This is a genomic window from Chromatiales bacterium 21-64-14, assembly GCA_002255365.1.
Taxonomy (GTDB): Bacteria; Pseudomonadota; Gammaproteobacteria; order 21-64-14; family 21-64-14; genus 21-64-14.
On sequence record NCBI01000006.1, the window covers coordinates 56,014 to 113,684 of the forward strand.

A 57,671-nucleotide genomic window follows, 5' to 3' on the forward strand; every position below is an offset into this window, starting at 1 on the left:
GGCGAGCAGCAACTCGGCGCAACTGGGGCAGAGCGCTTTTCTAACGCTCATGACTACTCAGCTGCAGAATCAGGATCCGTTGCAGCCCATGGACAATAGCCAGTTTCTGAGTCAGATGGCCCAGTTCGGGACGGTATCCGGGATACAGGGCCTGCAGACGTCGCTCACGCAGCTGTCCAATACCTTGTCCTCGAGCCAGGCCCTGCAGGCGTCGAGCCTAGTCGGGCGCACGGCGCTGGTTCCCCAGAACACGGGCCTGTTATCGACCGGCGGCGTACTGCAGGGGGCCGTCACGATGCCGGCCGGCGCGACCGGCGGAACCGTGAAGATCTACGACATGAGTGGGCAACTGGTACGCAGTATGAGCCTCGACACCCCGGTGGGCGGGTTCGCGAATTTCCAGTGGAACGGTATTGAGGATAACGGCAGTCAGGCCCCGGCTGGCCAGTATCAGGTTCAAACCGCGGCGAATATTGGCGGGACGTCGACGGCGCTACAGACCCTCATCGCCGCGCCGGTGGACAGCGTCATTCTGGGTAGCAGTGGCAGCGGCTTGACCCTGAATCTGGGAGGGATCGGTCCAGTCGCATTGTCGGACGTTCAGCAGATCATGTGATCAACCTGTAGAGGTAAGCGATCATGGCATTCGGGATAGCATTGAGCGGGTTGGACGCGGCATCGTCCGATCTGAACACCATCGGCAATAACATCGCCAATGCCGGTACCGTCGGCTTCAAGGGTTCGCGCGCCGAATTCGGTGATGTTTACGCGGTTAGTGCACAGGGGATCAGTTCCACGGCCATCGGTAGCGGCGTGCGTCTGCAGAAGGTCGCCCAGCAGTTCGATCAGGGTAATATCCAGTCCACTGGCAAGAATCTGGATCTGGCGATCAGTGGACAGGGTTTCTTTACCGTCAGCAACAATGGAAGTTTGGCCTATACCCGCGCGGGTAGCTTCAGCGTGGATAATAATGGCTACGTGGTCGACCCCGCTGGGGATCATTTGCAGGTGTTCCCTCCTGGGAGCCTCCCCGGGACCTTCAACACCGGGACCCTGAGCGATCTGCAGCTGGCCAATACACTTGGCACCCCGAAGGCGACCGCCAACGTGAGCCTCGGCCTGAATCTGCCCGCGGGCGCGACACCGCCGACCACGACGCCTTTCAGTCCGACCAACCCCAGTACCTATAACCAAGCCACGTCCATCACCATGTACGATTCGCTGGGCACCGCACACACGGCGAGTACCTACTATGTGAAGACGTCGACGCCAAATCAGTGGCAAGCCTATCTCTACATCGACGGCAATCAGTTGACCAGTGGCGGAAGCCCCGCGACGACCCTGCAGTTCAACAGCAGCGGCCAGTTGACCAGTCCGGCGAGTGGAAAGATTGCCTACAGTACTGATCCGACCACCGGGATCACTCCGACCCTGGACTATTCCAACACGACCCAGTTTGGTGCCGGATTCGCGGTGAATTCGCTGACCCAGGACGGTTACGCAGCCGGCCGGCTGAGTGGCATCAATATCGACAGCACCGGAGTGGTACAGGCCCAATTCACCAACGGGCAGTCTCAGAATCTGGGTCAGCTGGCCCTGGCCAACTTCGCCAACCCCGAGGGTCTGCAGCAGCTCGGGAACACCAGTTGGGCGGAAACCTTCGCTTCTGGGTCCCGTCTACTGGGGCAAGCCGGCACCGCGAGCTTCGGTAACGTCCAGTCCGGCGCGCTGGAGAGCTCCAATGTCGACATTACCAAGGAGCTGGTAAACATGATCATCGCACAACGTAACTTCCAGGCGAACGCCAAGGTGATTACCACCGCGGATACCCTCACCCAGACCATCATCAATATGCGTTAACGATGATCTTGGAACGCAAGCAGGCATAAGAGAGTTTCCATGGACCGTGTACTCTATATCGCGATGTCCGGTGCCCAGCAGACGATGCTGGCGCAAGCGGCGAACAGCCAGAATCTGGCTAACGCTAATACGACCGGCTTCCGTTCCGAGTTGTCCGCGTTCCGCAGTCAACCGGTTTTCGGGCCAGGCTATCCGAGCCGTGTGTATGCGATGGCGGAGAGTCCGGGGGTGAATTATTCCAGCGGCACTCTCGAGTCCACGGGCCGTACCCTCGATGTCGCCGTGAGCGGTCCCGGTTGGATCGCGGTGCAGGCACCGGACGGTTCCGAGGCCTATACGCGGGCCGGCGACCTGCGCATCACCACGGCTGGGATCTTGGAGACAAGCACCGGCTTTCCGGTGTTGGGCAACGGGGGGCCGCTTGCGGTGCCGCCTCACCAGAAGCTGGCGATCGGACGTGATGGGACGGTGTCGGTGGTTCCCCTGGGGCAGCAGCCGAATACGTTGGCGGTAGTCGACCGGATCAAGTTGGTGAATCCCTCCCCGTCCGATCTGCAACGTAGCGCCGATGGCCTGTTCGTGAGTCGTAGCGGGAAGCCGGTTCCGCCGGACGCAAACGTACAACTGATATCCGGCGCCCTGGAGACGAGCAACGTCAACCCGGTGAACGCCATGGTCAATATGATCGAGTTGGCACAGGCATATGAGATGCAGGTGAAGGTAATGAGTACGGCACGTCAGAACGACGCAGCCACGACGCAGCTGATGGTGATCCAGTAGACTAGCGCGCCGCGGGATTAGACAGAGCGATTTCAGGAGAGATGCGATGACCCCAGCATTGTGGGTGGCGAAGACCGGGCTCGACGCGCAGCAGACGCGCATGACGGTGATTGCGAACAACTTGGCGAATGCCAATACCATGGGTTATAAGCAGACCCGAGCCGTATTCGAGGACTTGTTGTATCAGAACGTGCGCCAAGTCGGTGGGCAGACCTCCCAGAATACGCAGCTGCCGTCCGGGTTGATGCTGGGAACTGGCGTCCGGCCGGTAGCTACCGAGAAGCTCTTCACTCAGGGCAACTTGGTACAGACCGGAAACCCGCTGGATCTGGCGATTCAGGGGCGGGGCTTTTTCCAGGTACTCCTGCCGGATGGGACTACGGCGTATTCGCGCGACGGTACCTTCCAGGTGAACTCCCAGGGCGAATTGGTTACCTCCAGCGGGTATACGGTGCAGCCGTCGATCACGATCCCCAGCAACGCCCAGAGCGTCACCATCGGGACCGACGGCACGGTGAGTGTAAGCCTGCCCGGGCAGGCGAGCCCCTCGCAGCTCGGGTCATTGCAACTCGCGGATTTCGTCAACCCGGCGGGCCTGCAGCCCATGGGGGACAACCTGTACCTGGAGTCGGCGGCCAGTGGCACCGCGCAGAGTGGGAACCCCGGGTTATCCGGCCTCGGGACTGTGGTACAGGGCTCTCTGGAGAGTTCCAACGTGAACGTTGTGCAAGAGCTGGTGGACATGATCGAGACGCAACGCGCCTATGAGATGAACTCCAAGGCGATCTCCACCACGAACCAGATGTTGCAGTTCGCCAGTACCAACCTTTAAGGCGGTAGTCGGCAGGGAGCTGGCACTAGGGGTTTGCAGGACGCAATTGGTGGTCAAGGATGACCCCCTTTCTTTGGTTAGATGCTGCCATCGCGACAAACAGGGAACTGGAATGGGTGCTGACAGACATTTTCGGATTTTGCGCTTGGCGGCAATCCTGCTGACGGCGGTGCTGGCCTCGGCGTGCGCGTCGATGCCGTACTCCCACCCGGAAGCCTACAAACCGATGGAATTGCCGAAAATTCCTCCGCCGCAGAGGAACGGAGCGATCTACCAGGCGGGTTATAGTGTCGGGATCTTCGAGGACCCGAAGGCACGGCGGGTTGGAGATTTGCTTACCATAGTCCTGGCGGAGAATACCCAGGCATCGAAGAGCGCCAGCACCACCGCCAAGAAGACGGACACCGTGGATATCGCGAATCCGACTATCCTGGGCTCTCCGGTGCAGTTCGCCGCGCCGGGACTGCTCCCGCTCCTTACCAACCGCAATAACAATTTGGCGAATTCCCTTTCTTCTTCGAATAACTTCGCGGGTGCCGGAGACACGAGCCAGAGCAACAGCCTGACCGGGAATATCACGGTGATGGTCACACACGTGATGTCCAACGGAAATCTGGTAGTGGAGGGTGACAAGCACCTTACGTTGAATCAGGGTGACGAGGTGATCCACATCCAAGGCATCGTGCGTCCGGTCGATGTGCAGGACGACAACACGGTGTTGTCCACGCGGGTGGGCGACGCCGTGATCACCTATCGCGGGAAGGGCGTGGTGGCCGATGCCAGCAAGATGGGGTGGCTGTCGCGCTTCTTTATAAGTGTTTTCTGGCCGTTCTGAGGTTTCCGGTCCAATGGATGCCGCCCTAAACAGATGCGAGGCGAACGAGATGACCGTAGACACCCGGATTGCTGGTGGTGGGCCCGGTACGCGCGGCGAGTGGCGCATGCCCGGCACTGGATTCGGGGCACGGGTCGCGGCCGGTGTTTCCCTGCTCATGCTGCTCGTTATGACCGCGGCGCCGGCCTTGGCCGAACGCGTGCAGGACCTCGCGTCGGTGGCCGGTGTACGCAACAACCAGCTGGTCGGCTACGGTCTTGTGGTCGGGCTCGACGGTACTGGAGATCAGACCAGCCAGGCGCCGTTCACGGTCCAGAGCCTGATGAATATGCTGACCCAGTACGGAGTCACGCTTCCGCCCAACGCCAACCCGCAGCTCAAGAACATCGCGGCGGTGTCGGTGAGCGCGGAGCTGCCACCGTTCGCGAAGCCGGGACAGGCGATCGACGTGACGGTCTCATCGATCGGCAACGCTAAGAGCCTGCGCGGCGGTACGTTGTTGATGACACCGTTGCATGGGGCCGACGGACAGGTCTACGCCATCGCTCAGGGCAACCTGCTGGTGGGCGGTTTTGGGGCGTCGGGTAGCAGTGGTTCCAGCGTGACGGTGAACATCCCAAGCGTGGGAAGCATTCCCAACGGCGCGACGGTTGAACGTTCGGTGCCCACATCCTTCGATGCGGGTAACACCGTCCAGTTGAACCTGGATAGCCCGGATTTTACTACCTCGTACCGGGTTGCTGAGGCAATCAACAAGGCGATCGGGGAGGGGACGGCGCAGCCGGTGGACGGCAGCTCGATCCGCGTGAACGCGCCTACAGACGCGGCGCAGCGGGTAGCCTTCGTCTCGATGATCGAAAATATCCAGGTCCACCCCGGAACGGTCCCGGCGCGGGTGATCATTAACGCGCGCACCGGCACCGTGGTTATCGGCAGCGGGGTGATGGTATTGCCGGCGGCGGTGGCGCACGGGAATCTTTCGGTGACCATCTCCGAACAACCCCTGGTGAGCCAGCCCGGACCGCTTTCCAACGGCACCACCCAGGTAGTCCCGCAGACCAGTATCCAGATCACCGAGCAGAAGCGGCGGTTGTTTGTGCTCAAGCCGGGCGTGACGTTGGACGACTTGGTGCGGGCCATCAATAAGGTGGGCGCCACACCCAGCGATCTGGTCGCGATCCTGGAGGCCTTGCACGCGGCGGGTGCGCTGCGGGCCCAACTGATCGTCATTTAATCCTAGTCGATGGACATACGGATGCGTTCTAGGTGCGGTGCCAGAGGTATGGGAGCCAGGCATAACGGTCCACCGGAGCCCGCGTCATGACTGCGCCGATGGTGGATCCTGGGGTCTACCTGGATTTCCAGGGCCTCAACCGATTGAAGGCGGAGGCAGGTCGGGATTCGCCCGGCGCGGTGGCACAGGCCGCGCGCCAGTTCGAAGCGCTGTTTCTCCAAATGATGTTGAAGAGCATGCGCAAGGCCACGGAGGGCCTGGGCCATGGCCTGTTGGATAACGATCAGACCCGCTTCTACCAGGGACTGGCGGATCAGCAACTGGCCCTGTCCATGTCCCGGAATTCCGGGCTGGGCTTGGCGAAGTTGCTGGTGGAACAGCTCGGGGGCCACCACGCCGACAAGGTGCAGCCGGGCGCGGTGTCCGGCGCGGGCATCAGCCTGTTGAGAGCGTCTGTACGGAAGGGGCTACCCCTACATCGGCAACAGCAACGCGCCTTTCCGTTGGGACCTCAGGTACGGACACCGGGGACGGTAGCGACCGACGTGCCCGCGGGAAGTCCCCCCGAGGGAGGCCCCTCCAGTGGCCCGGCTGCCTTCGTACACAAGGTGTGGCCGCTGGCGCAAACCGCGGCGGCGGCCTTGGGGGTCAGCCCAGTGGTGCTGTTGGCGCAGGCGGCGCTCGAGACGGGTTGGGGGAGCGCGGTCATCCACCATCCGAACGGACTCAGTAGCCACAACCTGTTTGGGATCAAGGCCGGTTCCGGTTGGAGTGGCCCCAGCGTGGGAGTTTCCACCGTGGAGTACCAGGACGGAACCGCGGTGCGCCGCGTGGAGCCGTTCCGGGCCTACGGGTCCTATGCCGAAAGCTTTGCGGACTATGTCCATTTGCTCAAGCAGAGCCCACGTTATCAGCAGGCCTTAGCCAGCGGCGGGGATCCGGTGGCCTTTGCCACCGCCCTGCAGGAGGCCGGTTACGCTACCGACCCCAACTATGCCGCCAAACTCCAGGGCGTATTGGGAGGCGCGACCCTGCGGGATGCCCTATCGTCCCTCAAGGAGACCGACGGTCGGCCGTTAATCTGAAGGACGAGCGGAAAACCGTAGGGGCTGCCGTGAAATACCGATTTGACGTCCACCTCTATCGGACGGGACTCCCGGAGGAGTGCTGAAATGGCCGACCTGCTGAGTATCGGGGCCTCCGCGCTCCTCGCGGACCAGACGTTGCTGAATACCGTTAGCCAAAATATAGCTAACGTCAATACGCCGAGCTATTCCCGCCAACGGGTGAATCTGACTCCCCAGCAGGCGCAGTTTACCGGTGCGGGTTACATCGGTAGCGGTGTGCAGGTGAGCGGGGTTCAGCGCGTCTACGATCAATTTCTTAACAATCAGGTGGTGACCAATACTTCCGCACAGAATCAGTTGCAGCAGCTCTACCAGCTGTCGAGCCAAGTGGACAATTTGTTGGGCACGAGCGGTTCAGGTGTCACTACCGCCGTCCAAAACTTCTTCAATTCCGTGCAGGATGTGGCCAATAGCCCCACGTCCACCGCTACCCGGGAGGCCTTGTTGGGTAGCGGCCAATCCGTGGTGCAGACCTTCAATACCCTGAGTGCTCAGCTCACCAGCCTGGACAGCGGCGTCAATCAGAACCTGACGAACGCGGCGTCGAATATTACCAGCCTTGCCCAGGGAATCGCGCAGTTGAACCAGCAGATCGTCAACGCGCAGGCCGCGGGCCAGGGCGTGAGCCCCAACGATCTCCTGGATCAGCGTGATGCCCTGGTAACCCAGCTCGCCCAGCAGGTTGGAGTCACTACCAGCACGGAGAGCAATGGAGCACTGGATGTCTCCATTGGAAGTGGCCAGTCTCTGGTGGTGGGGCTGAAGGCCGCCACCCTCGCCACGGTCAACAACTCTGTGAACCCTTCCCGGAAGGACATCACCCTGACCTTTGGTAGCCAGTCGGTGGTCGTGACCAATCAGATCACTGGGGGGCAGGTGGGCGGCATGCTGCAGTTCCGTACGAACGTGCTGGATCCCGCCCTCAACGGGCTAGGCCGCGTCGCTATCGGATTGGCCGGTACCTTCAACAAGCAGCAGCAACTGGGTATGGACCTAAATGGTCAGCTCGGCGGTAATTTCTTTACCGTGCCCCAGCCACAGGTTTTGCCGAATCCCGGTAATAGCGGATCGATCAGCGTCGGGTTCAGCAATGTCGGCAATCTAACGACTTCAGACTATACGTTGGCTTACAACGGGAGCAGTTACACCCTGACCCGGCTTAGTGACGGGAAGAATATTCCAATGTCCGGCGCCGGGACGTCGACCAACCCGTTCGTTGCCGATGGCTTGAGTATCGTGGTGGGGCCGGGAGCGGCCGCCGGCGATCAGTACCTGATCCAGCCCACGCGCCTGGGCGCCGCCCAGATAGGCATGGCAATTACTGATCCCAGCAAGGTCGCCGCGGCGGCCCCGGTGCAGATCAATGCCGCTACGAATTCCACCGGGACGCCGACCAATGCCGGCTCCGGGAGCTTTACCAACGTCGCTGCGACGACGGCCAGCGGCCTACCCCTGAGCAGCAACGTGACATTTACCTATGATGCCACGGCGAAGGTCTTCAACTATTCAGGCGCTGTGAGTGGGAGTTTCGCCTATGACCCGACGGTCGACAGCGGCAAGACGTTTTCGGCCGGGGGCATTCAGTTCACCGTCACCGGGACTCCGGCCACTGGCGATCAGTTCGTCATGTCCAATAACACCAGCGGGTCCGGTGACAACAGCAACGCGGTGTTGCTGGCGGGCCTGCAGAGTCAGCCGCTCCTCGCATCGGGCACGGCCACCTACTCCGACACCTACGGGCAAGTCGTGGCGAATATCGGCAGCCAGACTCAGCAGGCCAACATTGCCCAGCAGGCGCAGACCGCACTGCTGCAGCAGGCACAACAGGCCCGGGACTCGGTATCCGGGGTGAACCTGGACGAGGAGGCCGCAAACATGATCAAGTTTCAGCAAGCCTATCAAGCGGCTGCGCAGGTCATTTCGGTGTCCAACACCTTGTTTCAGTCCCTCCTCAGCGCGGTGAGGTAATCGGCCATGCGTATCGCCACGATCGACATGTTTCAGCAGGGCACCGCGAGCATCCTGAACCAGCAGACCCTGCTGAGCCAGACGCAGCAGCAACTGGCGACCGGGCAGCAGCTGCTCAGTCCGTCGGACAATCCCGCTGCGGCGGCGCAGGTGCAGAGCCTGGATGTGTCGATCAGTCAGACCAATCAGTATCAAACCAATGCCGATGCTGCGACTGCTAGCCTCAATGTAGAAAACAGTGCTCTGACTTCCGTGGTCAATGGTCTGCAGAGCGCCAGGGACTTGGCCGTGCAGGGTCTGAACGGGACGCAGAGCGCGCAGGCACGCCAGGGCATCGCGACCCAGGTGCAGCAGATCCTTGATCAGGTCGTGAGCGTCGCCAATACTCAGGATGTTAATGGGAAGTACATATTCGCCGGGTACAGCAGCGGCAGTGCACCGGTGAGCGCAACGGGTACCACCTACACCTATACGGGAGACAGTGGCCAGCGACTCGCGCAGATCGGGCCGAGCCGGCAGGTCGCGGTGGGTGATTCCGGTTCCGCGGTGTTCATGAATGTCCCCGCGAGTGGGGGTGGGAAGCAGAGCGTCTTCAAGACCTTGTCGGACCTGATTGCGGGCTTGCAGGCCAACAACCCGAGTCAGAGTTCCCTGACGAATCTGGACAACGCGCTCAATAATGTTCTGACTGTGCAGACAGAGATCGGGTCGCGCCTCAATGCAATTTCCGACCAAAAAAATCTAAATACCAATTTCCTCACCCAAGTAACGACAAACCGGTCGCAACTGGCGGATGTGAACGTCGCCCAGGCTTCAATCCAACTCAATCAGCAGCTTCTGGCCTTGCAGGCGGCTCAACAGAGCTTTGCCAAGATCCAGGGCCTGTCCTTGTTTAATTACCTGCGCTGAGCCACGGCGGGCGCACGACACGCGGCAATGTGGTACGAAGCTTGCATCTTGCATTGAGTCTCATGCGAGCTGCTGCGTGGCTCGCCGTTCTCCTCGGCGAAGGGATGCGACCGTGACGGCAGAACACGGAAATACGAGCCCGGCCGGTCCGAATGCCTGCCGTATACCCGCACGTCAGCCAGCGCCGGTGCCCATGCGCCGCGTGGTCACCGAGTTGCGGCCAGATTGCGCCTGGCCTGGCCGGTGGTCGGAATCCCTTAGTGGCGCTCGCGCCTGTCTCGCGCCAAACACGTGGGTCCCAAACAATGGATGCGGATGAATTGTTGATCGCTTGTGTGGCGGAAGACCGTCGTGATCACCACATCAAGGTCGCGAATCTGGTCGGTACGATCAGGTCTTTCGGCGGGAGTTTAGCGAGCGCTCGAATCGCGGTTAATTACGTCGAGTCTGTCGATTCCGGAATCCGCGCATCGCTCGAGGAAGCGGGTGCCGATGTGAGGGTCGTGCCGCGGTTTGATCCGCGCTGTCCGCATGCCAACAAGCTTCGTATGTTGGAACAGGTGGCAGGTGTGGGCCTGCTCGTCGCCATGGATGTCGATATGGCTGTGGTTAGGGACTTCCGCTCACAACTCCACACGGGTGGGATAAGCGCCAAGATCGTCGATCTTAATCCCTTGAGTGAGACGCAGTGGCACCAGCTTTTTGACTACGCAGGGCTGCCGATGCCCGGGCAGCGATACGTATGTAGTTCCGATGGTGGCGTGGTCCCCCCGTATTTCAATAGTGGCCTGCTTACCATTCCAGTGCAGTGGATATCGTCCCTGCGCGCGAGCTGGGGTGCATACGTGGCATGGCTGCTCGACGCCAGAATGGACCTGCCTTGGCTTGAACAGCACGCGTTCTTTACCGACCAACTGGCACTCGCCCTCGCACTGCAGGCGATCCAGTGCCCGGTAATACCACTGCCGATTGAAATGAACTTCCCAACCCATATACCAGTGGCACCCAACTTCCATCCGGACGATGTAGAGCCATATATAGTTCACTACCATGACCGCGTGAATGCGGACGGAACCTTGGGTCTTACGGCTTACCGTGCACCCAATCTGGGGATCAAGCGGGTAAACGAATCGATTATAGGCAACATAACCCTCGGCGATGCCGGTACAGCATCGGACCGATTCAGTAATTCGGTGTTCTGGGAAAAACATTATCGAGACGCGCCTGATCTCGGTTCCGGGGTCGGATCGCGGGCGCAGTTTGCGCGGTATAAGAGCGTGATTATTGACCAGCTCACGCAGGAAATGGGGCCTGCCAGTGTGTTGGATGTGGGTTGTGGTGATCTCGCATCAGTCGCGGGCCGACCATGGCCCGAATATACCGGAATTGACATAGCAGGATGCGTAATAGAGCGCAATCGAACGGCATTTCCGCATTGGAAGTTTCTCCCCGGCGATTTTCTGGAGTTATCTGAGAGTGCTGACATCGACGCGGATTTGGTGCTGTGCTTTGACGTCCTGATCCATGAGCATGACCCAATCCGATATGAACAAATTGTTGGGAAATTGCTTCGATCGACAGGCCGCTGCCTGATGATCGGAGGGTACGACTCCCCCCCATTGCAACGGTACTCCAGTGGGATTAACGCGTTTCATGAACCGCTGTCGGATACCCTTCGCCGCTACGGCGTGACTCGAATTGTACGGATTGGTGGCTACCGGGGGGTGACCATGCTGCGGGTAGACCTCGACGATGGGTTGGTCACTCCGCAGCGTAGGCGTAGTGAAAAAGACGACGATCGGGGGTTCGCGATATTGCGCAGCGGCACGCGGGATGACACGACGCCGGACCGGCCGCAGGAATCCAGTATTACCTCGGGCGTGGCGAAGGTTTCCTCAGCGCACATGAGTCCGGAACCGGTAGCTGAAGGTGAATCCCCTGAGGTTGGGGATATGCCACAAGCCATCCTCATTGTCGGGATGCATCGCAGTGGAACGTCAGCGCTGGCGCGGGTGTTGAACCTGCACGGTGTCCGTCTCGGATCCCGGATGATCCCCCCTCAGGACGATAATGCGCGCGGGTTCTGGGAGCATCCCGCTGTCATGGCGCTAAATGAACGTGTGTTGGCGTATTTCGGAGGAGCATGGGATCGTCCTGGTCCACTGAGGAATGATGGCCAGAGTCTGGAGGAGTTCACGGCACTGTTGAACGATGCAGCGACATTAGTGGACGGCGAGTTCTCGGCTACGAAGCTTTGGGGCATCAAGGACCCGCGCTTGTGCCGTACGCTCCCGTTTTGGCACCGCGTGCTGGAGCGCGCGCGGACTGAGTCGCGGCACGTTCTTGTCATCCGTAACCCGCTGGAAATCGCTGCCTCCTTGGCGAAGCGAGATGGGTTCTCGCAGACGAGGTCACTTCTGCTCTGGTTCAGATATCTTTTGGACGCCGAGCACGACAGCCGTGGCACCAAGCGCGTCTTTATTACCTACGAGCAATTACTCGGTGATTGGAGAAGCGCGATTCGGCATCTTGCCTCCGGTCTTGGAGTCGTCCTGGATCCGGAGACGGAAACCGTCGCGCGTCGCGTGGAGGCCTTCCTTTCTCCGCAGCTGCGGCATCACCACATGAGGCGACCGCCCACGGTCCAAGACCACGCCCGGTTGGGCCCGCTGGCCGCCGAGTTCTATGATGCCTTACTCGCAGCGTCACACGGTGATGAAAGTGGACTCGCTGACCTGGATCGGTTGCGGTCGGATATTGAACTTCTGGAGCAGGATTTTAACCATAAGAATGCAGCTCCCGAATCCACATCGGGCGCAATACGGAGCATGGTAGAGCCGGAGGCAATCCTTCGCCAGTTGGGCCGGCCGTTACGCGTCGGGATCCTTTCTACCGAGAGGAAGGAATGGGGGTGCGCGCACATTCGTCTAGTCAGCCCATTGGCATCTCTCCAGAAGCAGGTGGAGGTCATCTGGGCGGTCCCTGAAGCGGACGCAACCGCGAGGATCGATTTCGAGCTGCTCGATTCCGCCGATTTGTTTGTTGTCCAAAGGTTCTTCCCATCCGCGGTCAACATGGAGTTGATCCGGCTGTTGTTGTCTTCGGGAAAGCCGGTGATCTACGAGGCCGACGACCTCGTAACGGCGATTCCGGAGGCTAACCCTGGGTACGCCGTGGCAGCGGCAATGCGGCCGTATATTCTGGAAACGGTGACGTCCGTGCATGCGCTGACGGTTTCGACGGAAGAGCTGCGGCGGGCTTTTGCGTCGTACAACAGCAATATTTATATTTTGCCAAACCTGCTGGATGACCGTTTGTGGAATCGGGAGCCGGTCGACGGGAGCGCCGTAGTCGTGATCGGCTATGTCGGCACCTGGACCCACCTGGATGACTTGGAAATCATCGAGCCGGCACTCGAAATCATTGCGAAAATATATGGTAGCCGCGTACGGTTCGAATTCGCTGGCTGCATCTCAGAGCGTCTGAGGGGGCTGCCCAATCTGACGGTGCGAGAGTTTCAGCCGGGCTACGCTGCTTATGCACAGACCCTGCAGGGCCTTGGCGTTGACATCGCGGTGGCGCCGCTTCGTGATACCGCGTTCAACCGGGTAAAGAGCAATATTAAATGGCTGGAATATTCCGCCTGCGGGATCGCGGGTGTCTACTCAGCAGTTCCGCCCTATGTTGCGGACGTGGTGCATGGGGAAACGGGTTTGCTGGCAGGGGAGGATGTGGATGAATGGGTCAATGCGATCGCGAGTTTGGTGGAAAGCCGGGACCGGCGATTGGCGATCGCTGGTAAGGCGCGGGAACGGGTGTTGGCCGACTACACGGCGAGCCGTGGCGCCCGATCCTACCTTCAGGCCTATGTGGACGTGCTTGCTAACTTCCAAACCAGACCAAATCGCATGCCGCAGATATCGGCTGAGTACGAGCTTTGGCGGGAGCGCCGTTCCCACAGGGTAGCGACGAGGTTGGACGGGCTCCGCGATGCGCCCGCCATTCATCTCATCGTCTGCCTCCACGAGGGACAGGAGGCGGCGCTAGCCGATACCGTTGATACGCTCGCCGCGCAGACCTACGGTGGATGGGGCCTTAGTGTTGTCGCGGATTTTCCATGCCGACAGCCGGACTTCGAGGCGCTGCCGATGTGCGAATGGGTAGCGTCCGACGGCGAGTTCCAGGATACGGTAAATCAGCTTGTGGCCACTTCGCAGGCTGATTGGTTGGCGCAGATCGATGTCGGAGACCGCTTCGATGCGTCCTTGCTTGCCAGCTTGGCGCACTACTTGGCTCTGTTCGGCGATTGGCGGGTGGTTTATGTGGATGAAGATGTATGGTTGGCGGACGGGCGCCGTGTCGCCCCTAAATTCAAGCCGGATTTCAACTTAGATTTGCTTCGTTCTACACCCTATGTAGGCGCCCTCTGTTTCGTGCGCAGGGATGTGTTGGTCGCGATCGGAGGATTTTCGGGCGGGGATGGCCTAAGCCGAACGTATGATACCGTGCTGCGAGTGCTGGAACATTCGGGGGAAAAGTCGGTCGGTCATGTGCCAGATTTACTTTTCCACCGCAGTGGCGGCAATGCTGCCGCAGTGGATTTCGCCGCCTCACACGGTGTATGTCGAAGACATCTGGAAGCGCATCTGCAGCGTTGTGGCGTGCACGCGGTTGTTCATCAGGGTCGTGCCGAGGGTACCCAGTTTATCGAGTATCCAGTGGGCGAACACTGCCGCGTGTCTGTGGTGATCCCCACCGATGGACGTTTGCGGTTTCTTGAGCCATGTATCCGGACGGTACTTTCCAACACGGAGTACCCGGACCTCGAAGTCGTCGTGGTGACCGGAACGGAACAGGATCCTAGCCTGGGCCAGTGCCTGTACGAACTAATGGCTTGCGACAACCGGGTGCGTGTGGTTTCGAGCGGCGGAGAAAATGGGGTTACGGCGGCTCTGGACGCGGGGGTCCGGGAGGCGTCAGGAGAATATGTGCTGCTGTTGCACGACGACACATTGATAGTCCAGAAGGACTGGTTGAGCCGGATGGTATCCCTCGCCAAGCGCGACGACGTTGGTGTCGTAGGGGTAAGGCTGGTGTTCCCTGACCAGCGGATACAGAACTCGGGGATCATCCTGGGCGGCGGCCCCTGGGGCGTTGCGGAGTGCCGGGATGTTGGGAAAACGCTGACGGACCCAGGGTACCTGGGGCGTCTTGCCTGCGTCCAGGACCTTTCCGCGGTTAGCGGGGCTTGTCTGATGATCCGCGCTGAACTGTACCGACAGGTCATGGCGACCGAGATGGCGGCGGCGGGACATTTCTGGGATGTGGCCTTGTGTCTGCGAGTGGGTAGGTTGGGGTACAAGGTGGTGTGGACCCCGTACGTGACGGTGGTCCACCATCATACATCCGTGCGTGAGGCGTGTGATGCTGATCGGCACGGGATCGAGCGGGACGCGGCGCGGATGCGGGCACAGTGGCTGGGACGACTTGCGAGTGACCCGGCCTATAACCGCAATCTTTCGCTCACGGGTGGGGGTTGGCGCCCGGATGTAAACCTTTTTTGTCCGTGGGATCCGGCACTCCGTGAGGACCACCGGATCGTCGGGGTCGGGGCCGGCTCCTACGGATCCTGGCGCTATCGCCTCGCGGATCCCCTGGCGGGCCTCGAGGGCGCAGGGCGTGCCCGCCCGATGGTCGTCGAGTATTACAGTGAGACAGCGCCCATGCCTACGGTGACGGAGCTCGCGCGGTTAGGGCCCGATACCCTCTTCATGCACAACGCTGTTCACGATTCGCAGATTGCCCTCATCAAGGAGTACAGGGAACTCCGCCAGGGATTCGTGGTGTTCGGGCAGGACGACCTGATGTTCGAGCTTCCCGGGAAAAATCCCTTCCAGAAAACCGTGTTCAAGGACATCAAGCGCCGGCTGCGGACCTGTATTGGTTTGGCGGACCGCTTGGTCGTGACGACGGAACCGTTGGCAGAGGCCTACCGGGAGTGGGCCCAGGATGTGCGGATCGTGCCGAACTATCTCGAACGCTCGGTCTGGGGCGCACTTCGGTCAGAACGCCGGACCGCGCGGCGACCCCGGGTTGGCTGGGCGGGGGCAATGCAGCACGGTGGGGATCTGGAGCTCCTGATCGAGGTAGTGAAAGAAACCGCGGGTGAATTGGATTGGGTGTTCTTTGGGATGTGTCTGGAGGAACTGCGGCCATTGGCGGCAGAACTGTGCCCGGCGGTGGCTTTTGACGACTATCCCAAGGTGCTGGCACGGCTGAACCTGGACTTGGCTGTCGCTCCTCTGGCGCGCAACCGTTTCAACGAGGCCAAGAGCAATCTACGGATCTTGGAGTACGGGGCGTTGGGGTGGCCGGTGGTGTGCAGCGATATCCAACCCTACCGGGATGCGCCGGTATGTCGCGTGCCTAACAACTCGCGGGCGTGGATCGAGGCGATCCGGGAGCGCGCCCACGACCTGGACGCGGCGGCGGTGGAGGGAGACCGGTTGCGGGACTGGGTCCTGAGGGATTGGATGCTTGAGGATCACCTGGAGCAATGGCTGGAGGCGCTGGTTTGTCCCGGGGCGGCGGTGGGCGGGGCGGACATTCAGGCACACGGAGGTGGCTGAAGGGGGACTCAGGCAGCGCTGGGGCGCCCTTTCCAGGAGGCGTGCTTTCCGCGCCGGATTATTGTCATCCCACCTCAAGTTTTGTCCGATGCGATCCGATACAGGGACCGGGAGCGGTGAATGCGCAGGCGATGCGCCCACGCATATCCGCTAAGAATGATTCCCCGGGTAACCTTATATAAATAATGGTTATTCGTGGTTTGCGAGGGTTCCGACCATGGCACTAGTCATCAACACCAACATGAATTCTCTGGTTGCACAGAACAACCTGAGCAAGTCCCAAGATGCCCTGTCTCAGGCCATCCAACGCCTCTCCTCTGGACTGCGGATCAACAGTGCCAAGGACGACGCAGCTGGATTCTTCACTTCCCAGCTGATGACGCAGGACATCAACGGCATGAATCAGGCGGTGCGCAACGCCAACGACGGCGTATCTCTGGCCCAGACCGCCGGGGGCGCGATGACCCAGATCAGCAGCGACCTGCAGCGTATCAACCAGCTCGCGGTGCAATCGGCCAACGGTACCGTCCAGAACCGTACCGGCCTCCAGGCCGAGGTGGATCAGTTGACCCAGGATATCTCGCAGATCGTTCAGACCACCAGCTTCACCGGCGTCAATATGCTGGCTGGGACCAGCGGCACCATCACCTTCCAGGTCGGAGCGCAGGGCAGTGCCTCCGATCAGATCTCGGTGACCGGGCTCAATCTCACCACGCTGAAGTCCTATGCCGCCGGGCTGACTGCCACCGGCACCGTCGATGTTAGCACCCAGGCGGCGGCCTCCGCGGCGATCGCCAACGTCCAGGCGGATATCCAGACCGTGGCGGCCGACAGTGCCACCTTCGGCGCGGTGGAGAACCGGTTCAGTGCGGTGATCAATAACCTGACGAATACGGCGCAGAACCTTACCGCGGCCCGTAGCCGTATCGTGGATGCGAACTTCGCGCAGGAAACCGCGAATCTATCACGGGCCCAGATCCTGCAGCAGGCCGGTGTGGCGGTGCTCCAACAGGCCAACACGAGTCCCAATATCGCGTTGACGCTGTTACGGTAACGGTAGCATTGGACAGCGTACGGGGCAGGATGCCCCGTACGCCGTTTCTAAGATTCAGGCGATCATATGAGCGTCATGCCAATTGATCTGAACCCAAACCCCCCAGTGGGACCGGTCCAGGGACAGGGCGGGCCGCCGGTCGGTAGTGCCCCAGTACCCGCGGGCGCTGTCCTTCCAGGCACTTCGAATCCATTGCCAGTGGGTACACCAATAGGCGCGGGCGTGTCTCCCATATCGGAGGCCGCGGTTAACGCCGCGGTCCGTCAGTTGAACCAGAGTGTACAGGCCACCAGCAGCGAGCTGCAGTTCTCCGTCGATAAACAGACTGACCGTATCGTGGTCAAGGTGATTGATATGAAGACCAACCAGGTGATCCGGCAGATTCCATCGCAGGATATTCTGTCGTTGGACCACCGGATGCAACAACTGGCCGGCATCCTGTTGCGCGCGCGTGCCTAGCTGCGCGCATTGCTCTTGCCCGCTTATGATTTGCAGGTTAGCCGAGGTGTGCCATGACGATTAGCAGCAGCAATCTTTCCCCCACCCTGAGCGCCCCCGGGATCGGGACGGGGCTCGACGTCTCCAGCATCGTCAGTCAGCTGATGGCGGTTGCGAGCCAACCCATGCAGGCGCTACAAGCGCAGCAGTCGGGCATCCAGGCTGAAGTGAGCGGCCTCGGACAGTTGTCGAGTTCGCTGTCCACGTTTCAGACTGCGCTCCAAGGGCTTACCCTGGACCAATTTCAGGCCCATACCGCGACCTCGGCGGATACCACCAAGTTTACTGCCAGCGCCGATGGGACCGCGGTCGTCGGATCTTACCAAATTGGGGTCACCAGCCTGGCGCAGGCGCAGCAGATGGCCTCCGCGGCGTTTGCGGATTCCACGACCACGACGGTCGGGAATCCCGGCGACACCATGACGATCCAGGTCGGCAGCAGCAGCTCCAACGCATTCACGGTAGCGATCGGCGGGCAGACCCTTACCGGTATCGCCGACGCTATCAACAACGCTACAAACAACACGGGTGCTACCGCCTCGATACTCCACACGGACGCGGGTTACCAGCTCGTGCTCTCGTCGAATCAGACGGGGACAGCCAACGCCTTGACGCTGTCGTTCGCGAACAGCAGTGGCACCGCGATCACGGACCCCCTCTCTCTGGCTACGACCCAGGCGGCCGCGGACGCGGTGATTCAGGTCAATGGACAACAGGCTACCCGGTCCTCTAATACGATCTCCGATGTGATCCAGGGGGTCACGCTGAATCTGGTCGGGACCAGTGCCACCGGCGTCACTACCGCGCTGACGGTGGGCCAGGACCCCACGACGGTTACCAAGTCCATTCAGAGTTTCGTGGACGCCTACAACGCGCTCCAAACATCGCTCGGGTCTTTGCAGACCGGGAGCCTTTCCGGAGATGGAACCGTTTCCATGGTCAAGTCCCAGTTGCTCGGGGTCATCAACACCCCGGCGACCGGCGTGAGCAACACCTACTCGTATCTCGCGGAAATCGGCGTGTCGATCCAGAAGGACGGCACGATGGGGATCGACACCACCCAGTTGAACACCGCCCTCAGCACCGATCCGCAGGGCGTGGCCCGGGTGTTCGCGGACAGTACCCAGGGGTTTGCGACGCGCCTGGCTGCGCTGGCCGGCCAATTGACCGGGCCCAACGGTATGGTGGCGAGCCAGACCCAGGGTCTGAATAGCAGCATCAGCATGCTCCAGGATCAGATCGACAATCAGCAGCAGATGCTGAATGCTCAGCAGACAGCGCTAATGGCTCAATATTCGTCGCTGGATGCGCTGCTCGGTACGATGCAGACTACTAGTAGTTTTCTGAGCCAGCAGCTATCTACGTTGCGATGAAGACCACGGGCGGTTTTCTGACACAGCAGCTAGCGGCGCTGCCCGGGCTATGTATGGTGCTTGGCAGTAGTGGTGCGGGAGTAATCCGGCCGGTGGACATGATAGAGATCGACATCGACATCGACATCGGGGCAGCAGCGTCTGTACGACGTTGGTTTCAACCATAGGATGGAGTCGTAGACATGGGCTACAAGAACCTGCACGGCGCTCTCAAGCAGTATAGCCAGACCGCGATGGAATCGGGGATCGAGAGTGCCAGCCCGCACCGGTTGGTACAGATGCTCATGGAGGGCGCGCTGGATAAGATTGCTTCCGCGAAAGGATCCATGGCACGCCGTGCCTTCGAGGCCAAGGGGCATCAGATCAACTGGGCCATCTCCATCATCAACGGGCTACGCATGAGTCTCGACAAGGACGGCGGGGGTGAATTGGTGGAGAACCTGGATAGCCTGTATGACTATATGGTCCGTCGGCTGATGTCGGCCCATGTGGAAAACAATCCCGCGATGCTGGATGAAGTGGCCTCCCTGCTGCGTGAGATCAAGTCGGCGTGGGATGCAATCCCCGACGAGATCAAGAATGCGCCGCGTGCGGCGCCGGAGACGATCGAGCGTGAGGCCGCAAAGCCGGCCGCGGCGACGGGGCGCTAAACGTGAACCAAGCACCTGAGTTGGCAACCCCGGAAGCCGACGCCTTGGGTGACATCCTGTCCTTGTCCCGTGCGATGGTGGCAGCGGCCGAACAAGGGGACTGGGAGGCGGTTACGGCCCAGGAGCAGGACCGGCGCGGGCGGATCAAACGCTACTTTTCCCAAGCCCCGGTCGTGGCCGCGTCGGCCGGACTGACCGAGGCAGTCCATACCCTTGTGGCCCTGGATCAGCGGGTGATCGAACTGGGCAAGGCGCGTCGCAATCAGATCGTGGATACACTCCGCGGCTTGGGTCAGGGCAGCCGCGCGGTTCGAGCCTATCGGCAGGCCGGGCGTTGATAGGCGCGCTCTGTTCCCGCAATACCGGATCGGGTATCTTGCCCTCATGGCTCCCTCATCGTCCCAGGACCCCTTCTTCGAAGGGCTGAGCTACCAGGACTTCCTGCCCCTGGCGTGGCGGCCCATGCCGACCACATTGACGGCGGCGGAATCGGTACGCCTCAACCGGGACAACGAGACGGTGTTGCGGGTGGCGGCTGCCCTGGACGATTTCCGGCCCGATACCAGCGATGAGTCGGGGGTGGGCTCTGAGCTCGGCCACCTGGATTTCAAACTGAACGTGTTGCTGGATCTGGTCGGCCACTTGGTCACCCGGGACCAGCCGCTGCCGGCGCAGACGCCGATCCGGCTGAGTGCCCGTGGCCTGGAGTGGACCGCATCTGAATTGCCTGCCGCGGCAGCGCCGGTGGTGGTGAGTCTCCACCTGCAGCCTTCCTATCCCAGGCCACTGGAACTGCCGGCACGGGTGGTCTTCGTGGCGACGGCCCCCGACGGGGGCCGTCGGGTCCAGGTGCTCTTCGAGGGTCTCAGCGAGGCGGTGGCGGATGGGCTGGAACGCCTGATTTTCCGCAACCACCGCCGTCAGATCGCCCAGAGCCGGTCCGCCCCCCGCGCCGACGACTGAGTCTCGCGCCTCCCGGCCTGCCGGCAGCGGTGGTGCCTCCGGGTAGACAAAATTTTGACATCCACCCCCCTTCGTGCTTATGTTATTGGGTCATGAGGGCGGCCCCGGTGGGGGCGGCACCCGGAAAACAATAACAATCTCTACAATAGAATGGCGCAGGGCAGGAGGGACCCACGGGCCCCGACTGGCCCCCGCCGACAGGGTATCCCAGACATGGCGGAGCAGAAGGTACTCATCCTCGACAAGGACCCGGAGCGCGCCGCGCGCTTCCAGACAGTGTTGGAGTTCATGGACTACGAACCCGTCTTCGTAGCCGAGTGCCGTGGACGGCTGAAGGAGAAGCTGGGCGAATCGGGACCGTACTTGGCCGCGTTTATCGGTGAGTGTGACCCGGAGAAGGAATTGCGGGTGCGTCTGAAGGAACTCGCCGACTTCGATCCCAACATTCCAACTTTCTTGCTGGGGAACGCCGAGTCGGTGTCGATCGCTAGCAGCAACGGCAACGGTGCCGCCCGGATTCTCGGCAGCATTGAAGTCCCGATCAAGTACGCCCAACTTACCAATGCCCTGCACCAGGCCCAGATCTACCGCGAGAACCAGTCTGGCCAGGAACAGCGCCGGCCAGTGGAGCTGTTCCGCAGCCTCGTGGGAAACAGCCGTAGCGTGCAGTCCGTACGCAAGCTGATTCAGCAGGTGGCGGAAACCGAGGCCACTGTGCTTATTCTCGGAGAATCCGGGACCGGCAAGGAAGTGGTGGCGCGCAATATCCACTACTATTCCACGCGCCGGGATCGGCCGTTCGTGCCGATCAATTGTGGCGCGATTCCCCCGGATCTCCTGGAGTCGGAGTTGTTCGGCCATGAGAAGGGGGCGTTTACCGGTGCGATCAGCGCGCGCCAGGGCCGTTTCGAACTAGCCGAGGGCGGGACGCTGTTTCTCGACGAGATCGGCGACATGCCCATGGCCATGCAAGTGAAGCTGCTGCGGGTCCTGCAGGAGAAGAATTTCGAGCGGGTGGGCAGCAACAAGACCATTGGTACGGATGTCCGGATTATCGCGGCGACCCACCGCAACCTCGAGGAGGCGATCGAGAGCCAGCGCTTCCGCGAAGATCTCTACTACCGGCTCAATGTATTTCCCATCGAGATGCCGCCGCTGCGCGAGCGCATCGAGGATATTCCGCTACTGGTTAATGAACTCATCACCCGCATCGAGCACGAGAAGCGCGGCTCGGTGCGCCTGACTTCGGCGGGAGTCCTGTGTCTGTGCCAGTACGCTTGGCCGGGGAATGTGCGTGAGTTGGCCAATTTGATCGAACGTCTCGCCATCCTCTACCCCTTCGGAGTGGTGGACGTGAACGAATTGCCGGAGAAGTTCCGGCAGGACGATGGTGCCGGCCCGGTGCAGAGCAGCGTGGAGCCGTTCCTCGCCGCGTCCCTGACACAGGTCATGACCGAGCCGCGCCTGCCGCGGGAGGGGATCGACCTCAAGGAACACCTGAGTCACTTGGAGGTCAGTTTCATCAAGCAGGCCTTGGACGATGCCGACGGCGTGGTCGCCCACGCCGCTAAACGGTTGGGGATGCGCCGCACGACCCTCGTCGAGAAACTGCGCAAATACGGATTACAGCGCAGCGACGAGATGCCGAGTTTTTGACTACCCTGGACCAGGGCATTCCTAATTACCTGATTTTATAAGCCTTGCTATTGCGGCATGGTTCTTGCTGTCTTGTGACGGCAGGGGCCGGTTTGTTTGGCAGGTCCCTTGAGGCCGCCATCAGGAGCCGCAATGAGTCACGAGGCGACACGCCGCGCGCAACAACTCACCGACGCGTTCTACACCTTCAACGAGATGTCGCTTCAATTGGCGGCATCTTATCGGGAGCTGGAGACCCGCGTGGCGGAACTGAGCCAGGAGTTGGCGGCGGCGCGTTCCGAACGGCTCCAACAGCTGGCGGAAAAGGAACGCCTTGCGGATCGCTTGGCCCGGCTGTTGGAGGCCCTGCCTGGCGCGGTGATCGTGCTCGACGGGAGTGGCCGGGTCCAGGAGTGCAACCCGGCGGCCCGGGAGTTGCTGGAAACCCCGCTCGTGGGAGAGCCGTGGCCGGAGCTTGCGCGGCGCACTTTCGTTCCCCAACCCGGCAGCGGCCATGAACTGCGTCTGCGGGACGGGCGCCAAGTGACCGTCTCGGTTCGGCCCCTGGCAGCGGAGCCCGGACAGATCCTGTTGCTGCAAGATGTTACCGAGCACCGCGCACTGGAGGAACAACTCAGCCGCCACCAGCGCCTCTCGGCCATGGGGGAGATGGCCGCCAGTCTCGCCCATCAGATCCGAACGCCGCTGGCCTCGGCGCTGCTGTATGCGTCCAACCTCGCGCGCGGTGCCGCGCTGGGCGAAGCCGAACGGGGGCGCTTTGCGGAACGGATCGTCGCGCGTCTCAAGCACCTTGAGCGTATGGTCAACGACATGTTGCAGTTTGCCCGCGGCGGCCACTTCGGGATCGAGGAGATCTCCGTGGATGGACTGTTAGCGGCCGTGCAGCAGCACCTGGAGCCCCAGTTGCAGGCCGCCGGTGCGCGCCTGGCGCTGGAGAATGCCACCCGCTGCGCCTGTCTTCACGGTAGCCGTGACGCCCTTATCGGTGCCCTCCATAATCTGGCCACCAACGCCCTGCAGGCCACACCCCACCAGGCCCGGCTGCGGCTGGTTGTCCGCCAGGAGTCGTCCGGTTATCTGATATTTGAATTCTCCGACAACGGCCCCGGCATCCCGGAGGAGATCCGCGAGCGCATCTTCGAGCCGTTCTTCACGACCCGGTCCGACGGCACCGGTCTCGGGCTGGCGGTGGTGCACGCGGTGGTGCGTGCCCACCATGGCGATCTATCGGTGGTCACGACGCCCGGTCAGGGTGCCACCTTCCTGATCCGGCTTCCCATGGCCGAGGCTGCGTTGCCAGCGGCACTCTCGGAGACCAGCGTCGCTACACCCGCGGATAGCGAGCGCCCGGCCCTTTCCAGATCCACGGTGTGAGGAGGTTTCTTCCATGAGTCAATCCGCGGTACTGGTGGTGGAAGACGATCACAGCTTGCGCGAAGCCCTGTGCGATACGCTGCAGTTGGCGGGTTACCCGGTGCTGGCTGCGCAGGACGGTGCGGGCGCCCTGGATGTGATCGAGCAGCAGGCTGTCGTTATGGTGGTGAGCGATGTGCAGATGCGGCCCATGGACGGGCACACCCTGTTGCGGAAGATCCGCGCCCTGCATGCGAATCTCCCGGTGGTGCTCATGACCGCCTATGGAACAATCGAGAAGGCCGTGGCCGCGATGCGCGATGGCGCCACCGACTACCTGGTCAAGCCCTTCGAGGCGGACCTGCTGGTGGAGCTGGTGAGCCGCTACCTTCCCGCGGTCCACGAGGACATCGGCTTGGTGGCTGAAGATCCGGCCAGCCAGCGTATCCTGGATCTGGCGCAACGGGTGGCGTCGAGCGAAGTCACGGTAATGATCAGCGGGGAGAGCGGGACCGGAAAGGAGGTCTTCGCACGCTATATCCATCGCCATTCGGCCCGCGCTGGCGGCCCGTTCGTGGCCATCAACTGCGCCGCCATTCCGGAGAACATGCTGGAGGCGGTGCTGTTCGGCCATGAGAAGGGCGCGTTCACCGGGGCCTACCAGGCCCATGCCGGGAAGTTCGAGCAGGCCCAGGGCGGCACCCTGTTACTGGACGAGATATCGGAGATGGATCTGAGCCTGCAGGCTAAGCTGCTGCGGGTGATCCAGGAGCGGGAGGTGGAGCGGCTGGGAGGTCGGAAGGTGATCCCCCTGGACGTGCGGGTGCTGGCAACCTCGAACCGGAATCTGCGGCAAGAGGTGACCGCCGGCCGGTTCCGGGAGGACCTCTTTTACCGCCTGAACGTATTTCCTCTCAATCTACCGCCTTTGCGCGAACGGCCCGCGGATATCCTGCCCCTCGCCCGGCGCGCGGTGGAGCGCTACGGGCGCGACCGGTGTCCACTGCCGGATCTGTCCGCCGCCGCCGCCGAACGCCTGCTGGCCCATTGCTGGCCGGGTAACGTGCGCGAGCTGGAAAACCTCCTGCAACGATCACTGATTCTAGCCGCGGCGGGCACTATCGGCGCGGAGCACCTGCAGTTCGAGACCGCGTCCCCGGTGATTCAGAGTCCTGGGGGAGGGCAGGCGGCCCCGGCTGGGGATCCGGCGATTGCCGGCCCGCCCAGCCTTGGGGAGGATCTGCGGGTACGCGAGCAACGCCTGATTCTGGACGCCCTGCGCGAGGGTCGAGGTAGCCGCAAGCGGGCCGCTGAGGCCCTTGGGATCAGTCCGCGGACCCTGCGGTACAAGCTCGCCCGCCTGCGCGATGCGGGAGTCGAAATTCCGGCGCTGTTTGGCGCGGAACATGCATAGGAGCGTGTCAAGGCAGGGGTATCTTGGCACGTACCACGACGGCGTGCCGGCGAACCGGGGCCGGACCGAATCGATCGAGATCAACGGGGACAGAAAGCCATGAGCGAAGTCGACGTCAGCCAGTTGTTGGCGCAGATGCGGGCCATGACCGCGCGGGCCGAGTATGCCGTGGGCCCGGCGCCGGCGTCAGGCAATCCCAAGCAGGTGAATTTCGCCCACCTGCTCAAGGACTCCATCAACAAGGTCAACGATACGCAACAGCAGGCGGCCAGCTTGGCCAAGTCCTTTGAACTTGGTCAGGGCCAGGTGGATCTGTCGGAGGTTATGGTGGCCCTGCAGAAGGCTAATGTGTCCTTCGAGGCCATGACTCAGGTGCGGAACAAGCTGGTCTCGGCGTACCAGGACATTATGAATATGTCGATCTGATGCGCGCTTCGTCCCACGGCTGCCCGGTGACCTCGCAATGCAATTCAGGAACTGACGACGACCATGGCCAATGACGCGGTAAGTACCCGTTCCATTGCGGCGCCCCTGCAGGGACTCACCCAGCTCCCGGCGCTGCGCCAGCTCGGGGTCATGGTGGGCATCGCCGCCAGCGTCGCGCTGGGTGTGGCCATCGTGCTGTGGTCCTGGACCCCCACCTACAGCCTGCTCTACAGCAGCCTTTCGGATAAGGACGCAGGCCAAGTCATGGCGGCGTTACAAAAGGACAATATTCCTTACCGCGTGGACGAGGCGAGCGGTGCGGTGATGGTTCCGGCATCTCAGGTACATGCCGCGCGCATCAAGCTTGCCGGCGAGGGGCTGCCCAAAGGCTCGGCAGTGGGTTTTGAACTGTTGGACAAAAACAGCGGCTTCGGCACCAGCCGCTTTGTGGAGAACGTGCGCTACCAGCGCGCGTTGGAGGCGGATCTCGCCAGCTCCATCATGACCCTGGACAATGTTGAGATCGCCCGGGTACATCTGGCGATCCCCAAGGCCCCGACCTTCCTGCGTGATAAGGAGAAGCCCAGCGCGTCGGTGCTGGTGAAGCTCTACTCGGGACGGACCCTGGATTCCGGCCAGGTCGCGGCTATCGTTCATCTGGTGGCGTCCAGCGTACCCGACCTGGAAGCGGCGCGGGTGACCGTGGTGGATCAAAAGGGCGATCTGCTTACGCCACAAGATCCGAACAGTACCATGGCCATGACTTCGAATCAGTTCCAGTACACGCGCAGGGTAGAGCAGAGTTATGTCCAGCGTATCGAAAATCTCCTGACGCCCATAGTCGGATCAGGCAAGGTCCGCGCCCAAGTGGTGGCAAATGTGGACTTCACCACAACTGAACAGACCCGCGAGACCTATAATCCGGATCAGCCGGCGTTGCGCAGCGAGCAGACGGTGGACGAGCAGAACAGCGCTGGCGGCGGGGCGATGGGCGTTCCCGGCGCGTTGTCCAACCAGCCCCCGGGCGCCGGGGTAGCCCCGGAGCAGGTACCCGCCAAGGGCGCGGCAGGGGCAGCCGCGCCCGCTGGGAAGAGCGCGCCGCCTGAGCCTACCAATACGGTGCGGCGCGCAACCCGCAACTTCGAGCTCGACCGCACCATCAGCCATACCCGGCTGGCGAGCGGTGCAGTGCGCCGGCTTTCGGTGGCGGTCCTGGTTGACGACAAGGTGACCACGGACCAGAGCGGCAAGGAAGTGCATACGCCATTGAGTGCCAAGGAGTTGGAGCGCATTACCGCGCTGGTGAAGGACGCGGTGGGCTTCGATCCACGCCGGGGCGATACGGTCAACGTGATGAGTGCGTCGTTCCAGGCCCCTCCGGTGGTGGAACCATTGCCGGCCCCCCCGCTCTGGAAGCAGCCATGGGTATGGAATTTGGCCAAGATGATCGTGGGCGGGCTGGGTGTTCTGCTATTGATCTTCTCTGTGCTGCGGCCATTGCTGCGCAGCCTCACCGCCAATGCCGTTGCGTTGCCGGTCGCGGTAGGGGGGGGGCCGGGGCGGGGTGGCTACGCGGCCGGCCGGGTCGGTGACGACCAGTTGACCCTGAGCGGACAGTCCGGCGCCCAACGCCTGGGGGGACCATCGAGCTACGAAGACCAACTGCAGGCGGCGAAGTCCCTGGCGACCCAGGACCCGAAGCGGGTTGCTCAAGTGGTCAAGACTTGGGTAGGAAACGATGGCTGAACCAACCGCACAAAAGTTTACTGGAACCGAACGGGCTGCGGTCCTGTTGATGGCGCTCGGCGAGCAGGATGCATCGGAGGTTCTCAAACACATGGGGCCCAAGGAGGTCCAGAAACTGGGCTCGGCCATGGCCTCCCTCTCTGTGGTTTCGCGTGACCAGGTCGGCGTCGTCCTGGACGAGTTCGTGAATGCGGTGGAAAACCAGACCGCGCTCGGGGTGGGTTCGGATGATTACATCCGCAATGTATTGGTCCGAGCCCTCGGCGAGGACAAGGCGGGGGGCCTGATCGACCGTATCCTGCTGGGGCGCAACAGCAAGGGTCTGGATGCGATGAAGTGGATGGATCCGCGCGCGGTCTCCGAAATCATCCGCCTGGAGCATCCTCAGATCATCGCCATCGTCCTGTCGTACCTGGACAGTGATCACGCCGCCGAGGTGTTGTCGTTTTTGCCCGAACGGATTCAGGCCGACGTGCTGATGCGGATCGCCACCCTGGACGGAATTCAGCCGAATGCGTTGCACGAACTGGATGAGATCATGGAGAAGCAGTTCGAGGGTACCGCGAACGTGAAATCCTCCAGCGTCGGCGGGATCAATGCCGCAGCGGAGATTCTCAATTTCGTGGCCACCGGGATCGAAGCCGCGATCATGGAGCAGATCAAAGAGGTGGACCAGGAACTCAGTCAGAAGATCGAAGACAAGATGTTTGTATTCGACAATCTGGCGGAAGTGGACGACCGTGGGGTTCAGGCGCTGCTGCGCGAGGTCTCCTCCGAATCCCTGGTTCTGGCACTGAAGGGTTCCGACGAGGCGGTCAAGGAGAAGATCTTCAAGAACATGTCCAAGCGCGCATCGGAGATGCTGCGCGACGACCTGGAGGCCAAGGGTCCGGTGCGACTCTCCGATGTGGAGACGGCACAAAAGGAGATCCTGGCGATCGCACGGCGCATGGCGGAGGCCGGCGATTTGGCCCTCGGCGGCAAGGGTGGCGAGCAGTATGTCGGATAAGGTCATTCCCGCGGATCAGGCACGGGTGGTGGCGTGGCGCGTCCCCGATGTTGATGCTCATGGCCAGACCGTGGTGCGTACCCACGGCGGCCGGGGGTCAGCGTTGCCCACCGTAGACGGTCTGGAGCGGCTGCAGAAGCAGGCCTACGATGAGGCGTTCCAACGCGGGCATAGCGAGGGGCTTGCGGCCGGGAGCCAGGAGACCGAGTCCCGCGCGGCGCGTCTGGAGGCCCTGATGGTGGCGCTCGCGCAGCCCTTCCGGGAATTGGACGAACAGGTCGAGCAGGAACTAGTCCGCCTGGCCCTTGCGATCGCCCGCCAATTGGTCCGCCGCGAGATCAAGACCGATCCCGGGCAGGTGGTGGCGGTGGTCCGCGAGGCGCTTGCCGCGCTGCCGGTGGCCTCGCGTAACGCGCGGTTGCACCTGCACCCGGAAGACGCGAAGCTGGTGCGCGAAGTGCTGTCGCTGAGCGACGGTGAACGCCCGTGGCAGGTCGTGGAGGACCCGGTGCTGACTCGGGGCGGATGCCGGGTGATCACGGATACCTCTCAGATCGACGCGAGTCTGGAGTCCCGGTTGGCCGCGATGGTCGCGAATGTCCTGGGCGGGGATCGCGAGAGCGATCGCGAATCAGCGGGCCGCGGATAAACCCGCTTTTGGTTGCCGTAGGGACGCTACGCGTCCTTTATCGGGCCCGCAAATGCACGGGAAACGGTGCGCGCCGCGGCGGGTTGGAAAAGGCTGGGGCTGACCGTTTCAATACCCTGTCAGGGCGCCTGCGACAGACGGGCGGATTGCGCTGCGGAGATGAACATGGATGCGAAGCCGATTCCCGATGTGGACCGCAGTCGTTTCTGGCGCCAACGGCTCGTCGGCTATCAGGCCCGGCTTAATCCTCCAGCGCTGGTGGTGGAGGGGAAGCTCACGCGCATGGTTGGTTTGACCCTGGAGGCGGCGGGCTGCCAGGAGGCGATCGGCGGGCGTTGCGTGGTGGCCAGTCCCCAGGGCCAGACCATCGAGGCAGAGGTGGTGGGTTTCTCCGGGGACCGCCTGTTTCTCATGCCCACCGGAGATATTCGTGGACTCATGCCCGGTGCCCGGGTGATCCCCACCCACCGGGTCTGCGAGGTAGCGGTAGGCCCCGCAGTTCTGGGCCGAGTTCTGGACGGTGCCGGACGCCCTTTAGACGGCCTCGGCCCGTTGCGCACTGTGGCACGGGTACCGCTCACGGGACGGCCCATCAATCCCATGGCGCGGCAACCGATCCGCGAACCCCTGGACGTGGGTGTACGTGCGATCAACGCACTGCTGAGCGTGGGCCGTGGGCAGCGGCTCGGGTTGTTCGCCGGCAGCGGAGTGGGCAAGAGCGTGCTATTGAGCATGATGACGCGCTACACCAACGCCGATGTGATTGTCGTGGGCCTGATCGGAGAGCGCGGCCGGGAAGTCAAGGAATTCGTGGAGAACAATCTGGGAGACGAGGGTCTGTCACGCGCCGTGGTGGTGGCAACGCCGGCGGACAATCCTCCGTTGATGCGCCTGCATGGGGCGATGCTGGCTACCAGCATCGCGGAATACTTCCGCGATCAGGGGCTTCAGGTCCTGCTGCTGATGGATTCCCTGACCCGCTACGCCCAGGCGCAGCGCGAGATCGCCCTCGCTATCGGGGAGCCGCCCGCCACCAAGGGTTATCCGCCTTCGGTGTTTGCCCGCCTGCCCCAGTTGGTGGAACGGGCCGGCAACGGGGATGTGCGCGGCGGCTCCATCACTGCCTTCTATACGGTACTGGTGGAAGGTGACGACCATAACGATCCGATCGCCGATGCGGCGCGCGCCATCCTGGACGGTCACATCGCGCTGTCGCGTCCGCTGGCGGAAATGAGCCACTACCCGGCGATCGACGTCGAGAGTTCCATCAGCCGCGCCATGACAGAGATAGTGGGGCCCGAGCAGCAGAAGGCGGCGCAACGGTTCCGTCGTCTGTATTCGGTCTATCAGCAGCACCGGGATCTAATCAGTGTGGGCGCGTATCAGCGTGGCAGTGACCCCCAGGTGGATGCGGCGATCGCCTACCACCCGAGACTGATGGAATTCCTGCGCCAGGACAAGCTGCAGCCCGTATCCCTGGGGCAGAGCATCGAGGCACTGCAGGCGCTGGTGGCGGAGCCCGAGGGCGCCCAATTCAAGGGGTGAACCGGCCGTCGCGCCGGTTGGGCGTGGCGGGCTAGGAGAAGAACCGCAATATGACCCGATCGAAGCGGATGAAGCCCATCGTCGAGGTGGAAGCGGAGCGGGAGCGCAAGGCCGCCCGCAAGGTTTCCGACAGCCTGCGGGAGCTGGAAGCGCGGCGTACGCGCCTGGCCGAGTTGCACGCCTACCGGGAGGAATATACGCAACGCTTCCAGGCGGACTGCGCCAGCGGCGTGGATGCGACCCAATTGTGCGATTACCGTCTGTTCCTGACCCGGCTCAACGAGGCCATTGTCCAGCAGGAGCAGCTGATGGAGATCAGCCGCCGGGAATGGGAAGCCCTGGCGGACCAGTGGCAGCGCACCCGCATCCGGGCCAAGGCCCTGGATAAGGTGGTGGAGCGCTACCGACACGCGGAGGATTATCAGGAACAGCGCCGTGAACAGGGCGACAGCGATGAACGTGCCCAACGCGTCGCGCGCACCGAACCCGAGGAGTGATTTGGGCCAAGGCGTTTTTCAGTGCCACTGGTACAGTCCTTGCAATTCCGGGGTACGGATGGGACGCATGGGCTGAGTCTTCGATGATTGCTGGATCCCCTGAACTGAATTCCATGCTGGCGTCGCTGGGAGTACCCCCCAGTGCCTTGAGTTCGCCGGAACGTCTGCAGAACGCCATCAAAGGGCTAAATCCAGAGCAAACTCATAGATTTGAAGAATTTCTCCGGCGCTACGTCGAGTCTCGGGTGACGCCTGGGACCGATTCCTCCGGGGCGGTGTCACTGGCGCCGCTGGAGGGGGAAATGATGGTGGGAGCGCAAGGCACTCCCACGAGTCTGGCGGGCTTGCCGGGGAAGCCGCCCGCCGCCCGCGGCAAGGGGTTGCCGGGACAGGAGCCCCCCCCGAACCTGACGGAACTGCTGGCGCTGCTGGCACAATTGTTTCCGGGGGTAAAACCGGCCGCGGTTTCCGGTGGCGCTGTTAGCGCCGGGAACCTCCGGTTTGCGGCCCTGGTCGGGCAGGGGAAGTCCGGGGTGGTGAGCGGTCTTACGCTCTCCTCTCAAGGGAACGCGCACTCCGCTAGTTCCCAAAGTGCGGACGCGGCAGCAGGGGCTCAAGCACACGCACAGGCTCAGGCGCTGAACCGGTGGCTGGCCGAGCTGTTGAGTGGCGCCAACGGGGGGAACTCCGGTACGGGGGCGGCGTCGGGATTGCTCCAGCCCCATGGCACAGGCATCGCGATTCCATTGGCGTTGCCGCACCTTGCCGCCGGTGCGAGCCCGCAACCGCCGCTGATGCAGTCCCCGAATCCGGCATTGGGGGCGGTCCAGGCCGCCCTGATGGCGACCCATGGGGGTCCCGCGGCCTTGACTGGGGATCCATCCGCCGCGGCGGCCCACGCACCACCCCCGCTGAACCTGCCGCCCAGTCATCCGGCGTGGCCCGGTGATCTCGGCAGCCGGGTCCAGTGGATGTTGGACCGGCAATTGTCCAGCGCTAACCTGCGTCTCAATCCACCGGATCTAGGACCGTTGGAGGTCCGTGTCACGGTGCACCAGGATCAGGCCCAGGTGAGTTTTGCCAGCCACCAAGTCCTAGTACGCGATGCCCTGGAGGCAGCCCTACCGAAACTGCGGGAGATGCTCGCCGGAAACGGGCTGACCCTGGCGGGAGTAAATATCTCCCACCACTCGATGACGGACCGTGGCCACCACGACGGTTCCGATTCCAGTTTTGGCGGGACGCAGGGCCGGGTCTCCGGTGTGGCGGGGGCGGGGGGGGTGGATGCGAATTCCCCGGGCTCCGCATTGCGGGCGATGGCCGTCGGTCTGCTGGATCTCTACGCCTGAGTTCTTGACGGCATTTCCGGTGCGGCGGCGAGCTCCGATGCCGCTCCGGTTCCCGGGTTTCTTCCGTAGGCGGCGTAGCGCCTCGCAACTCCGGCGCCGCCAATTTTTCGGCTGGGACCGGCGGTGATACCGCGTCAAAGCTTCGACAGACGCCGGAACTAGTGCCATAAGATTCTGTATTTAATTAAAAAATTTATCCTGCCTCGGTGGCATAGCTCTTGCTTGCACCCCTGTGTTCCTTTTTAAACGACTGGACACAGGAAGCGAGACCATGGCGGAGCCCGAAAAGGAAGAGGAAGCAGCGGAAGCCCCACGTGCCGCCCCCCGGTGGCGCACCTTCGCGCTGATCGGAGTCGGCGTACTGGCCCTCATGGGGGCAAGCGTCGGTACCACCCTGTTGCTGGTGCGTTCCGAACTGCATTCGGCCACCCCGGCGGGGTCGGCGGCGACCGCTCAGACGGCGCCGGCCTCCACGCCGGCGCAACCAAAATCGGCGCAGGAGAAACCGGCGCCGGGCCCGGAAAAGAAACCCATCTACCTCCCGATCGACCCGGCCTTCGTGGTCAACTTTCAGGATCACTCCAGCATGCGGTTCCTGCAGATCGGCGTGGAGGTGATGGCGCGGGAGCAGAAGGTCATAGACGCGGTGACCCTCAACCTGCCCCAGATCCGCGATCGCCTGGTGATGCTGTTCAGCAGCCAGACCTACGATGCCATTAGTACCCTGCAGGGCAAGGAGAAACTACGTGCAGAGACGCTGAAGGCGGTCCAGCAGGTGATGGAGAAGGAAATCGGCGAACCGGGTGTTGAAGCCGTCTACTTCACCAGTTTTGTGATGCAGTAACCATGGCCGGCAACGAACTGCTTTCCCAGGAAGAAATCGATGCCCTGCTGCACGGTGTGTCCAGCGGTGATGTCGATACCGATGGTGATGACGCTGCACCGCCCGGCGAGGCCCGATCCTACGATTTTACCAGTCAGGACCGCATCGTGCGCGGCCGGCTCCCAACCCTGGAGATGATCAACGAGCGTTTCGCGCGCTATTTTCGTATCAGTCTGTTCAACCTGTTGCGCCGCTCCGGAGAGATATCGGTGAATGGCGTTCAGATGCTCAAGTTCGCGGAGTACGTGCATAGCCTCTATGTGCCGACGAGCCTGAACCTGGTACGCATCAAGCCCCTGCACGGTACCGCACTGGTCGTGTTGGATCCGAAACTGGTGTTTATCATCGTTGACAATTTCTTTGGCGGAGATGGGCGCTTCCCGACCAAGATCGAGGGCCGGGAGTTCACCCCAACGGAGCGGCGCGTGATCCGAATGATCCTCGACCAGTCGTTCAAGGATCTCAAGCAGGCGTGGGCGGCAGTGCTTCCCATCGACTTCGAATACCTGAGCTCGGAGGTCAACCCGCAGTTCGCCAATATCGTAAGCCCCACGGAGGTGGTGGTCGTAAATTCCTTCCATGTGGAGCTGGACGGGGGTGGAGGGGATCTCCATGTGGCCATGCCCTACGCCATGATCGAGCCGATACGCGAGCTGTTGGACGCTGGAGTTCAGAGCGACCGTGGCGAACTGGACGAGCGCTGGCTTACGGCGATGCGCGAGGAGGTGAAGACGGCGTCGTTGGAGATCTCCAGCAATCTCGTGGAGACCGAGGTCATGGTCCGCGACCTGCTGCACATGAGCCCAGGGGACGTCATCCCGGTGGATCTGCCCGAGTTGGTGACCATCACGTCCGACGATATACCACTATTCCGCGGGAGGTTCGGTATTTCTCAAGGCCACAACGCGATCAAGTTAGTCGAGAGAATTGCCCGCAGATCGTAGATTCACAGCTGAACCCGAGTGGGGAAACGCCATGAACGAAACCACTGACACACCTGATACTGCTGTTATTGCCGGGGCCGATAGTGCGTCGGAAGATTCCGGGGACTGGGCGTCGGCGCTGGAGGAGCAGGCGGCCGGAGTGGCCCCGGGCCATGGGGCGGGCGCCGAGCGTGCCGAGTTCGAGGAATTGAAGTCGGATTCCTCGGCGTCGCACCATGGCGAGGGAAATCTGGACGTGGTGTTGGATATTCCCGTCACCATTGCCATGGAGATCGGGCGTACCAAGGTCAACATCCGGAATCTCCTGCAGCTGAACCAGGGCTCTGTGGTGGAGTTGGATCGGCTCGCGGGCGAGCCGATGGACGTCCTGGTCAACGGCACCCTGATCGCGCACGGTGAGGTGGTGGTGGTGAACGACAAGTTTGGCATCCGGCTGACCGATGTCATCAGCCCGGCTGAACGCATCAAGAAGCTCCGCTAGGCGCAAACCGTTCCCATGGAAACACATTTCCGTAACCAGTGGACGCGAGCGTGCTGCCAGCAGCCGGGCCGGCGATTGGGAGGTGGCCGCTTGGCGCGTGGTCTCGTCGCCGCGCTTGGATTCGGCCACGCCTGCGCCGGGTGGGCGGCGGGTGCGGCTCAGAAGCCGGGCCCGGAATCCACGTCCCTTGGTTTCAGCGCCTTGCTTCATTTATCCGTGGGGCTGCTCGCAGTCCTCGCGTTGATTGTGCTGAGCGCCTGGGCCTACCGCCGGCTGGCCGGAGTGCCCCGCGGCATCAGCGGCGCGCTGCGCATACTCGGGGGACTGTCCATGGGTACCCGGGAACGTATTGTTCTGGTCCAGGTCGGGTCCGAACAGGTGCTGGTGGGCGTGGCCCCGGGCCGTATCCAGACCCTGCATGTACTGGAGCATCCGATTGACGCGGACACCACCCCGGAACCCGGAGACAGCCGCTTTTCCGAGCGGCTGGCCGCCGCGATCCGATCGAGGAGGCACCCATGAGGCGGTATCTGCCCGCGGTGTTGTTGGTGTTACTGGTTCTTGCGCCTGTTGGCGTGGCCGTGGCCCAACCGGGCATCGCGGCATTCACGGTCCAGGCGGGCCCGAAAGGCACGGAGAGCTATTCCTTGAGTCTGCAGGTGCTGGCGCTGATGACGGCGCTTACGCTGTTGCCGGCAGGGCTGCTGATGATGACGTCGTTCACCCGCATCATCATCGTGTTGTCCTTGCTGCGTCAAGCCTTGGGCACCATGCAGACGCCCTCGAATCAGATCCTGATCGGACTTGCGTTGTTTCTGACGTTTTTCATCATGGCGCCGGTGTTCAGTCAGATCTATGACGGGGCCGTGCAGCCCTACCTCGGCGACAAGATTCCAGTCCAGGAGGCGGTGCAGCGTGCCGCCAAGCCGTTGCGCGGGTTCATGTTGCACCAGACTCGCACCGAAGACCTGACCATGTTCATGCGTATTTCAGGGCACGGACCCGTGGACTCCGTGGATCAAGTGCCGTTCTCGGTACTGGTTCCCGCGTTCGTAACCAGTGAACTGAAGACGGCCTTTCAAATCGGCTTCCTGCTCTTCATCCCGTTCTTGGTGATCGACATCGTAGTGGCGAGTCTGCTGATGTCCATGGGCATGATCATGCTCTCGCCGATGCTGATTTCACTCCCGTTCAAGATCCTGTTGTTTGTGCTGGTCGGAGGTTGGTCCTTGATCATGGGGACCTTGGCTTCGAGTTTCTACATGTAACCGAGCGGACTCGGCTGGGCGATGGCGTCCGGAGTGCCGCACACAGGAGACCCGGTGGGTATGAATAGCGACGCCATACTCAATGTAGTCGAGCAGGCCATGCAGGTCACGATCCTGCTGTCGGCACCCCTGCTGTTGTCGGCGCTGGCGGTCGGTCTCCTAGTGGCGGTATTCCAGGCCGCGACTCAGATCAACGAAATGACGCTCACCTTCATTCCGAAGTTGATTGCGGTAGTAGTTACCTTGACGGTGGCGGGCCATTGGATGCTGGGGGTGATTGTTGATTTCACGCACCATATGATCCAAAGCATCCCGACCATCATCGGTTCCTAGGGCGGGTTGCCCGTAGCCATGCACCACGACGGCGCGAGTCGGCCTCGCCTCCCCTCCCGGGTCCTTGGGCTGGAGACCTGAGCAGCGATGATCACGTTCACCACCGCCGAGGTCACGAGTTGGGTGGGCAGTGTCATGTGGCCGTTCATTCGCATCGGGGCGATGTTGTCCGTGGCGCCGATCTTTGCAGGCCGGATGGTCCCGGCGCAGGTGCGCATCATCCTGGCGCTGGCGCTGACCTGGGTGATCGTTCCCGGGCTTGCACCGGCACCAGCGGTGGATCCGCTCTCAGCGCAGGGCCTGCTGATCACAGTGCAGCAACTGTTGATCGGTGTCGCGATGGGATTCGTGTTTCAGATGGTGTTCGGCGTGCTCGTTATCGCAGGCCAGAGCATGTCGGTAGGAATGGGCCTTGGGTTCGCGGCGATCGTTAACCCCTTGGATGGAGTCCAAGTGCCGGTCCTTAGCCAGTTCTACTCCATCACCGCCACGCTTCTGTTTCTGGCACTGAACGGCCATCTGCTCCTGATCCAGGTGCTTGCGGCCAGTTTCCATCGCCTTCCAGTGGGGCCCTTGGGATTGGACCGCAACGCACTCTGGCAATTGGTGGGCTGGGCCAGCCAGATGTTTGCAGGCTCGGTGGTGGTGGCATTGCCGGCGGTGGTATCTCTGATCCTGGTCAATCTGGCATTTGGCATGGTGACGCGAGCCGCGCCCCAGATGAACATCTTCGCGGTCGGATTTCCGGTCACCATCCTGGTGGGATTCGTGCTGGTCCTGGTCACTCTTCCGATGGTGGGGGAGGAATTCGGACGGATGGTGAGCCTGGGATTCAGTTTTCTGAACGGACTGCTCGGAACGGGACCCTAAACAATGGCGGAATCCGAACAGCAGGAACGAACCGAACAGGCTACCGGAAAGCGTCTGCAGGATGCGCGCGAGAAGGGGCAGGTACCGCGCTCCAGGGACTTGAACACCACGATCCTGTTGTTGACTGCGTCCCTTGCCCTGCTGGTGCTCGGGCCGCGCATGTTCGACGAGCTTACGATGCTGTTCCGCCGTGGTCTCAGCATCCCGCGCGCGGATCTTTTCTCCAGTGCCGCCCTGCTGTCGGCCATGGTCGCGGACCTCCGGGTGATGCTGCTGCTGTTGGCCCCATTCCTGCTGTTGACCGTGGTGGCCGCGCTCCTCGGGCCGCTGGCCCTGGGGGGCTGGACGTTCAGCGGCGAAACCCTGATGTTTGATCTGAACAAGCTCAATCCCGTCAAGGGCTTGGGAAAACTCTTCTCGACCCAGGGGCTAGTGGAGCTGGTGAAATCCATTGCCAAGGTGGTCGTGGTTGGCTCTGTAGCGGTCGCGATGCTATGGCACTTCTCTGATCAGATCCTGGGGTTGGCCTATGAACCCCTGGAGGTGGCCGCCGTCCATGGGGGGCATCTGATTGGAATCTCGATGCTGGTCCTCAGCGTCGCCCTGGGCTTGATCGCCGGTGTCGACGTGCCGTTCCAGATCTGGAACCACCGCCGTCAGCTGAAGATGACCCGCCAGGAGATAAAGGACGAGTTCAAGGAGACCGAGGGCAGTCCCGAGGTGCGGGGCCGGATCCGCCGCATGCGCAGGGAGATCGCGCAGCGGCGGATGATGGAGGCGGTTCCCAAGGCAGACGTCGTGGTGACCAATCCAACGCACTACGCAGTGGCGTTGCGCTACGAACAGGACCGGATGAAGGCGCCGCGGGTGGTGGCAAAGGGCGCCGATCTCATCGCACTGAAGATCCGCACCATTGCCAAGGCGCATGGCGTCGAGTTGTTCAGCGCCCCGCCCCTGGCGCGGGCCCTGTACCACAGTACCAAGCTGGATCAGGAGGTCCCGGCGGTGCTGTATGTTGCCGTGGCGCAGATCCTCGCCTACGTCTACCACCTCAAGCAGGCGCGGGAGTCGGGTTCCAGCGCGCCTGAGCCGCCGGGCGATCTTCCCGTGCCCGACGATCTGGTGCCAGGTGCCTAGCGGCGCCCGCCGTTCCCATGATGGCCCAATGCAACCGCGAGTGAGACCATGATCAATCAGGCGACGATGTTCGGAACCATCCGGGATTTGGGTCGCAGCGGGCTGGGGGCGCCGATCCTCCTGGTCCTGCTGCTGGCGATGGTGGTCTTGCCGCTGCCGCCCATCGCCCTGGATCTGCTGTTCACGTTCAATATCTCGCTCTCGCTGGTCATCCTGCTGGTGGTGATCTACAGCCGGCGGCCCCTGGACTTCTCCATCTTTCCGTCGGTGCTGCTGATCGGCACCTTGCTGCGCCTGGCGCTCAACATCGCGTCGACCCGGGTAGTGCTGCTGCACGGGCACGCAGGTCCGGGCGCCGCCGGCCATGTCATTCAGGCGTTCGGGGAATTCGTCATCGGCGGCAACTATGCCGTTGGGCTGGTGGTGTTCGTGATCCTGGTCATCATCAACTTCGTCGTGGTGACCAAGGGCGCCACCCGGGTATCGGAGGTCACCGCCCGCTTTACCCTGGATGCCATGCCCGGCAAGCAGATGGCCATCGACGCGGATCTGAACGCTGGCATCATCACCCACGAGGAGGCGCGCGAACGCCGCTCCGAGATTGGGCGTGAGGCGGAGTTCTACGGTTCCATGGATGGCTCCAGCAAGTTCGTACGCGGCGACGCGGTTGCGGGCATCCTGATTCTATTTATCAATATCCTGGGCGGCCTGGCGGTGGGCGTGTTGCAACACCACATGCCCCTGCGCGAGGCCTTGCAGACCTACACCCTGCTCACCATCGGTGATGGCTTGGTGGCCCAGATCCCGGCGCTGCTGCTGTCCACAGCGGCGGCGATCATCGTCACGCGGGTCTCGTCGCCTCAGGATATGAGCGCCCAGGTCATGGCGCAGCTGTTCGGTAATCCGCGGGCGCTGGCGGTGACCTCGGGCGTCATCGGCATGCTCGGACTCATTCCGGGAATGCCCAACCTGGCCTTCCTCACCCTCGCGGCGCTGTTGGGGGGAGGGGCCTACTTGATCCAGACCCGCGCGCGGGTGGCGGCAGCCGCGGCGGCAGCGCCGGCACCGGTAGAGACTCGCACCGAGCCGCGGGACCTGAGTTGGGACGACGTGCAGCCGGTGGACCTGATCGGACTCGAAGTGGGTTACCGGCTCATTCCCCTGGTGGACAAGAACCAGGGTGGGCAGCTCATGGCGCGCATCAAGGGCGTGCGCAAGAAACTGTCCCAGGAACTTGGCTTCCTGATTCAGCCGGTGCATATCCGGGATGATCTGGATCTGCCGCCCAACGCCTATCGCATCAGCCTTCTGGGGGTCCCGGTAGGACAGGCGGACCTGTTCCCGGACCGGGAGCTGGCCATCAACCCCGGACAAGTATTCGGGACCCTTCAAGGGACCCCGACAAAGGACCCGGCTTTCGGGCTGGCAGCAGTGTGGATCGAAGCGCGGCAGCGGGACGAGGCCCAGGCCATGGGCTACACCGTAGTGGACGCCAGTACGGTGGTGGCCACCCACCTCAGTCAGATGATCCAAGATCACGCCCACGAACTGCTGGGACATGAAGAAGTACAGCAACTTCTGGAGCTGCTGGCCAAGGCACAACCCAAGCTGGTGGAGAACCTGGTGCCCAAGACCTTGTCTCTGGGCGTGGTGCTGAAGGTCCTGCAGAACCTGTTGGCAGAACGGATCCCGATCCGCGACATGCGGACCATAGCCGAGACCCTGGCGGCCCATGCCGCTCAGAGTCAAGACCCCGGCATGTTGACCACTGCGGTGCGTGCCGCCTTGGGGCGGCAAATTGTTCAACATATCAACGGTATGAACTCTGAGTTACCGGTGATCACCCTGGATCCAGCTCTGGAACAGATATTGCACCAGTCCCTGCAAGCCAGCGGCGACGGTGGCGGAGTGGAGCCGGGGCTCGCGGAACGGTTGCACGGTTCCCTGGCCCAGGCGGCTCAGCGCCAGGAGGTTGGCGGGCAGCCGGCGGTGTTGTTGGTTCCGCCCCAACTGCGGCCCTGGCTGGCGCGCTGGGTGCGGCACACCATCCCGGGGTTGAACGTGCTGGCGTACAACGAGATCCCGGACACCAAGCAGATCCGGGTATTGGCAACGGTGGGACAGACATGATGAAGCGGGATATGGGCTTGGATCCCAGGCCCGGGACCGCCCCGGCGGTACGTCGCCAAAAGCGGATCGGATCCCTGGCGGCTGTGGTGCGGGTCGCGAAGATGAGGTCTCCCGGATGAAGATCAAACGCTATTTTGCAGCGGACATGCGCCAAGCCATCCGCCAGGTCCGCGATGAGCAAGGCCCGGAGGCGGTGATCCTCTCCAACCGTCAAGTAAAGGGGGGTGTGGAGGTCATCGCGGCCGTGGACTACGACGAAACACTTTTAGATCAAACCGTTGCAAGGTCCATGGGGGGAGGGCTTCCGACCGACGGAGAGCCCGCAGGGGACGCTGGGTATGGTGCGGGATCGAAAGCGGAGCCAGGGCAGGATGCGCCCGGTGAGCGAGCGCACGCCACCAGCCCGGCGACCAACATCTGGTCCCAGGAACCCACCCTGGTGGAAATGCAGCGGGAGCTGCGGTTCCTACGGGATTTGCTGGAGGACCAGCTTTCGAGTCTCGCTTGGGGCGAATTGGCCCGCCGCCAGCCGGTTCGGGCCCGTCTGCTCAAGCGGCTCGGGGAGTTGGGTTTCGGCCCGGCCCTGGCCCAGGATCTGGCCCGAGAGGTGGCTGAGGGGATGGACTTCAGACACGCCTGGCGACATGCCCTGGAGGTGTTGTGCCGGCGGGTACCCGTTTTGGGTGACGATATTTTGACGAAGGGCGGGACGATTGCCCTGGTGGGGCCCACGGGAGTGGGTAAGACCACCATGGTGGCCAAGCTGGCCGCCCACTTCGTATTGCGTCACGGCCAGCGGCACGTGGCCCTGGTCACCACCGACAGCTACCGGATCGGCGCCCAGGAGCAGTTGCGCGCCTACGGCCGGATCCTCGGGGCACCGGTGTACGCCGCCGCCGACGAGAACGAATTGCACGGGATCCTGGACGAATTGCGCGACCGACGCTTGGTGCTGGTTGACACTGCGGGCATGAGCCAGCGGGATGTCCGGCTCTCGGAGCAGTTTACTACCCTGCACGGCGGTGACCCGCGGATTCAGACCTATCTGGTGCTGTCGGCGACGGCTCAGCGAGCGGTCCTGGACGAGGTGGTGCGTGCGTTCCGCGGGGTCCCGCTGACCGGCGGAATCCTTACCAAGGTCGACGAGACCACCAGTCTCGGGGACGCCCTGTCCGCTGCGGTTCAGCACCGCTTGCCTCTGGCCTATGTCGGAGACGGTCAGCGGGTCCCCGAAGATCTTCACCCGGCGCGGGCGGCAGTACTGGTGGCGCGGTGCGCGAAACTCATGGAGAACGCGGCACCACAAGTGGAACCACAGGATTTGGTCTACGCGACGGAGGGGATGGCAGCGAATGCTCACGTCTGAGGTGAAGGTGGACCAAGCGGCGGGCCTGCGGCGTATGAACGTCCCGCGACCGGTGCAGGTAGTGGCGGTGACCAGCGGCAAGGGCGGGGTCGGGAAGACCAATGTATCGGTCAATCTGGCGGTCGCGATGAGCAACGCCGGGCGCGAGGTGATGTTGCTGGATGCCGATCTGGGACTGGCCAACGTGGACGTGCTCCTCGGTTTACAGCCCACCTGCAATTTGTCCCACGTGCTGGAGGGACACCGGACCCTTGAGGAGGTCATCGTGCGGGGGCCGGCGGGCATTCGCATCATCCCTGCGACCTCGGGGGTGAAGTACATGACCGAGTTGAGCCAGGTCCAACACGCCGGACTCATCCACGCCTTCAGCGAATTGAGCTACAGCCTCGATGTGCTCCTGATCGATACCGCGGCCGGGATCGCCGAGAGCGTGGTCAGTTTTACCCGGGCAGCCCAGGAGGTGATCGTCGTAGTATGCGACGAGCCCGCCTCGATTACCGATGCCTACGCCCTGATTAAGCTGCTCAGCCGGGAGTACGGGATCCCGCGGTTTCACGTGTTGGCCAATATGGTCCGCAGCGTGCAGGAGGGCCGCGATCTGTTTACCAAGATCTCCCGGGTTACCAACCGCTTTCTGGATGTCACGCTGGACTTCATGGGGGCGGTGCCCCACGACGAATTCCTGCGCCGGGCGGTCCAGAAGCAACGCGCGGTGGTCGATGCCTACCCCCGCAGCCGTGCTGCCCAGGCATTCAAGAATTTGGCACAAAAGGCCGATAAATGGCCGGTACCGACGGTCGCAGGCGGACATCTGGAATTCTTCGTCGAGCGTCTGATCCGTTCCGGCTGCAACGACAGGGAGCTGCTGCCATGAACGGACTTGCCATGTACGCGACTACAACGGACAACGCACAGGAGGGGCTGGTCAACCGGTACGCACCGCTGGTCAAGCGGATCGCCTATCACCTAATCAGCCGGCTGCCGCCCAGTGTTCAGGCCGAGGACCTGATCCAGGCAGGCATGATCGGGCTGCTGGAGGCTGCCCGGAATTATGATCCCTCCCAGGGGGCGAGCTTTGAGACTTACGCCGGGATCCGGATCCGAGGTTCCATGCTGGACGAGATCCGCAAGACCGACTGGACACCGCGTTCCGTCCACCGCAAGGCGCGCATGGTGGCGGAAGTGGTCCGGAAGATAGAGAACACCAATGGCCGGGACGCCCGTGACAAGGAGGTTGCCGAGGCCATGGACATCTCCTTGCAGGAATATCACCAGATCCTGATGGATGCCACCGGTTGCCGGCTGTTCAGTTTTGACGACCTGGAGGGGGCGGGGGACGAACCGGAGGACGGAATCGGCGAAGGCGGTTCCAGTCCGGTGGATTTTTTGCAACAGCAGGATTTCAAACGCGCCCTGGCGGAATCCATCGCGACGCTACCGGAGCGCGAGCGGCTGGTCATGGCGCTCTATTACGACGAGGAGCTCAACCTGAGGGAGATCGGTGAGGTCCTGGGTGTCAGCGAATCGCGGGTGTGCCAGATCCACGGCCAAGCACTGTTGCGGCTGCGCGGACGGATGGGCAGTTGGCTTTCCGATCAGCAGTAGCCACGGTGGCCATGGGGTCGGCGATGCGCGTTGGAGCGGCACGGGGCGGACTCGGTCCGGAGTGGAGATCATGTTGAATAAGGACATGAAGATTCTCATTGTGGACGATTTTTCCACGATGCGCAGGATCATCAAAAACCTTCTGCGCGACTTGGGCTTCGACAATACCACTGAGGCGGACGACGGGAAGACGGCCTTGCCGGTCCTGCAGTCCGGAAAGTTCGATTTTCTGATTACGGACTGGAATATGCCCGGTATGACGGGCCTCGACCTGCTCAAGGCCGTGCGTGGGGACCCGAAGCTGGCGAAGCTCCCGGTACTGATGGTCACGGCAGAGGCGAAGCGTGACCAGATTGTGGAAGCGGCTGGTGCGGGCGTGAACGGGTATATCGTGAAACCCTTCAACGCCGTCACACTCAAGGAAAAGATCGACAAGGTCTTCGAGCGCCTGCAAGCGGGTGCGTAGACGGGGGAAAGCCGGGATGGCCAGTAAGGGTACCTCGAAAAACAACCGCCTCCTCGATACCGCCCGCGAACTCGTGACACGGCTGGAAACCGGAGACGAGTTGGCGGTCCCGGGCCTGCTCGAGGATCTGACGCGTCAGCGCGGCGATACCCTGTACGAGGAATTGGGCAAGCTGACTCGCCAGTTGCACGAGTCGTTGAACAGCTTCCGGACCGATGCGCGCCTGGCCGCTATCGCGACGCATGAGATGCCTGACGCCAAGGACCGGCTCAACTATGTGATATCCATGACCGAGCAGGCCGCGCACCGGACGTTGACTGCGGTGGAACGGCGCATCCCGGTGGTCAGTGAGCTCGAGCAGCTGGCCTGTGGTTTCAGCGAGCGTTGGGAACGGTTCCAGCGCCAGGAGCTGGGTGCGGAGGAGGTCCGGACGCTTACCGGGGATCTGCAGGAATTCCTGAATCGAACCGGCCGGGAGATGGGACACACCCGGTCCGACCTGACCGAAGTGCTGATGGCCCAGGAGTTTCAGGACCTTTCGGGGCAGATCATCCGGCGCGTCATTGGGTTGGTTCACGAGGTGGAGAGCCACTTGGTGCATCTGATCCGCATTTCCGGCGATCGGCACGACGGGCACGCGCCGGCGGCCGCGTACGAGGGCGGTCCGGTGATTCCCGGGCGGGAGGATTCCAGCGTGGTATCGGGGCAGGACGACGTCGATGATCTGCTGTCCAGCCTCGGATTCTAACCGGGCTTTCGCACCGGTGTTCATTGCGCGGGCGTCGCTGTGGCGGAGCGCGCGGTGTCGACGCCGTCGTGAATACATCGTCGCGGCGCGTACATCGGTGACCACGGTGGGAGAACGGTGAGAATGCGGGCTGGTGGCCTCCACTCATCTCACGTTGGTGTCGGCCGCTCTCGGCAGTCGCCCGTGGCGTGCGGCGCGCACGGCAGCGCGTCAATCCGCGGAGCGGTGAGATACCAGCATGCCGGATACTGACGACGACATCCTGCAGGATTTTTTGGTTGAGGCGGGTGAACTCCTGGAGCAGCTCGGCGAGCAGCTCGTGGAACTGGAGCAGCGCCCGCACGATACCGAGCTGCTCAATGCCGTATTCCGCGGCTTTCATACCGTCAAGGGCGGCGCCGGCTTTCTCAGCCTGACCCCCCTGGTGGAGGTGTGCCACCGCGCCGAGGATGTGTTCAATCTGCTGCGGCAGGGCAAGCGCGCAGTGGATGCGCCCCTGATGGATACGGTGCTCCGGGTACTCGACGTGGTGAACGCCATGTTCCGGCAGCTGCGGGCGGGACAGTCACTGACGCCTGCGGGATCCGGCCTGCTGCAGGAGCTGGTCGCGTTGACAAGTGCCGCGCCTGCGCCGGCTGCCCCCAAAGCCACGCCTGCTCCTAAAGCTGACCCCAAGCCCAAGACCAAGCCCAGCTCCAAGGCCAAGCCCGCTCCCGAGTCCGCACCGGACGCGGAGTTCGAGATGATCCGCGACGCCTTGGGCGGTGCACAGCCCGCGGGCGGAGGGCCTGGTGCTGGCGACGATACCATCACCGACGATGAGTTCGAGGCGCTCCTGGATGAGCTTCATGCGGATAGCGGTGCCAGCACCGCCAGCACCGCGCAGGAGATCCCCGCCGCTGTGGGTGCCGGCGACGATGGGATCACCGATCACGAATTCGATTCTCTGTTGGACCAGCTTTACGGTGCAGGGGGCGCCCCGGGCATGGTGGACCCGGTTGATCTCCCCGAGCCGGTACCGGTCGCGGTAGACGTGCCTCCCGTTGTGACGGCGCCCGGCCCGGCGGCGCCGGGCGCTGAGAGCGGAGGTCCCGCGGCGGGAGCTTCCGCCGCAGCGAACTCCGAGAACACTGTGCGGGTGGATACGCGCCGTCTCGACATCATCATGAATTTGGTGGGCGAGCTGGTGCTGGTGCGCAATCGCCTCGAGACCCTCAAGGCTACCATCCCGGACGGAGCGATGGCCAAAGCGGTGTCCAATCTCGGCTTGGTAACCTCGGATCTCCAGGCCGCAGTCATGAAGACCCGCATGCAACCAGTCAAGAAGGTATTCGGGCGTTTTCCACGGGTGGTTCGTGACTTGGCGCGTACGCTGAAAAAGGAAGTCCGGCTGGAAATGATGGGCGAGGAGACGGATCTCGATAAGAATCTGGTGGAGGCCTTGGCGGACCCGCTGGTGCACTTGGTGCGCAACGCCGTGGATCACGGGATTGAATCTCCGGAAGTGCGTGAGGCCGCGGGCAAGCCGCGGGTCGGGACCGTGGTGTTGAGCGCGGCCCAGGAGGGGGACCACATCCTGCTCACCATCGAGGATGATGGCGCGGGCATGGATCCGGCCCAACTACGCCGCAAGGCGGTGGAAAAAGGCCTGTTGGATGAGGAGGCGTCCGTGCGGCTGAGTGACGAGGATGCCTTCAATCTGATCTTCGCACCGGGATTCTCCACCAAGGCAGAGATCTCCGACATCTCAGGGCGTGGGGTCGGAATGGACGTGGTCAAGACCCGGATTGCGCAGCTCAATGGCAGCATCGCGATCGATTCAGCCAAAGGCGCCGGCACCACTCTGCATATCCGCGTTCCCCTTACCCTGGCGATTTTGCCCACGCTTATGGTTGTGCTCGGGCACCAGATCTTCGCCCTGCCCCTCGGGAGCGTCAGTGAGATCTTCGATCTGGATACCAAGCGCACCAACGTGGTGGACGGGCAAGAGGTGATCATGGTGCGGAACAAGGCGCTCCCGCTGTTTTTCCTGCGCCGCTGGCTGGTGGTGGGGGAGGGCGCGCCGTGCGACAGCCGGGAGGCACACGCAGTGGTCGTGGTGCACGTTGGGAATCAACGCATCGGCTTCGTGGTAGATCGGCTGGTGGGTCAGGAAGAGGTGGTCATCAAGCCCTTGGGCGCCCTGGTGCAGGGCGTTCCCGGGCTCGCCGGCGCGACCATCACCGGCGATGGGAAGATCGCGCTGGTCCTGGACGTGCCCAGCCTGCTAAAGGCCTACGCCCGCCGCCGCTAACGATATGACGAACGAGAAACCCGGCGATATGAGCGACACCGGCATCAAGGCGGACAACCCGCATTCCACGGTCGCCGGTTCGGTGCCGCGGGCGCGCGCACCCGTGCGCGCCCTGGTGGTGGACGATTCCGGGTTCTTCCGCCGGCGGGTATGCGAGATTTTGAGCGGTGATCCGAATATCCAGGTGGTCGGTACCGCCCACAACGGGCAGGACGCAATCCAGAAGGTCACCGAGTTGCGTCCGGACGTGATTACCATGGACATCGAGATGCCAGTGATGGACGGGATCAGCGCGGTGCGCCGGATCATGTCATCCCAGCCGACGCCGATCCTGATGTTTTCGTCCCTGACCTATGAAGGTGCCAAGGCCACCCTCGACGCACTGGATGCCGGTGCCCTGGATTTCCTGCCCAAGCGCCTGGAGGACATCGCGCGCAACCGCGAGGACGCCAACCGGATGCTGCGGGCACGGGTCATCGCCTTGGGCCGGAACCCGATGCGTGCCCGCGCCGTCACGCCGCCGCCGGCACCGGTTCCGGCCCCGCTGGCGCGGGTTGTGGCGCCGGTCCCGGCCCCGGCCCGGCGTACCGGTGTTTACCAGGTGCTGGTGATCGGTACCTCCACTGGGGGTCCTGCCGCCCTGCAACGCCTGTTGCCGACATTACCCGGGGATTGCCCGATTCCGTTGTTTCTCGTCCAGCACATGCCCGCCAGTTTCACCGGGCCGTTTGCCGAGCGCCTTGATCAGCTCTGCAAGATACACGTGAAGGAGGCGGCGGACGGGGATCCGGTGGAGGGTGGTACCGCGTACCTGGCCCCGGGTGGGCGGCAGATGCTGGTGGAGCGTCACGATACCGGGCTGCGGGTGCGGGTGGTTGAGAGCCGGCCGGATGTCATGTACCGGCCATCGGTGGACGTCTCCTTCGCGTCGCTGGCGCGGGCCTATCCAGGCCGGGTGCTGGCGATCATCCTCACCGGCATGGGTTCCGATGGGCGCGAAGGTGCGCGGCTGCTGAAGGAGACTGGATCCACCGTGTGGGCCCAGGACGAGGCAAGCTGCGTGGTCTATGGCATGCCTCAGGCAGTGGCGAGCGCGGGTCTCGCGGACCGGATTCTGAGTCTCGACGAGCTCGGGGCGGGTCTCGCCCGGCAGTTCTAGGCGATGGATCTTCTCTCCATTATCGGCATTGTATTGGCCCTGGGGTCGATCCTGGGCGGGAATCTGATGGAGGGCGGGCATATCGCCTCGCTCCTCCAACTCACCGCCTTCATCGTCGTCGGTGGCGGCACCACCGGGGCGGCCATGTTGCAGACGCCGTTGCCGACCTTCGTGCGCGCCCTGAAGATGGTGATATGGGTCTTCCTGCCACCGCGCCAAGCGCCCCAGGCCACCATCGAGAAGATCGTGGGCTGGAGCAACATCGCCCGCAAGGAGGGCCTCCTGGGTCTCGAGAGCATGGCGGAGACCGAAGAGGATCTTTTCGCGCGCAAGGGACTCCAGCTCCTGGTGGATGGCAGCGAGCCGGACGCGATCCGCGGAATCCTGGAGGTGGAACTCGGCGCCAAGGAGCACACCAGCCTGCAGGCAGCCAAGGTATATGAGGCCATGGGCGGCTACAGTCCCACCGTCGGTATCATCGGCGCGGTGATGGGGCTGATCCATGTCATGCAGAATCTTGCCGACCCGTCGAAGCTGGGCGAGGGTATCGCGGTCGCATTTGTTGCGACCATCTATGGTGTCGGGATGGCGAATCTGTTCCTGCTGCCCATTGCCAACAAGCTCAAGAGTCTGGTCCAGAAGGAGGCGCAGTTCCGGGAAATGGTCATCGAGGGGATCATCGCCATCGCGGAGGGTGAAAATCCCCGCAACATCGAAACCAAGCTGCAGGGTTATCTGCATTGAGCGGCGCTGTGCCGTAGCGTGGAACCACGGCGCGTGAGCGCCGGCAAATCAGCATCGAGGACGGATCCGGTCCGATCGGCATCATGGCACGCAAACAGAAACACGAAGAACACGAGAACCTGGAACGTTGGCTGGTTTCCTACGCCGATTTCATCACGCTGTTGTTTGCCTTCTTCGTGGTCATGTACTCCATCTCGTCCATCAACGAAGGGAAATACCGGGTGCTGTCGGATGCCCTGGTGGCGGCCTTCCGTTCCACGCCGCGCTCCATGGAGCCGGTCCAGGTAGGACACATCGCCAAGGCGCCGCTTAACGCCCAGGACCAGTTGATGCAAAAGCCCGCCGTTCTGTCCGCGCCCATGACCCCGCCGGTTAGTCTCCCCCCAGTCAATCCGCTGGGGAGCGAGCAGCCGGTCGCTGCGCCGCCCGTTACGGCGCCGCCACCTCCCGGTAGCCCGGGGCTCAAGGGCGCTCTGGGCGATGCGCCCAAGGGTGCGGGTCCCGCGTCCCTCAAACGGATCGCGGCCGCCATCGAACGGGACCTTGCGCCCCTGGTCAAGGCGGGTCTGATCAAGGTGCGACGCCACGCGTTCTGGGTGGAGGTGGAGATCAAGACCAACATCCTGTTCCCGAGCGGCAGCGCTGCCCTGGCGGCACCCGCGATCCCGGTACTCTACAAACTGGCGGAAATCCTGAAACCGTTTCCGAACGCCATCCACGTGGAGGGGTTTACCGACAACGTGCCTATCAATACCGTCGCTTTCCCGTCCAACTGGGAACTCTCCGCGGCGCGCGCCGCCAGCGTGGTGCACCTGTTCATGAAAGACGGCATGGCACCCCACCGCATGGCCGCCATCGGTTATGGCCAATACCGCCCGGTGGCCTCGAACAGCACCCCCGAAGGGCGCAGCAAAAACCGCCGGGTGGTGTTGGTGGTGCTGGCGGGGACCGACACCCGCACCCTGTTTGATTCATCGACTCTCAAGGACCTCGAGCCGGCGTCTGGACCCTCCCGCCATAAGTCCGAGGGCTCGGGCGTTGTACCGGGGCCGGTCCACGGGCCGCCCCCCGGCGGTAAGGGGCCATGATGCGGATCTGGGCGTCTGCCAACCAGAAGGGCGGGGTGGGTAAGACCACCACGGTCATTTCGCTGGGCGGACTGCTGGCAGCGGCCGGTCATCGGACCTTGCTGGTGGATCTCGACCCTCATGGGTCCCTCACCAGTTATCTGGGGCAGGATCCGGAGGGCGCCGACCAGGGGGTTTACCAACTGTTCCAGGGGGTGATCCGCAACGCGCCAGAGGCGGCGGAGTCCTGGATCGTCCCCACTCGCTGTGAGGGACTCTCGTTGTTGCCCGGGGCCACCGCCCTTGCCACCCTGGACCGCCAGTTTGGAGCACGGGAGGGCATGGGGCTGGTAGTAGCCCGCGCCCTGGAGGGTCTGGCGAGCGCCTTCGACCACGTGTTGATCGATTGTCCGCCGATGCTGGGGATCCTGATGGTCAATGCCCTGGCGGCCTGTCAGCGGGTCATCGTGCCGGTGCAGAGCGAATATCTGGCGTTGCAGGGGCTGGACCGCATGATGCGTACCCTGGCCATGGTCAACCGGGCGCGGGCGCGGACGCTTCCCGCCCTGATCGTCCCCACGCTGTTCGATCGTCGCACCCGGGCCTCGATCGAGAGTCTGCGGCTGATGCGCGAGCGCTATCCCGAACAGGTTTGGTCCGGCGTGGTGCCCGTGGACACCCAGTTCCGGGAAGCCAGCCGGGCGGGGGTGCCCCTGTCGGTGTCGCAGCCGCGGGCGCGTGGGGTGGAGGCCTACCGGGGCCTGCTTCGGGATCTATTGGTGGCCGAGACGCCCGGGGCCACGGCCACGGTAGTCCCCAGTATCCGGAGCGTTGGCACAAATCCTGCTTTGTCTACTGGCAGATAGTGGGTTCCGGCGCTCGTATGACAAAAAATTGGCGGACAGTCCCGATTCCGGTGCCGGGTCGAGCGATCGAGGGGACGACATGAATCAGGTAGCACAGGGTGTCACTGGGTCCGTGGTGCGGTGGGTGACCTTTCACCTGGGTCAGGAAACCTATGGTATCCAGGTGATGCAGGTACAGGAAGTCCTGCGGTACACGGAAATCGCCCCGGTACCGGGGGCACCGGATTACGTGCTCGGTATCATCAACCTGCGCGGCAACGTGGTGACGGTGGTCGATACCCGCAAGCGTTTCGGGTTGCCCACGCGGGAAGTGGACGACGCCACACGCATCGTGATCATCGAAGGGGTGGGTGGTCAAGTGGTGGGGATCCTGGTGGATCGGGTCTCGGAGGTGGTGGACCTGCCCACGAGCGAAGTGGAAGCAGCGCCCAACGTAGGGACCGACGAAGGCGCGCAGTTCATCCAGGGCGTTGCCAGCCGGGACGGCGAGTTGCTGATTCTGGTGGACCTGAACAAGCTGTTGACCGAGGAAGAATGGAACGAGGTGGCCACCGGATAGGCGACCTTCATTCCGTGGTGTGCGGCGCGGCACGCCGCAGTTGAGTGTGGGCCGGGATGCCCGCATGGCAGGGAAATGGATCATGACGAAGACCGGCGACATCAATCCGCTGCCTCCCGTCTTTCCCACGCGGCCTGGGGATGGCCCTGGTCCGCGTCGACAGGCACCGACACCGCCACGCAAACCGGAGAAACGTAAGCCGGAGGATCACAGCCCCGATGACGACGACCGACCCAAGGTGGACGACTATGCATGAAGGCGACGGATCGTGACCGCGATCCTGTGGACCTATGCCCCCCTCGGGCTCGCCGGGCTGTTGATGCTGGTGCTGGCTGGGGCGCTGGCGGTATCCGCGCGGCGTGCCCGGCAACAGGCCGAGGTCGTGCGCGGGCTGCGCGCCGATATCGAATCACTGTGCGCCGGCGCCATCGGGGTGGATCAGCGTCAGAATGAGGTGGAGCGGCAACTGCGACGGCTGGAAGACAAGCTGGAGCGACTGGAACTGCGCGATCCGGGCGAGCGCTCCTACGCGCAGGCGATCCGCATGGTGCACCACGGTGCCGGGGTCGGCGAACTGGTTAAGACCTGCGGCCTGGTTCGTGCCGAGGCCGAACTTATTGCGACGCTGCACCGGGTGGACAAGGCGAGCTAGTCCACAGCTCCTGTCGGAGTCTGTTCCCTGCCGGACGCAGGCGGCGTGTCGATGGCCGTTACCACCCCGGCTTCTTGTTCACTACCTCAGCCGTTGACCACCAGCTCCCGTGCCGGTTCCCCGATGAAATAGCCCTGGGCGTAATCGACCCCGAGCTGTTTGAGCAATTCCAGCGTCGCTTGGTTTTCTACGAACTCCGCCACCGTCTGCTTACCCAGGGTGTGAGCCACCGCTACCATGGATTCCACCAGCACGCGGTCCACCGGGTCGGAGATGAGGTTGCTGACGAACGCGCCGTCGATCTTCACCATGTCCACTGGAAACTGCTTGAGGTGGGAGTAGGAGTTGAACCCGGAGCCGAAGTCGTCGAGGGCGAAGCGGCAGCCCAGGGCGCGCAGGCGCTGCATTGTCTGCCGGGTGCGGCCGGGATCGGCGATGGCAGCGGTCTCGGTGATTTCAAAAGTCAGGCGCTGCGCCTGGACCCCGGTCTCCCGCAGTCGCTGGCGCACTAGGGTGAGCAGCGACGGGTTCACGAAGGCGTGTCCGGACAGATTGATGTGCAGGGATATGGACTCGGGCAGGGTGCGCAGCAGTTCGGTGGCCTGATTCAGGACCCAGCGGTCGATGTCACCGATCAGACCCATCCTTTCCGCCACCGTCACGAACTCCGTAGGGGACAGCAGTTCGCCGCGTTTTCCCTCCATGCGCAGCAGCACCTCGTAGTGGTTGATGGTCCCGTCCCGCAGGTCCTGCACCGGCTGGAACATCAGCTGGAAGCCTTGGTTGGCCAGTGCGTCGCGGATCAACGGGACCCAGTAGGCGTCGCTGCGCAACTGGTGCAGCGTGCTGCGGTCATCCGCTTGGTATACATGTACCCGGTTACGTCCGCTGCTTTTGGCGATGAAACACGCCTGATCGGCGCGCCCGAGGATTTGCCCGGTGCTGACGATGCGGTCGGATTCCACCATCGCTACCCCAATGCTCGCGCTGATATGGTAGCGGCGGGCGCGGGTGGCGAATGCGAACTGGTCCAGGGTGTGTCGCAGGCGTTCGGCGCTGGCGCGCGCGGCCACTTGGTCCGTATCCCGCAACAGGACTCCGAAATCGTCGGAACCGATGCGCGATATCAAATCAGAGGGACGCAGCTGGCCGCGCAGCACCGCCACCACTTCCACCAGCAGGCGGTCACCGGCGTCGTGGCCCTCGGTGTCGTTGATGACCTTGAACTGGTCCAGGTCGAGGTAGAGCAGCGCGGCGTTGCGCCGCTGGTAACGCGCGTCGAGTACGGCCTGTTCGAGCGCCTGTTCCAGCCCACGCCGGTTGGCTATTCCGGTCAGGGCATCGTGGTCCAGGAGAAACTCCAGGCGCGCTTCCATGATCTTGCGTTCGGCAAGCTCCTCCATCAGGGCGCGTTCGCGGCGGTGGCGCAGGTCCCGTTCCTGCTTGAGGGAGAGGGCCCACAGTAGTCGCGAGAACAGTTCGCTCAGCCGGATCGGAGTGAAAAGCACGTCGTCGGCGCCGGCATGATCCGCGGCATGGAGGGTCTCGCCGGCGCTCTCAGCGGGATCGGTGACTAGGATGATGGGGATCGAACGCCACTCCCGATAGGCGCGCAGGGTGCGGCACAGGCCCGCGCCGTCGAGATCCGTGAGGCGGACTCCGATGAGCACGGCGTCGACGGTTCCGTGCAGACTATGTTCGCGACTGCGTAATTGGTCCAGGGTTTTCCCGGCAGTGCGGGCGGTGGTGACGTTCGGGAAGCCGGCTCGGCTCAACGCTGCGGCCAAGCGCGTCGGTGCCTCATCCGCGATCAGGATCCGCATCCGTTTAATGTGTGCGAGGTCCCGGGTCACGTCGGGTCTTCCTGTATGGCGGCCGGTCGCGCGCCGGGCGGGCTGCTGCATCCCCGCGGCTACTGGATCGGCCGCGGCCAGCCGGGCACGCGGATTCCGGTAGGCAAGGATGGTGAACCAGTGGCAGTCTTTTCGCCCGTTTGGTGGATTTCTTGAGTCGGACACAGGCAGTTGGCCCCGGGAGGGCGGGACGCGGCGCAGTCAGACCCCGGGCGCGGGGTCGCAGGTCCGATCCGGGGGCGTACGGTCCGAGACGAAGTAGGCGAAGGCAATGACCTCCGCCACTGCGAGGTAGAGGGCTTGCGGGATCTCGTCTCCCAGCGGGATCTGGGCCAGCAGTTCCGCCAACTGCGGGTCCTCATGCAAGGGGATTCCGTGCTCCCGGGCGATGGCCTGGATCCGTTCCGCCACCGGACCGTGTCCGGTAGCGGTCACCCGGGGCGCGTCGTGGCCGTCGTAGTGCAATGCCACGGCGAGGGCAGGCGCCACTTCCCGATCCCCGTTCATGCCTTGAGATCCAGTACCGGAGCGTCCGGATAGGCCGCGGTGGGCCGGGGGCCGCGGCCACACTGGCAGGCGAGGCCCGTGACCTCCAGGCCCGCCCGCGCCAATCCGTCCTGAAGGCGGGGGAGGAAGTGTTGCAAACGGTGAAAGGTCGCCGGACGTTCCGCCCACAGCCGCGTGTTCACCTGTTCGCCGCGGAGTTCGATGCGGGCGTGCACCGGGCCGAGTTGCGGCAGATCGAGGTGCAGCAGCACGGACCAGCGTGGACCGGTCGTGCCGCCGCCGTCGCGCTGCGTCCCCTCGCGGTTCACCTGCAGTTCCAACAGGTGGGCCTGATCGCCTTGCCGTACCGGGAGGTGGAACAGCCACTGGGTCGTGCCGTCGGCCCGGGGCAGGGCGGCGAGTTGATGGAGTTGGATCCGTGCCAGCGCCCCTTCCGCCTCTCCCCGGAGGTTGTTGACCGGAGCGTTGTCCGCCGCCACGCTGGCCAGTAGCCCGCGTGCCGCCGCGTCTTGGGAGGTGGTGGCGTTGCCGGTCGCGGTATCCGGTCCGGCGCCCGACCCCACCCGGCTCGGCGTGCCCTGCGGGTTTGGCGAGGTCCGGGTGAGGATCGCCAGCAGGCGCAGGAGACTGGCTTTGAGGTCCCCCGCAGGGGTGCCGTCACCGGTGGCCTGGAGCAGCCGCGATTCCAGGAACAGCCCCGAATCCCCCAGCGCCCGCCGCAGGCCGTCCGCTGTTATGATCTGGCGCTCATCGGCCAGCCGGCCGAAGAGTTCCCGGACCAGACGCTGGAGCGAGCTCGGAGCGAGCGCCAAATTTTCGGCGCCTCGGGCCATAGTCGACCAAGTGGCCAACAGGGGTTCCAGATTGCCCTGGCGGGGCAGCAGCGCACGCAGGGCGGAGCCGACGGGATCGCCGCGGGAGCCTTCTTCCACGAGTTTCAGGACCGGGAGTGTCCCCAAGGATTCCACCCGCAGCTGCAAGACCTGCCCCGGTTTCAGTTGGGGCAGTGGGGTGGGGCTTTGAGCATATATCAGCCGTCCCGCAATGCGCAGCAGCAGAGGATGGGGTCCGGACTCGGACGTCGTCACCACGGTGGCGGCGAGCAGCTGTCCCAGTTGCAGCGAGCGGGTCCAGGCGCCGCTGGCGGAGGGTAGCTGAGATGCAGCGGCGGAGGGACGCGTGATTTCCATGTGGTGTGCGGTGCCCTGAATACGGAGGTTGACCACTGCTTCGGCACGGTTCCTGCATTACTTGACGATATGACCGAGGATACACAGGAACCGCGTCCATCCCGTCAGCTCTGGTTTACGCGCCGCGGCGGCGAGGTCCACGGCCCGTTTCCGGCGAGCCTTATTCGGCGCTATGTACTGGTAGGCCGGCTTCAGGATAACGACGAGGTCAGCCTCGACCGCATGTACTGGGCGCCCATCCGCGACCACGCGGAATTGACGCCGGAGCTGGTCCGTCAAGCGGAGGGCGACGAAGAGGCCCGCCAACGGCTGATGGCGGCCCGGTTACGGGAGGACGAGCGCCGGGACGAGGATCGTCGCGGCGCCCGGGGCCACGGCTTCGAGGCCCCGGAACGGCGCGGCGTGGAACGGCGTCAGCCGGAACCGGACTGGATGGTGCGCCATCGCAGCTTGAAGACCCGCACCCTGCGCGAGGGGTACCCAAGAGGGAGTTCCTACCGCTTCGTATTGGTCTTAGTCGTGTTGGCGCTGGGTGTGTTGTCCGTTCTGGCTCACCGTTACGCGTCACGGCCCGCCGTTTCAAGTCCCAAATGCAGCGCGCCGCCGGCGCCCGGAGTAGATTGGAGCTATTGCAGCCTTGAAGGACTGCATTTGGCTCGCGTTGACCTCACCCGGGCGAACCTGCGCAGCGCAAATCTACGCGGCGTGGATCTGGCGGGGGCCAATCTGTTCGGAACCAACCTCGCCTATGCGAGCCTCGGGACTGCCGATCTGCACAACGCCGATCTCAGCTATGCACAGTTGCTGGGGGCGGGTCTTGGGGGGGCGGACCTGCGGGACACTGACCTGAGTCACGCCAATCTGGGATATGCGGATCTGCGCGGCGCCCGGATTCAGGGGGCGAAACTCGCGGGCGCGCGCCTCGATCAGGCGATCTGGACTGATGGCCGGGTGTGTGCCGATGGCTCGCGGGGGGAGTGTCGTTAGGCGCGTTCCCAATCGCCGATCGCCAGTGACAGCCGCTTCGGTGTTCGGAGACATGGCCGGGTAGCTCGGTTCGGCGCCGTCCAGCCGTCAGACCGTACCGGCGTTGCCGCCTACGCCGCGCGCCGGCGCGCTGGGGAACGATCCCGTTTCATGGGCGCGCGGCACGGGGCGTTGCGCTCCCCGTGGCCCGCGGTCGAGCCGCGTTGCGCCGTTGCCAGCCCAGCAAGCCCAGCAGACCCGTGCCCATTAACTGGGCGCTGCCCGGCAGCGGTACCGGGGTCGCGAGGAAGCCATGCACAGCGCTGCCGTCCTGGTAATAACCGACGATCTGGCCGTTGCCGTTGATGCCCAGGGCGGTGGTGAAACCCACGCCGTTTGGATCGCTGATGGTAGTGTAACTGTTGGCTTTGCTGTCATAGAGAAAGCCGTAGGTACCCGAGCCCGTCCGGTAATTGCCGACGATCAGGCCGGTGTTGGTGATGCCCCGGGCGTAGGTATCGGTCGCCCCGGGAACCTGCAGAGTCGTGTAGGTACCGCCCGTGTCCACGAAACCGAAATTCTGGCCGCCGGTGCCGACGTAATAGCCCACGATCTGGCCGGCGTCGTTGGCACCCCAGGCGTAGCTTGCGCTGGCATTCCAACTGGGATCGCCTAACGAGGTGAAGTTGCTGCCGTCGTACAGGAACGCGTGGTTCTGGAATGAGGCATAGTAGAACCCCACGATCGCGTTGCCCGTTCCGTTGATGCCGCGCGCGAAGGTCCATTGCGCGGCAGGGTAGTCCAGCGTCGTATAAGAGCCAGCGGTATCGAGGAAGCCGTGCCGTCCACCGGTCGCGTCATAATAATGGCCGACGATTTGTCCGTTATTGTTGATGCCGTAGGCGCGCGTATCGCCCACTGCCAACGGATCGTTGACTACGCTGAAGGTCCCGTGGTCGTCTAGGAAGCCGAGCTCATTGCCCGCCGTGTCGAAGTAGTAGCCTACGATCTGCCCGCTATCGTTGATGGCGGTGGCGGCGGAGTTATGGGCGCCACTGAACGGAACGTCGATGTTCTGAAAGTTGTAGAGCGCGGCCTGTGCCGGTGACGATGCGGCGATCGTCACGGCGCATAGGGCCGCGGCCAGTACCGAAATTTTAGTATCCATTTGGTGCGACCTCTGCAGGAATCGGGATCGAGGCGGCCACTCCGGATCCCCCTCATAAGC

General features: G+C 63.1%; 52 protein-coding genes (1 of these 52 running past the window's edge). 48 read left to right on the forward strand and 4 right to left on the reverse strand.

The window, feature by feature from the left end:
• From B7Z66_05240 to B7Z66_05470, 47 genes are all read left to right on the forward strand, one after another.
• Nucleotides 1–616 carry the 3' portion of a hypothetical protein gene (locus B7Z66_05240; GenBank protein ID OYV77249.1) on the forward strand. The gene continues 65 nt to the left of window position 1, outside the view, so only the last 616 of its 681 coding nucleotides appear in the window; its start codon lies off the left edge, out of view; its stop codon occupies nucleotides 614–616.
• 23 nt (nucleotides 617–639) lie between these two features.
• Entirely contained in the window at nucleotides 640–1,860 is a 1,221-nt protein-coding gene (locus tag B7Z66_05245; protein ID OYV77250.1) for a flagellar hook protein FlgE, read from the forward strand.
• Between the two features lie 39 nt (nucleotides 1,861–1,899).
• The gene (locus B7Z66_05250; GenBank protein ID OYV77251.1) at nucleotides 1,900–2,640 is read left to right on the forward strand and encodes a flagellar basal-body rod protein FlgF; all 741 of its coding nucleotides are present in this window, start codon (nucleotides 1,900–1,902) and stop codon (nucleotides 2,638–2,640) included.
• A 46-nt stretch (nucleotides 2,641–2,686) separates the two neighbouring features.
• Nucleotides 2,687–3,472, forward strand: a complete 786-nt coding sequence (locus B7Z66_05255; GenBank protein OYV77252.1) for a flagellar basal-body rod protein FlgG — start codon at nucleotides 2,687–2,689, stop codon at nucleotides 3,470–3,472.
• 112 nt (nucleotides 3,473–3,584) lie between these two features.
• Nucleotides 3,585–4,307 carry a flagellar basal body L-ring protein gene (locus B7Z66_05260; protein ID OYV77253.1) on the forward strand — a complete coding sequence of 241 codons (723 nt, stop codon included), beginning with the start codon at nucleotides 3,585–3,587 and terminating at the stop codon, nucleotides 4,305–4,307.
• Between the two features lie 106 nt (nucleotides 4,308–4,413).
• A complete protein-coding gene (locus B7Z66_05265; protein ID OYV77324.1) occupies nucleotides 4,414–5,541 on the forward strand; it encodes a flagellar biosynthesis protein FlgI in 1,128 nt (375 codons plus the stop codon).
• An 86-nt stretch (nucleotides 5,542–5,627) separates the two neighbouring features.
• The gene (locus tag B7Z66_05270) at nucleotides 5,628–6,626 is read left to right on the forward strand and encodes a flagellar rod assembly protein/muramidase FlgJ (GenBank protein ID OYV77254.1); all 999 of its coding nucleotides are present in this window, start codon (nucleotides 5,628–5,630) and stop codon (nucleotides 6,624–6,626) included.
• A gap of 87 nt (nucleotides 6,627–6,713) precedes the next feature.
• Nucleotides 6,714–8,636 (forward strand): flagellar hook-associated protein FlgK, encoded by a 1,923-nt coding sequence (locus tag B7Z66_05275; GenBank protein ID OYV77255.1) that lies wholly within the window; start codon nucleotides 6,714–6,716, stop codon nucleotides 8,634–8,636.
• A 6-nt stretch (nucleotides 8,637–8,642) separates the two neighbouring features.
• Nucleotides 8,643–9,545, forward strand: a complete 903-nt coding sequence (locus tag B7Z66_05280) for a flagellar hook-associated protein 3 (protein OYV77256.1) — start codon at nucleotides 8,643–8,645, stop codon at nucleotides 9,543–9,545.
• Between the two features lie 152 nt (nucleotides 9,546–9,697).
• Complete coding sequence (locus B7Z66_05285; protein ID OYV77257.1) at nucleotides 9,698–16,174, forward strand: hypothetical protein; 6,477 nt, start codon at nucleotides 9,698–9,700, stop codon at nucleotides 16,172–16,174.
• Nucleotides 16,175–16,391: 217 nt separating this feature from the next.
• The gene (locus B7Z66_05290; GenBank protein ID OYV77258.1) at nucleotides 16,392–17,228 is read left to right on the forward strand and encodes a flagellin; all 837 of its coding nucleotides are present in this window, start codon (nucleotides 16,392–16,394) and stop codon (nucleotides 17,226–17,228) included.
• 66 nt (nucleotides 17,229–17,294) lie between these two features.
• The gene (locus B7Z66_05295; protein ID OYV77259.1) at nucleotides 17,295–17,687 is read left to right on the forward strand and encodes a hypothetical protein; all 393 of its coding nucleotides are present in this window, start codon (nucleotides 17,295–17,297) and stop codon (nucleotides 17,685–17,687) included.
• 53 nt (nucleotides 17,688–17,740) lie between these two features.
• On the forward strand, nucleotides 17,741–19,099 hold the full coding sequence (locus tag B7Z66_05300; GenBank protein ID OYV77260.1) for a hypothetical protein: 1,359 nt from the start codon (nucleotides 17,741–17,743) through the stop codon (nucleotides 19,097–19,099).
• 182 nt (nucleotides 19,100–19,281) lie between these two features.
• Nucleotides 19,282–19,749, forward strand: a complete 468-nt coding sequence (locus B7Z66_05305) for a flagellar export chaperone FliS (GenBank protein ID OYV77261.1) — start codon at nucleotides 19,282–19,284, stop codon at nucleotides 19,747–19,749.
• Between the two features lie 44 nt (nucleotides 19,750–19,793).
• Nucleotides 19,794–20,087: a hypothetical protein gene (locus tag B7Z66_05310; protein OYV77262.1), complete on the forward strand. Its 294-nt coding sequence runs from the start codon at nucleotides 19,794–19,796 to the stop codon at nucleotides 20,085–20,087.
• 46 nt (nucleotides 20,088–20,133) lie between these two features.
• The gene (locus B7Z66_05315; GenBank protein ID OYV77263.1) at nucleotides 20,134–20,712 is read left to right on the forward strand and encodes a hypothetical protein; all 579 of its coding nucleotides are present in this window, start codon (nucleotides 20,134–20,136) and stop codon (nucleotides 20,710–20,712) included.
• Nucleotides 20,713–20,925: 213 nt separating this feature from the next.
• The gene (locus B7Z66_05320) at nucleotides 20,926–22,368 is read left to right on the forward strand and encodes a sigma-54-dependent Fis family transcriptional regulator (GenBank protein OYV77264.1); all 1,443 of its coding nucleotides are present in this window, start codon (nucleotides 20,926–20,928) and stop codon (nucleotides 22,366–22,368) included.
• A gap of 132 nt (nucleotides 22,369–22,500) precedes the next feature.
• A complete protein-coding gene (locus B7Z66_05325) occupies nucleotides 22,501–23,742 on the forward strand; it encodes a hypothetical protein (GenBank protein ID OYV77265.1) in 1,242 nt (413 codons plus the stop codon).
• A gap of 13 nt (nucleotides 23,743–23,755) precedes the next feature.
• Nucleotides 23,756–25,135 carry a sigma-54-dependent Fis family transcriptional regulator gene (locus tag B7Z66_05330; GenBank protein ID OYV77266.1) on the forward strand — a complete coding sequence of 460 codons (1,380 nt, stop codon included), beginning with the start codon at nucleotides 23,756–23,758 and terminating at the stop codon, nucleotides 25,133–25,135.
• Nucleotides 25,136–25,234: 99 nt separating this feature from the next.
• Nucleotides 25,235–25,561: a flagellar hook-basal body complex protein FliE gene (locus B7Z66_05335; protein ID OYV77267.1), complete on the forward strand. Its 327-nt coding sequence runs from the start codon at nucleotides 25,235–25,237 to the stop codon at nucleotides 25,559–25,561.
• Nucleotides 25,562–25,624: 63 nt separating this feature from the next.
• Nucleotides 25,625–27,307, forward strand: a complete 1,683-nt coding sequence (locus tag B7Z66_05340) for a flagellar M-ring protein FliF (protein OYV77268.1) — start codon at nucleotides 25,625–25,627, stop codon at nucleotides 27,305–27,307.
• A complete protein-coding gene (locus B7Z66_05345; GenBank protein ID OYV77269.1) occupies nucleotides 27,300–28,316 on the forward strand; it encodes a flagellar motor switch protein FliG in 1,017 nt (338 codons plus the stop codon). Before B7Z66_05340 ends, B7Z66_05345 begins: the two co-directional genes overlap by 8 nt.
• Complete coding sequence (locus B7Z66_05350; GenBank protein ID OYV77270.1) at nucleotides 28,213–28,965, forward strand: hypothetical protein; 753 nt, start codon at nucleotides 28,213–28,215, stop codon at nucleotides 28,963–28,965. The genes B7Z66_05345 and B7Z66_05350 overlap by 104 nt, the downstream gene beginning before the upstream one ends.
• A 165-nt stretch (nucleotides 28,966–29,130) precedes the next feature.
• Nucleotides 29,131–30,510 carry a flagellar protein export ATPase FliI gene (locus B7Z66_05355; GenBank protein ID OYV77325.1) on the forward strand — a complete coding sequence of 460 codons (1,380 nt, stop codon included), beginning with the start codon at nucleotides 29,131–29,133 and terminating at the stop codon, nucleotides 30,508–30,510.
• 50 nt (nucleotides 30,511–30,560) lie between these two features.
• The gene (locus B7Z66_05360) at nucleotides 30,561–31,007 is read left to right on the forward strand and encodes a flagellar export protein FliJ (protein OYV77271.1); all 447 of its coding nucleotides are present in this window, start codon (nucleotides 30,561–30,563) and stop codon (nucleotides 31,005–31,007) included.
• Between the two features lie 302 nt (nucleotides 31,008–31,309).
• A complete protein-coding gene (locus B7Z66_05365) occupies nucleotides 31,310–32,356 on the forward strand; it encodes a hypothetical protein (GenBank protein ID OYV77272.1) in 1,047 nt (348 codons plus the stop codon).
• 271 nt (nucleotides 32,357–32,627) lie between these two features.
• Nucleotides 32,628–33,200 carry a hypothetical protein gene (locus B7Z66_05370; GenBank protein OYV77273.1) on the forward strand — a complete coding sequence of 191 codons (573 nt, stop codon included), beginning with the start codon at nucleotides 32,628–32,630 and terminating at the stop codon, nucleotides 33,198–33,200.
• Between the two features lie 2 nt (nucleotides 33,201–33,202).
• Entirely contained in the window at nucleotides 33,203–34,183 is a 981-nt protein-coding gene (locus B7Z66_05375; GenBank protein OYV77274.1) for a flagellar motor switch protein FliM, read from the forward strand.
• Nucleotides 34,184–34,214: 31 nt separating this feature from the next.
• Nucleotides 34,215–34,664: a flagellar motor switch protein FliN gene (locus B7Z66_05380; GenBank protein OYV77275.1), complete on the forward strand. Its 450-nt coding sequence runs from the start codon at nucleotides 34,215–34,217 to the stop codon at nucleotides 34,662–34,664.
• Nucleotides 34,665–34,679: 15 nt separating this feature from the next.
• The gene (locus B7Z66_05385) at nucleotides 34,680–35,186 is read left to right on the forward strand and encodes a flagellar biosynthetic protein FliO (GenBank protein OYV77276.1); all 507 of its coding nucleotides are present in this window, start codon (nucleotides 34,680–34,682) and stop codon (nucleotides 35,184–35,186) included.
• Nucleotides 35,183–35,932, forward strand: a complete 750-nt coding sequence (locus B7Z66_05390; GenBank protein OYV77277.1) for a flagellar biosynthetic protein FliP — start codon at nucleotides 35,183–35,185, stop codon at nucleotides 35,930–35,932. Before B7Z66_05385 ends, B7Z66_05390 begins: the two co-directional genes overlap by 4 nt.
• A gap of 60 nt (nucleotides 35,933–35,992) precedes the next feature.
• Nucleotides 35,993–36,265: a flagellar biosynthetic protein FliQ gene (locus tag B7Z66_05395; protein ID OYV77278.1), complete on the forward strand. Its 273-nt coding sequence runs from the start codon at nucleotides 35,993–35,995 to the stop codon at nucleotides 36,263–36,265.
• 87 nt (nucleotides 36,266–36,352) lie between these two features.
• Entirely contained in the window at nucleotides 36,353–37,135 is a 783-nt protein-coding gene (locus B7Z66_05400; GenBank protein OYV77279.1) for a flagellar biosynthetic protein FliR, read from the forward strand.
• A 3-nt stretch (nucleotides 37,136–37,138) separates the two neighbouring features.
• Nucleotides 37,139–38,272: a flagellar biosynthesis protein FlhB gene (locus B7Z66_05405; GenBank protein OYV77280.1), complete on the forward strand. Its 1,134-nt coding sequence runs from the start codon at nucleotides 37,139–37,141 to the stop codon at nucleotides 38,270–38,272.
• A 66-nt stretch (nucleotides 38,273–38,338) separates the two neighbouring features.
• Nucleotides 38,339–40,402 carry a flagellar biosynthesis protein FlhA gene (locus B7Z66_05410; protein OYV77326.1) on the forward strand — a complete coding sequence of 688 codons (2,064 nt, stop codon included), beginning with the start codon at nucleotides 38,339–38,341 and terminating at the stop codon, nucleotides 40,400–40,402.
• Nucleotides 40,403–40,517: 115 nt separating this feature from the next.
• Entirely contained in the window at nucleotides 40,518–41,768 is a 1,251-nt protein-coding gene (locus tag B7Z66_05415) for a flagellar biosynthesis protein FlhF (GenBank protein ID OYV77281.1), read from the forward strand.
• Nucleotides 41,755–42,642 (forward strand): cobyrinic acid a,c-diamide synthase, encoded by an 888-nt coding sequence (locus B7Z66_05420; GenBank protein OYV77282.1) that lies wholly within the window; start codon nucleotides 41,755–41,757, stop codon nucleotides 42,640–42,642. The genes B7Z66_05415 and B7Z66_05420 overlap by 14 nt, the downstream gene beginning before the upstream one ends.
• A complete protein-coding gene (gene fliA, locus B7Z66_05425) occupies nucleotides 42,639–43,373 on the forward strand; it encodes an RNA polymerase sigma factor FliA (GenBank protein OYV77283.1) in 735 nt (244 codons plus the stop codon). Before B7Z66_05420 ends, fliA begins: the two co-directional genes overlap by 4 nt.
• A gap of 85 nt (nucleotides 43,374–43,458) precedes the next feature.
• Nucleotides 43,459–43,839: a response regulator gene (locus B7Z66_05430; GenBank protein OYV77327.1), complete on the forward strand. Its 381-nt coding sequence runs from the start codon at nucleotides 43,459–43,461 to the stop codon at nucleotides 43,837–43,839.
• 16 nt (nucleotides 43,840–43,855) lie between these two features.
• Nucleotides 43,856–44,587 (forward strand): hypothetical protein, encoded by a 732-nt coding sequence (locus tag B7Z66_05435; protein ID OYV77284.1) that lies wholly within the window; start codon nucleotides 43,856–43,858, stop codon nucleotides 44,585–44,587.
• A 238-nt stretch (nucleotides 44,588–44,825) separates the two neighbouring features.
• The gene (locus B7Z66_05440; GenBank protein OYV77285.1) at nucleotides 44,826–46,880 is read left to right on the forward strand and encodes a chemotaxis protein CheA; all 2,055 of its coding nucleotides are present in this window, start codon (nucleotides 44,826–44,828) and stop codon (nucleotides 46,878–46,880) included.
• Nucleotides 46,881–46,908: 28 nt separating this feature from the next.
• Complete coding sequence (locus tag B7Z66_05445; GenBank protein ID OYV77328.1) at nucleotides 46,909–48,039, forward strand: chemotaxis response regulator protein-glutamate methylesterase; 1,131 nt, start codon at nucleotides 46,909–46,911, stop codon at nucleotides 48,037–48,039.
• A gap of 3 nt (nucleotides 48,040–48,042) precedes the next feature.
• Entirely contained in the window at nucleotides 48,043–48,783 is a 741-nt protein-coding gene (motC, locus tag B7Z66_05450) for a flagellar motor protein (GenBank protein OYV77286.1), read from the forward strand.
• A gap of 83 nt (nucleotides 48,784–48,866) precedes the next feature.
• Entirely contained in the window at nucleotides 48,867–49,871 is a 1,005-nt protein-coding gene (locus B7Z66_05455; protein OYV77287.1) for a hypothetical protein, read from the forward strand.
• On the forward strand, nucleotides 49,871–50,716 hold the full coding sequence (locus tag B7Z66_05460; GenBank protein ID OYV77329.1) for a cobalamin biosynthesis protein CobQ: 846 nt from the start codon (nucleotides 49,871–49,873) through the stop codon (nucleotides 50,714–50,716). The genes B7Z66_05455 and B7Z66_05460 overlap by 1 nt, the downstream gene beginning before the upstream one ends.
• A 79-nt stretch (nucleotides 50,717–50,795) precedes the next feature.
• Nucleotides 50,796–51,275, forward strand: a complete 480-nt coding sequence (locus B7Z66_05465) for a chemotaxis protein CheW (GenBank protein ID OYV77288.1) — start codon at nucleotides 50,796–50,798, stop codon at nucleotides 51,273–51,275.
• 268 nt (nucleotides 51,276–51,543) lie between these two features.
• Nucleotides 51,544–51,927, forward strand: a complete 384-nt coding sequence (locus B7Z66_05470; GenBank protein ID OYV77289.1) for a hypothetical protein — start codon at nucleotides 51,544–51,546, stop codon at nucleotides 51,925–51,927.
• Between the two features lie 86 nt (nucleotides 51,928–52,013).
• Here B7Z66_05470 and B7Z66_05475 read toward each other — a convergent pair whose 3' ends face one another.
• The 3 genes from B7Z66_05475 to B7Z66_05485 all read right to left on the reverse strand — a co-directional run bounded on the left by B7Z66_05475 (nucleotide 52,014) and on the right by B7Z66_05485 (nucleotide 55,513).
• A complete protein-coding gene (locus tag B7Z66_05475) occupies nucleotides 52,014–53,831 on the reverse strand; it encodes a hypothetical protein (protein OYV77290.1) in 1,818 nt (605 codons plus the stop codon).
• Between the two features lie 150 nt (nucleotides 53,832–53,981).
• Nucleotides 53,982–54,287: a hypothetical protein gene (locus tag B7Z66_05480; GenBank protein OYV77291.1), complete on the reverse strand. Its 306-nt coding sequence runs from the start codon at nucleotides 54,285–54,287 to the stop codon at nucleotides 53,982–53,984.
• Nucleotides 54,284–55,513 (reverse strand): hypothetical protein, encoded by a 1,230-nt coding sequence (locus B7Z66_05485; protein OYV77292.1) that lies wholly within the window; start codon nucleotides 55,511–55,513, stop codon nucleotides 54,284–54,286. Before B7Z66_05485 ends, B7Z66_05480 begins: the two co-directional genes overlap by 4 nt.
• A 33-nt stretch (nucleotides 55,514–55,546) precedes the next feature.
• Between B7Z66_05485 and B7Z66_05490 the strand changes: the two genes are divergently transcribed.
• Nucleotides 55,547–56,464 carry a hypothetical protein gene (locus tag B7Z66_05490; GenBank protein ID OYV77293.1) on the forward strand — a complete coding sequence of 306 codons (918 nt, stop codon included), beginning with the start codon at nucleotides 55,547–55,549 and terminating at the stop codon, nucleotides 56,462–56,464.
• A gap of 148 nt (nucleotides 56,465–56,612) precedes the next feature.
• Here the strand turns inward: B7Z66_05490 and B7Z66_05495 are convergent, their stop codons facing one another.
• A complete protein-coding gene (locus B7Z66_05495) occupies nucleotides 56,613–57,611 on the reverse strand; it encodes a hypothetical protein (GenBank protein ID OYV77294.1) in 999 nt (332 codons plus the stop codon).
• Nucleotides 57,612–57,671 lie beyond the last annotated feature (60 nt).

Excerpts from the sequence above, each read along its gene's own strand:
- B7Z66_05245 (OYV77250.1), top strand. The coding sequence starts at position 640 with ATGGCATTCGGGATAGCATTGAGCGGGTTGGACGCGGCATCGTCCGAT.
- B7Z66_05250 (OYV77251.1), top strand. The coding sequence starts at position 1,900 with ATGGACCGTGTACTCTATATCGCGATGTCCGGTGCCCAGCAGACGATG.
- B7Z66_05255 (OYV77252.1), top strand. The coding sequence starts at position 2,687 with ATGACCCCAGCATTGTGGGTGGCGAAGACCGGGCTCGACGCGCAGCAG.
- B7Z66_05260 (OYV77253.1), top strand. The coding sequence starts at position 3,585 with ATGGGTGCTGACAGACATTTTCGGATTTTGCGCTTGGCGGCAATCCTG.
- B7Z66_05265 (OYV77324.1), top strand. The coding sequence starts at position 4,414 with ATGCCCGGCACTGGATTCGGGGCACGGGTCGCGGCCGGTGTTTCCCTG.
- B7Z66_05270 (OYV77254.1), top strand. The coding sequence starts at position 5,628 with ATGACTGCGCCGATGGTGGATCCTGGGGTCTACCTGGATTTCCAGGGC.
- B7Z66_05275 (OYV77255.1), top strand. The coding sequence starts at position 6,714 with ATGGCCGACCTGCTGAGTATCGGGGCCTCCGCGCTCCTCGCGGACCAG.
- B7Z66_05280 (OYV77256.1), top strand. The coding sequence starts at position 8,643 with ATGCGTATCGCCACGATCGACATGTTTCAGCAGGGCACCGCGAGCATC.
- B7Z66_05285 (OYV77257.1), top strand. The coding sequence starts at position 9,698 with ATGCCTGCCGTATACCCGCACGTCAGCCAGCGCCGGTGCCCATGCGCC.
- B7Z66_05290 (OYV77258.1), top strand. The coding sequence starts at position 16,392 with ATGGCACTAGTCATCAACACCAACATGAATTCTCTGGTTGCACAGAAC.
- B7Z66_05295 (OYV77259.1), top strand. The coding sequence starts at position 17,295 with ATGAGCGTCATGCCAATTGATCTGAACCCAAACCCCCCAGTGGGACCG.
- B7Z66_05300 (OYV77260.1), top strand. The coding sequence starts at position 17,741 with ATGACGATTAGCAGCAGCAATCTTTCCCCCACCCTGAGCGCCCCCGGG.
- B7Z66_05305 (OYV77261.1), top strand. The coding sequence starts at position 19,282 with ATGGGCTACAAGAACCTGCACGGCGCTCTCAAGCAGTATAGCCAGACC.
- B7Z66_05315 (OYV77263.1), top strand. The coding sequence starts at position 20,134 with ATGGCTCCCTCATCGTCCCAGGACCCCTTCTTCGAAGGGCTGAGCTAC.
- B7Z66_05320 (OYV77264.1), top strand. The coding sequence starts at position 20,926 with ATGGCGGAGCAGAAGGTACTCATCCTCGACAAGGACCCGGAGCGCGCC.
- B7Z66_05325 (OYV77265.1), top strand. The coding sequence starts at position 22,501 with ATGAGTCACGAGGCGACACGCCGCGCGCAACAACTCACCGACGCGTTC.
- B7Z66_05330 (OYV77266.1), top strand. The coding sequence starts at position 23,756 with ATGAGTCAATCCGCGGTACTGGTGGTGGAAGACGATCACAGCTTGCGC.
- B7Z66_05335 (OYV77267.1), top strand. The coding sequence starts at position 25,235 with ATGAGCGAAGTCGACGTCAGCCAGTTGTTGGCGCAGATGCGGGCCATG.
- B7Z66_05340 (OYV77268.1), top strand. The coding sequence starts at position 25,625 with ATGGCCAATGACGCGGTAAGTACCCGTTCCATTGCGGCGCCCCTGCAG.
- B7Z66_05345 (OYV77269.1), top strand. The coding sequence starts at position 27,300 with ATGGCTGAACCAACCGCACAAAAGTTTACTGGAACCGAACGGGCTGCG.
- B7Z66_05350 (OYV77270.1), top strand. The coding sequence starts at position 28,213 with ATGTGGAGACGGCACAAAAGGAGATCCTGGCGATCGCACGGCGCATGG.
- B7Z66_05355 (OYV77325.1), top strand. The coding sequence starts at position 29,131 with ATGGATGCGAAGCCGATTCCCGATGTGGACCGCAGTCGTTTCTGGCGC.
- B7Z66_05360 (OYV77271.1), top strand. The coding sequence starts at position 30,561 with ATGACCCGATCGAAGCGGATGAAGCCCATCGTCGAGGTGGAAGCGGAG.
- B7Z66_05365 (OYV77272.1), top strand. The coding sequence starts at position 31,310 with ATGATGGTGGGAGCGCAAGGCACTCCCACGAGTCTGGCGGGCTTGCCG.
- B7Z66_05370 (OYV77273.1), top strand. The coding sequence starts at position 32,628 with ATGGCGGAGCCCGAAAAGGAAGAGGAAGCAGCGGAAGCCCCACGTGCC.
- B7Z66_05375 (OYV77274.1), top strand. The coding sequence starts at position 33,203 with ATGGCCGGCAACGAACTGCTTTCCCAGGAAGAAATCGATGCCCTGCTG.
- B7Z66_05380 (OYV77275.1), top strand. The coding sequence starts at position 34,215 with ATGAACGAAACCACTGACACACCTGATACTGCTGTTATTGCCGGGGCC.
- B7Z66_05385 (OYV77276.1), top strand. The coding sequence starts at position 34,680 with ATGGAAACACATTTCCGTAACCAGTGGACGCGAGCGTGCTGCCAGCAG.
- B7Z66_05390 (OYV77277.1), top strand. The coding sequence starts at position 35,183 with ATGAGGCGGTATCTGCCCGCGGTGTTGTTGGTGTTACTGGTTCTTGCG.
- B7Z66_05395 (OYV77278.1), top strand. The coding sequence starts at position 35,993 with ATGAATAGCGACGCCATACTCAATGTAGTCGAGCAGGCCATGCAGGTC.
- B7Z66_05400 (OYV77279.1), top strand. The coding sequence starts at position 36,353 with ATGATCACGTTCACCACCGCCGAGGTCACGAGTTGGGTGGGCAGTGTC.
- B7Z66_05405 (OYV77280.1), top strand. The coding sequence starts at position 37,139 with ATGGCGGAATCCGAACAGCAGGAACGAACCGAACAGGCTACCGGAAAG.
- B7Z66_05410 (OYV77326.1), top strand. The coding sequence starts at position 38,339 with ATGTTCGGAACCATCCGGGATTTGGGTCGCAGCGGGCTGGGGGCGCCG.
- B7Z66_05415 (OYV77281.1), top strand. The coding sequence starts at position 40,518 with ATGAAGATCAAACGCTATTTTGCAGCGGACATGCGCCAAGCCATCCGC.
- B7Z66_05420 (OYV77282.1), top strand. The coding sequence starts at position 41,755 with ATGCTCACGTCTGAGGTGAAGGTGGACCAAGCGGCGGGCCTGCGGCGT.
- fliA (OYV77283.1), top strand. The coding sequence starts at position 42,639 with ATGAACGGACTTGCCATGTACGCGACTACAACGGACAACGCACAGGAG.
- B7Z66_05430 (OYV77327.1), top strand. The coding sequence starts at position 43,459 with ATGAAGATTCTCATTGTGGACGATTTTTCCACGATGCGCAGGATCATC.
- B7Z66_05435 (OYV77284.1), top strand. The coding sequence starts at position 43,856 with ATGGCCAGTAAGGGTACCTCGAAAAACAACCGCCTCCTCGATACCGCC.
- B7Z66_05440 (OYV77285.1), top strand. The coding sequence starts at position 44,826 with ATGCCGGATACTGACGACGACATCCTGCAGGATTTTTTGGTTGAGGCG.
- B7Z66_05445 (OYV77328.1), top strand. The coding sequence starts at position 46,909 with ATGAGCGACACCGGCATCAAGGCGGACAACCCGCATTCCACGGTCGCC.
- motC (OYV77286.1), top strand. The coding sequence starts at position 48,043 with ATGGATCTTCTCTCCATTATCGGCATTGTATTGGCCCTGGGGTCGATC.
- B7Z66_05455 (OYV77287.1), top strand. The coding sequence starts at position 48,867 with ATGGCACGCAAACAGAAACACGAAGAACACGAGAACCTGGAACGTTGG.
- B7Z66_05460 (OYV77329.1), top strand. The coding sequence starts at position 49,871 with ATGCGGATCTGGGCGTCTGCCAACCAGAAGGGCGGGGTGGGTAAGACC.
- B7Z66_05465 (OYV77288.1), top strand. The coding sequence starts at position 50,796 with ATGAATCAGGTAGCACAGGGTGTCACTGGGTCCGTGGTGCGGTGGGTG.
- B7Z66_05475 (OYV77290.1), bottom strand. The coding sequence starts at position 53,831 with ATGCAGCAGCCCGCCCGGCGCGCGACCGGCCGCCATACAGGAAGACCC.
- B7Z66_05480 (OYV77291.1), bottom strand. The coding sequence starts at position 54,287 with ATGAACGGGGATCGGGAAGTGGCGCCTGCCCTCGCCGTGGCATTGCAC.
- B7Z66_05490 (OYV77293.1), top strand. The coding sequence starts at position 55,547 with ATGACCGAGGATACACAGGAACCGCGTCCATCCCGTCAGCTCTGGTTT.
- B7Z66_05495 (OYV77294.1), bottom strand. The coding sequence starts at position 57,611 with ATGGATACTAAAATTTCGGTACTGGCCGCGGCCCTATGCGCCGTGACG.